At 70.9% G+C, this 57,423-nt stretch carries 49 protein-coding genes, 5 tRNA genes and 3 pseudogenes; 39 read left to right on the plus strand and 18 right to left on the minus strand.

The window, feature by feature from the left end; all coding sequences use genetic code 11:
* Positions 1-1,104 (plus strand): acyl-CoA carboxylase subunit beta (locus ADK55_RS01120; RefSeq protein ID WP_053675048.1); only part of this gene is annotated, 1,104 nt, incomplete at its 5' end.
* A 21-nt stretch (positions 1,105-1,125) separates the two neighbouring features.
* A pseudogene (locus ADK55_RS35690) lies at positions 1,126-1,291 on the plus strand (acyl-CoA carboxylase subunit epsilon).
* 198 nt (positions 1,292-1,489) lie between these two features.
* Here ADK55_RS35690 and ADK55_RS01125 read toward each other — a convergent pair.
* From ADK55_RS01125 to ADK55_RS01160, 8 genes and pseudogenes are all read right to left on the minus strand, one after another.
* Positions 1,490-2,016 (minus strand): annotated as a pseudogene (locus tag ADK55_RS01125) (GTP-binding protein).
* Positions 1,997-2,557 carry a DUF742 domain-containing protein gene (locus tag ADK55_RS01130; protein WP_053675050.1) on the minus strand — a complete coding sequence of 187 codons (561 nt, stop codon included), beginning with the start codon at positions 2,555-2,557 and terminating at the stop codon, positions 1,997-1,999. Before ADK55_RS01130 ends, ADK55_RS01125 begins: the two are co-directional and overlap by 20 nt.
* 93 nt (positions 2,558-2,650) lie before the next feature.
* The gene (locus tag ADK55_RS01135; protein ID WP_030037347.1) at positions 2,651-3,064 is read right to left on the minus strand and encodes a roadblock/LC7 domain-containing protein; all 414 of its coding nucleotides are present in this window, start codon (positions 3,062-3,064) and stop codon (positions 2,651-2,653) included.
* A 10-nt stretch (positions 3,065-3,074) separates the two neighbouring features.
* Positions 3,075-6,281, minus strand: coding sequence for a nitrate- and nitrite sensing domain-containing protein (locus ADK55_RS01140; RefSeq protein ID WP_053675052.1), 3,207 nt, complete (start codon positions 6,279-6,281; stop codon positions 3,075-3,077).
* Between the two features lie 292 nt (positions 6,282-6,573).
* Positions 6,574-7,130, minus strand: a pseudogene (locus ADK55_RS01145) (GTP-binding protein).
* Positions 7,111-7,503 carry a DUF742 domain-containing protein gene (locus tag ADK55_RS01150; RefSeq protein ID WP_007266775.1) on the minus strand — a complete coding sequence of 131 codons (393 nt, stop codon included), beginning with the start codon at positions 7,501-7,503 and terminating at the stop codon, positions 7,111-7,113. The pseudogene ADK55_RS01145 and the gene ADK55_RS01150 overlap by 20 nt, the downstream one beginning before the upstream one ends.
* A 151-nt stretch (positions 7,504-7,654) precedes the next feature.
* Entirely contained in the window at positions 7,655-8,068 is a 414-nt protein-coding gene (locus ADK55_RS01155; protein ID WP_008739864.1) for a roadblock/LC7 domain-containing protein, read from the minus strand.
* A gap of 9 nt (positions 8,069-8,077) precedes the next feature.
* The gene (locus ADK55_RS01160; RefSeq protein WP_053675054.1) at positions 8,078-11,884 is read right to left on the minus strand and encodes a nitrate- and nitrite sensing domain-containing protein; all 3,807 of its coding nucleotides are present in this window, start codon (positions 11,882-11,884) and stop codon (positions 8,078-8,080) included.
* Positions 11,885-12,462: 578 nt separating this feature from the next.
* Here ADK55_RS01160 and ADK55_RS01165 point away from each other — a divergent pair.
* The 9 genes from ADK55_RS01165 (at position 12,463) to ADK55_RS01205 (ending at position 16,414) form a co-directional block, all read left to right on the plus strand.
* A complete protein-coding gene (locus tag ADK55_RS01165) occupies positions 12,463-12,645 on the plus strand; it encodes a hypothetical protein (protein ID WP_053675056.1) in 183 nt (60 codons plus the stop codon).
* A 94-nt stretch (positions 12,646-12,739) separates the two neighbouring features.
* Complete coding sequence (locus tag ADK55_RS01170; RefSeq protein ID WP_053675058.1) at positions 12,740-13,546, plus strand: fumarylacetoacetate hydrolase family protein; 807 nt, start codon at positions 12,740-12,742, stop codon at positions 13,544-13,546.
* Positions 13,539-15,014: a glutamate--tRNA ligase gene (gene gltX, locus ADK55_RS01175; RefSeq protein ID WP_053675060.1), complete on the plus strand. Its 1,476-nt coding sequence runs from the start codon at positions 13,539-13,541 to the stop codon at positions 15,012-15,014. The genes ADK55_RS01170 and gltX overlap by 8 nt, the downstream gene beginning before the upstream one ends.
* Positions 15,015-15,103: 89 nt before the next feature.
* Positions 15,104-15,832 (plus strand): HAD family hydrolase, encoded by a 729-nt coding sequence (locus ADK55_RS01180; protein ID WP_053675062.1) that lies wholly within the window; start codon positions 15,104-15,106, stop codon positions 15,830-15,832.
* An 86-nt stretch (positions 15,833-15,918) separates the two neighbouring features.
* Positions 15,919-15,990 (plus strand) — tRNA-Gln (locus ADK55_RS01185).
* Positions 15,991-16,016: 26 nt separating this feature from the next.
* Positions 16,017-16,089: transfer RNA gene (locus tag ADK55_RS01190), tRNA-Glu, on the plus strand.
* Positions 16,090-16,150: 61 nt separating this feature from the next.
* Positions 16,151-16,223: transfer RNA gene (locus ADK55_RS01195), tRNA-Glu, on the plus strand.
* A gap of 24 nt (positions 16,224-16,247) precedes the next feature.
* A tRNA-Gln gene (locus tag ADK55_RS01200) sits at positions 16,248-16,319 on the plus strand.
* 22 nt (positions 16,320-16,341) lie between these two features.
* Positions 16,342-16,414 (plus strand) — tRNA-Glu (locus ADK55_RS01205).
* A gap of 194 nt (positions 16,415-16,608) precedes the next feature.
* On the opposite strand, the gene ndgR is transcribed toward ADK55_RS01205, so the two are convergent.
* Positions 16,609-17,325 carry an IclR family transcriptional regulator NdgR gene (gene ndgR, locus ADK55_RS01210; RefSeq protein ID WP_053675064.1) on the minus strand — a complete coding sequence of 239 codons (717 nt, stop codon included), beginning with the start codon at positions 17,323-17,325 and terminating at the stop codon, positions 16,609-16,611.
* Between the two features lie 184 nt (positions 17,326-17,509).
* Here ndgR and leuC point away from each other — a divergent pair, with 184 nt between their 5' ends.
* The 4 genes from leuC to ADK55_RS01230 all read left to right on the plus strand — a co-directional run bounded on the left by leuC (position 17,510) and on the right by ADK55_RS01230 (position 20,727).
* Positions 17,510-18,934, plus strand: a complete 1,425-nt coding sequence (leuC, locus tag ADK55_RS01215) for a 3-isopropylmalate dehydratase large subunit (protein ID WP_053675066.1) — start codon at positions 17,510-17,512, stop codon at positions 18,932-18,934.
* A gap of 3 nt (positions 18,935-18,937) precedes the next feature.
* Complete coding sequence (leuD, locus tag ADK55_RS01220) at positions 18,938-19,531, plus strand: 3-isopropylmalate dehydratase small subunit (protein ID WP_053675068.1); 594 nt, start codon at positions 18,938-18,940, stop codon at positions 19,529-19,531.
* Between the two features lie 137 nt (positions 19,532-19,668).
* Positions 19,669-19,896: a hypothetical protein gene (locus tag ADK55_RS01225; protein WP_053675071.1), complete on the plus strand. Its 228-nt coding sequence runs from the start codon at positions 19,669-19,671 to the stop codon at positions 19,894-19,896.
* A 144-nt stretch (positions 19,897-20,040) separates the two neighbouring features.
* The gene (locus tag ADK55_RS01230; RefSeq protein WP_053675072.1) at positions 20,041-20,727 is read left to right on the plus strand and encodes an HU family DNA-binding protein; all 687 of its coding nucleotides are present in this window, start codon (positions 20,041-20,043) and stop codon (positions 20,725-20,727) included.
* Positions 20,728-20,844: 117 nt separating this feature from the next.
* Here the strand turns inward: ADK55_RS01230 and cofC are convergent, their stop codons facing one another.
* Complete coding sequence (gene cofC, locus ADK55_RS01235) at positions 20,845-21,639, minus strand: 2-phospho-L-lactate guanylyltransferase (protein WP_266969633.1); 795 nt, start codon at positions 21,637-21,639, stop codon at positions 20,845-20,847.
* Positions 21,640-21,892: 253 nt separating this feature from the next.
* Here cofC and ADK55_RS01240 point away from each other — a divergent pair, with 253 nt between their 5' ends.
* The 3 genes from ADK55_RS01240 to ADK55_RS01250 are packed head-to-tail and all read left to right on the plus strand — an operon-like array spanning position 21,893 to position 24,849.
* Entirely contained in the window at positions 21,893-22,645 is a 753-nt protein-coding gene (locus ADK55_RS01240; protein ID WP_053675074.1) for a lysophospholipid acyltransferase family protein, read from the plus strand.
* Positions 22,642-23,652 (plus strand): NAD(P)H-dependent glycerol-3-phosphate dehydrogenase, encoded by a 1,011-nt coding sequence (locus ADK55_RS01245; RefSeq protein WP_053675076.1) that lies wholly within the window; start codon positions 22,642-22,644, stop codon positions 23,650-23,652. The genes ADK55_RS01240 and ADK55_RS01245 overlap by 4 nt, the downstream gene beginning before the upstream one ends.
* A gap of 39 nt (positions 23,653-23,691) precedes the next feature.
* The gene (locus tag ADK55_RS01250; protein WP_053675078.1) at positions 23,692-24,849 is read left to right on the plus strand and encodes a D-alanine--D-alanine ligase family protein; all 1,158 of its coding nucleotides are present in this window, start codon (positions 23,692-23,694) and stop codon (positions 24,847-24,849) included.
* Between the two features lie 100 nt (positions 24,850-24,949).
* Here the strand turns inward: ADK55_RS01250 and ADK55_RS01255 are convergent, their stop codons facing one another.
* Together ADK55_RS01255 and ADK55_RS01260 are read right to left on the minus strand one after the other, a co-directional pair.
* Positions 24,950-25,450: a DUF3515 domain-containing protein gene (locus ADK55_RS01255; RefSeq protein ID WP_053675080.1), complete on the minus strand. Its 501-nt coding sequence runs from the start codon at positions 25,448-25,450 to the stop codon at positions 24,950-24,952.
* A 23-nt stretch (positions 25,451-25,473) separates the two neighbouring features.
* Positions 25,474-25,707 carry an Lrp/AsnC family transcriptional regulator gene (locus tag ADK55_RS01260; protein ID WP_030011290.1) on the minus strand — a complete coding sequence of 78 codons (234 nt, stop codon included), beginning with the start codon at positions 25,705-25,707 and terminating at the stop codon, positions 25,474-25,476.
* Positions 25,708-25,952: 245 nt separating this feature from the next.
* On the opposite strand from ADK55_RS01260, the gene ADK55_RS01265 reads away from it, so the two are divergent.
* Entirely contained in the window at positions 25,953-26,936 is a 984-nt protein-coding gene (locus ADK55_RS01265; RefSeq protein WP_053675082.1) for a thiamine-phosphate kinase, read from the plus strand.
* Positions 26,933-27,733 (plus strand): bifunctional hydroxymethylpyrimidine kinase/phosphomethylpyrimidine kinase, encoded by an 801-nt coding sequence (gene thiD / locus ADK55_RS01270; protein WP_053675084.1) that lies wholly within the window; start codon positions 26,933-26,935, stop codon positions 27,731-27,733. Before ADK55_RS01265 ends, thiD begins: the two co-directional genes overlap by 4 nt.
* 161 nt (positions 27,734-27,894) lie before the next feature.
* Here the strand turns inward: thiD and rpmB are convergent, their stop codons facing one another.
* Positions 27,895-28,080 (minus strand): 50S ribosomal protein L28, encoded by a 186-nt coding sequence (rpmB, locus tag ADK55_RS35695; protein ID WP_073911113.1) that lies wholly within the window; start codon positions 28,078-28,080, stop codon positions 27,895-27,897.
* A gap of 241 nt (positions 28,081-28,321) precedes the next feature.
* On the opposite strand from rpmB, the gene ADK55_RS01275 reads away from it, so the two are divergent.
* The 9 genes from ADK55_RS01275 (at position 28,322) to mutM (ending at position 37,408) form a co-directional block, all read left to right on the plus strand.
* Positions 28,322-29,989, plus strand: a complete 1,668-nt coding sequence (locus tag ADK55_RS01275) for a DAK2 domain-containing protein (RefSeq protein WP_053675264.1) — start codon at positions 28,322-28,324, stop codon at positions 29,987-29,989.
* 37 nt (positions 29,990-30,026) lie between these two features.
* Positions 30,027-32,237 carry an ATP-dependent DNA helicase RecG gene (gene recG, locus ADK55_RS01280; protein ID WP_199826414.1) on the plus strand — a complete coding sequence of 737 codons (2,211 nt, stop codon included), beginning with the start codon at positions 30,027-30,029 and terminating at the stop codon, positions 32,235-32,237.
* Between the two features lie 61 nt (positions 32,238-32,298).
* Positions 32,299-32,877 (plus strand): 16S rRNA (guanine(966)-N(2))-methyltransferase RsmD, encoded by a 579-nt coding sequence (gene rsmD, locus ADK55_RS01285; RefSeq protein ID WP_053675086.1) that lies wholly within the window; start codon positions 32,299-32,301, stop codon positions 32,875-32,877.
* Positions 32,878-32,906: 29 nt separating this feature from the next.
* A complete protein-coding gene (coaD, locus tag ADK55_RS01290; RefSeq protein ID WP_199826417.1) occupies positions 32,907-33,386 on the plus strand; it encodes a pantetheine-phosphate adenylyltransferase in 480 nt (159 codons plus the stop codon).
* 102 nt (positions 33,387-33,488) lie between these two features.
* On the plus strand, positions 33,489-34,574 hold the full coding sequence (locus ADK55_RS01295; RefSeq protein ID WP_053675090.1) for a DivIVA domain-containing protein: 1,086 nt from the start codon (positions 33,489-33,491) through the stop codon (positions 34,572-34,574).
* A gap of 99 nt (positions 34,575-34,673) precedes the next feature.
* Positions 34,674-35,375 carry a YceD family protein gene (locus tag ADK55_RS01300; RefSeq protein WP_371591454.1) on the plus strand — a complete coding sequence of 234 codons (702 nt, stop codon included), beginning with the start codon at positions 34,674-34,676 and terminating at the stop codon, positions 35,373-35,375.
* A 2-nt stretch (positions 35,376-35,377) separates the two neighbouring features.
* A complete protein-coding gene (rpmF, locus tag ADK55_RS01305; protein WP_053675094.1) occupies positions 35,378-35,551 on the plus strand; it encodes a 50S ribosomal protein L32 in 174 nt (57 codons plus the stop codon).
* 19 nt (positions 35,552-35,570) lie between these two features.
* Positions 35,571-36,416, plus strand: coding sequence for a ribonuclease III (gene rnc / locus ADK55_RS01310; RefSeq protein WP_053675096.1), 846 nt, complete (start codon positions 35,571-35,573; stop codon positions 36,414-36,416).
* Between the two features lie 131 nt (positions 36,417-36,547).
* The gene (gene mutM / locus ADK55_RS01315; RefSeq protein WP_053675098.1) at positions 36,548-37,408 is read left to right on the plus strand and encodes a bifunctional DNA-formamidopyrimidine glycosylase/DNA-(apurinic or apyrimidinic site) lyase; all 861 of its coding nucleotides are present in this window, start codon (positions 36,548-36,550) and stop codon (positions 37,406-37,408) included.
* Here mutM and ADK55_RS01320 read toward each other — a convergent pair.
* Complete coding sequence (locus ADK55_RS01320; protein WP_053675101.1) at positions 37,381-37,785, minus strand: winged helix-turn-helix transcriptional regulator; 405 nt, start codon at positions 37,783-37,785, stop codon at positions 37,381-37,383. The genes mutM and ADK55_RS01320 overlap by 28 nt on opposite strands.
* Before the next feature lie 128 nt (positions 37,786-37,913).
* Between ADK55_RS01320 and ADK55_RS01325 the strand changes: the two genes are divergently transcribed.
* On the plus strand, positions 37,914-38,519 hold the full coding sequence (locus ADK55_RS01325; RefSeq protein WP_053675103.1) for a flavodoxin family protein: 606 nt from the start codon (positions 37,914-37,916) through the stop codon (positions 38,517-38,519).
* A gap of 34 nt (positions 38,520-38,553) precedes the next feature.
* Here the strand turns inward: ADK55_RS01325 and ADK55_RS01330 are convergent, their stop codons facing one another.
* Entirely contained in the window at positions 38,554-39,558 is a 1,005-nt protein-coding gene (locus tag ADK55_RS01330) for a CAP domain-containing protein (RefSeq protein ID WP_053675105.1), read from the minus strand.
* A gap of 142 nt (positions 39,559-39,700) precedes the next feature.
* On the opposite strand from ADK55_RS01330, the gene ADK55_RS01335 reads away from it, so the two are divergent.
* The 4 genes from ADK55_RS01335 (at position 39,701) to ADK55_RS01350 (ending at position 46,245) form a co-directional block, all read left to right on the plus strand.
* Complete coding sequence (locus ADK55_RS01335; RefSeq protein ID WP_053675108.1) at positions 39,701-39,982, plus strand: acylphosphatase; 282 nt, start codon at positions 39,701-39,703, stop codon at positions 39,980-39,982.
* A gap of 350 nt (positions 39,983-40,332) precedes the next feature.
* A complete protein-coding gene (locus tag ADK55_RS01340; protein ID WP_030227372.1) occupies positions 40,333-40,548 on the plus strand; it encodes a hypothetical protein in 216 nt (71 codons plus the stop codon).
* Positions 40,549-40,779: 231 nt separating this feature from the next.
* Positions 40,780-44,559, plus strand: coding sequence for an AAA family ATPase (locus ADK55_RS01345; protein ID WP_053675110.1), 3,780 nt, complete (start codon positions 40,780-40,782; stop codon positions 44,557-44,559).
* A gap of 255 nt (positions 44,560-44,814) precedes the next feature.
* A complete protein-coding gene (locus tag ADK55_RS01350) occupies positions 44,815-46,245 on the plus strand; it encodes a sugar porter family MFS transporter (RefSeq protein WP_053675113.1) in 1,431 nt (476 codons plus the stop codon).
* Between the two features lie 49 nt (positions 46,246-46,294).
* On the opposite strand, the gene ADK55_RS01355 is transcribed toward ADK55_RS01350, so the two are convergent.
* Entirely contained in the window at positions 46,295-47,281 is a 987-nt protein-coding gene (locus ADK55_RS01355) for an LLM class flavin-dependent oxidoreductase (RefSeq protein WP_053675115.1), read from the minus strand.
* Positions 47,282-47,343: 62 nt separating this feature from the next.
* Complete coding sequence (locus ADK55_RS01360; RefSeq protein ID WP_053675116.1) at positions 47,344-48,816, minus strand: cytosine permease; 1,473 nt, start codon at positions 48,814-48,816, stop codon at positions 47,344-47,346.
* Between the two features lie 197 nt (positions 48,817-49,013).
* On the opposite strand from ADK55_RS01360, the gene ftsY reads away from it, so the two are divergent.
* Positions 49,014-50,228 carry a signal recognition particle-docking protein FtsY gene (ftsY, locus tag ADK55_RS01365; RefSeq protein ID WP_053675118.1) on the plus strand — a complete coding sequence of 405 codons (1,215 nt, stop codon included), beginning with the start codon at positions 49,014-49,016 and terminating at the stop codon, positions 50,226-50,228.
* Positions 50,229-50,315: 87 nt separating this feature from the next.
* On the opposite strand, the gene ADK55_RS01370 is transcribed toward ftsY, so the two are convergent.
* Positions 50,316-50,984, minus strand: a complete 669-nt coding sequence (locus tag ADK55_RS01370; protein ID WP_053675268.1) for a bifunctional DNA primase/polymerase — start codon at positions 50,982-50,984, stop codon at positions 50,316-50,318.
* Between the two features lie 409 nt (positions 50,985-51,393).
* On the opposite strand from ADK55_RS01370, the gene ADK55_RS01375 reads away from it, so the two are divergent.
* The 4 genes from ADK55_RS01375 (at position 51,394) to ADK55_RS01390 (ending at position 57,292) form a co-directional block, all read left to right on the plus strand.
* Positions 51,394-52,884, plus strand: coding sequence for a hypothetical protein (locus ADK55_RS01375; RefSeq protein WP_053675120.1), 1,491 nt, complete (start codon positions 51,394-51,396; stop codon positions 52,882-52,884).
* A gap of 291 nt (positions 52,885-53,175) precedes the next feature.
* A complete protein-coding gene (locus ADK55_RS01380; RefSeq protein ID WP_053675122.1) occupies positions 53,176-54,513 on the plus strand; it encodes an ammonium transporter in 1,338 nt (445 codons plus the stop codon).
* The gene (locus ADK55_RS01385) at positions 54,510-54,848 is read left to right on the plus strand and encodes a P-II family nitrogen regulator (protein ID WP_053675124.1); all 339 of its coding nucleotides are present in this window, start codon (positions 54,510-54,512) and stop codon (positions 54,846-54,848) included. Before ADK55_RS01380 ends, ADK55_RS01385 begins: the two co-directional genes overlap by 4 nt.
* A gap of 17 nt (positions 54,849-54,865) precedes the next feature.
* Positions 54,866-57,292: a [protein-PII] uridylyltransferase gene (locus ADK55_RS01390; protein ID WP_053675126.1), complete on the plus strand. Its 2,427-nt coding sequence runs from the start codon at positions 54,866-54,868 to the stop codon at positions 57,290-57,292.
* Positions 57,293-57,423 lie beyond the last annotated feature (131 nt).

Raw genomic sequence — 57,423 nt, forward strand, 5'->3', positions numbered from 1 at the left:
CAGCGGAACACGAAGGCCTCGGGTGTCATCCCGCAGATCTCGGTCATGCTCGGGCCCTGCGCGGGCGGCGCCGCCTACTCCCCGGCGCTCACCGACTTCGTGTTCATGGTCCGGGACACCTCGCAGATGTTCATCACCGGCCCGGACGTGGTCCGCGCGGTGACCGGCGAGGAGATCACCCAGAACGGCCTCGGCGGCGCCGACGTGCACGCCGAGACCTCCGGGGTGGCGCACTTCGCGTACGACGACGAGGAGACCTGCATCTCCGAGGTCCGCTACCTCATCACGATGCTGCCCTCCAACAACCGCGAGAACCCGCCGGTCCACGAGAGCGACGACCCCCGCGACCGCCGCTCCGACGTGCTCCTGGACCTGGTCCCCGCCGACGGCAACCGCCCCTACGACATGCTCAAGGTCATCGAGGAACTCGTCGACGACGGCGACGTCCTGGAGATCCACGAGCGTTGGGCCCGCAACATCATCTGCGCCCTCGCCCGCCTGGACGGGCAGGTCGTCGGCATCGTCGCCAACCAGCCCGGCCACCTCGCCGGCGTCCTGGACATCCACGCCTCCGAGAAGGCCGCACGCTTCGTCCAGCTCTGCGACGCCTTCAACATCCCCATCGTCACCCTCCTGGACGTCCCCGGCTTCCTGCCGGGCGTCGACCAGGAACACGGCGGCATCATCCGCCACGGCGCCAAACTCCTCTACGCCTACTGCAACGCCACCGTGCCCCGCATCTCGCTGATCCTGCGCAAGGCCTACGGCGGCGCCTACATCGTCATGGACTCCCAGTCCATCGGCGCCGACCTCACCTACGCCTGGCCCACCAACGAGATCGCCGTCATGGGCGCCGAGGGCGCCGCCAACGTCATCTTCCGCAAGCAGATCTCCGACGCCGAGGACCCCGAGGCCATGCGCGCCCGGATGGTCAAGGAGTACAAGGCCGAGCTGATGCACCCGTACTACGCGGCCGAACGCGGCCTCGTCGACGACGTCATCGACCCCGCCGAAACCCGCGAGGTCCTCGTCAGTGCCCTCGCGATGCTCCGCACCAAACACGCCGACCTGCCCTCGCGCAAACACGGCAACCCGCCTCAGTAACACGAAGGAGACCCGCCACCGATGAGCATCACCACCGACACCCTCCTCAAGGTCGAGAAGGGCAACGCCGCACCCGAGGAACTCGCCGCGATCACCGCGATCCTCCTCGCCCGCGCCACCACCACCACCGACACCACGCCTGGAACGCAGCGCCGGCTTCCGCGCCCCGCACAGCTGGCGCGGCTAGGTACGTCGCACACGCGGCACGTCACACGGTTCACCGAGAGCGCCGGGGCCCCGCCCCGGCGCTCTCGCGTACCCCGGGACGCACCGCGGAGAGCTCGCGTACGGCTCCTGTACGGCCCGCGGACGACGGAGACACGGAAAAGGCCCCTCACGCTCCGACGGAGCGTGAGGGGCCTTTTCCGTGCGTTCCGCGGAACCGCTAGCGCAGGCGCGCCATCAGCGCGTGCTCGACGAGCGTGATGAGCGCGCTCTTGGCGTCCGCGCGGTGGCGGGCGTCGGTGGTGATGATCGGGGCGTCCGGGCCGATCTGCAGGGCCTCGCGGACTTCCTCCGGCGTGTAGGGCTGGTGTCCGTCGAAGCCGTTCAGGGCGATGACGAACGGCAGGCCGCTGTTCTCGAAGTAGTCGACGGCGGGGAAACAGTCCGCGAGCCGCCGGGTGTCCACGAGCACCACGGCGCCGATCGCGCCGCGTACCAGGTCGTCCCACATGAACCAGAAGCGGTCCTGACCCGGCGTACCGAAGAGGTACAGGATCAGGTCCTGGTCCAGGGTGATGCGGCCGAAGTCCATGGCGCGCTGGTCATGACGGCCTCGGTGCGCAGCGGGTTGATCTCGGAGACCGCGCCGACGAACGTGGTCTTGCCCACGCCGAAGCCGCCCGCCACCACGATCTTCGCGGAGGTGGTGGAGCGAGCCGCTCCGCCGTTAGAGCTTGCGAAGTCCACTGAGCACCCTTTCGAGCAGTGTCACGTCTGGCTGGCCGCCGGCAGACTCGTCGCCGCCGGGCTGGTGAATGGCGACAAGGCCCGCCTCCGCCAGGTCGGCGACGAGGATGCGGGCGACACCAAGAGGAATGGAGAGGAGTGCCGAGATCTCCGCGACGGATTTGATCTCCTGGCACAGACGGCAGATGCGCTGATGCTCGGGCAACTGCCCTTGCAGCCGCGCGGGATCGGCCGTGGTGCTGACCAGCGCCTCGATGGCGAGCTGGTAGCGCGGCCGGGTACGGCCGCCGGTCATGGCGTACGGACGCACCAGCGGGTTGTGTGCCTTCGGGGCCTGCGGCTGCGAGGAGCGCGAGGGCCGCTGCGAAGGCCGGTAAGGCTGCTGGGGCTGCTGGGGCTGGCCGTACGAAGGCTGCTGCTGGTACGGGTTGTGCTCCGGCGCGGGCCGGCTGGGAGTGGAGGGGAAGTTGAAGCGGTTCTGGTCGTGCCCACCCTGCGGCTGCTGCGCGCCGCCATAAGGATGTCCTCCGGGTGTTGTCACGTTTCCTCCTCCGACTCCAAGAACGCAGTACTCCCTGTGGAACCGCGCCACCGCACCCTATGGTGCGATGACGCGAAACGCACTGCCTGTCTGCTAGTTGAGCAGACTTCCCTGCAGCTCCGCACGCAGGTCCGGGGTGAGGACACTGCCTGCTCGATCCACAAGAAGGGCCATTTCGTAGCCCACCAGGCCGATGTCGCACTCGGGGTGCGCGAGCACCGCGAGCGAGGATCCGTCGGACACGGACATGAGGAAAAGGAATCCCCGGTCCATCTCGACGACCGTCTGGTTGACCGCGCCACCCTCGAAGATGCGGGAGGCTCCGGCGGTCAGCGACGTCAGACCGGAGGCCACGGCCGCCAGCTGATCGGCGCGGTCGCGCGGGAATCCGTCGGACATCGCCAGAAGGAGTCCGTCGGCGGAGACCACCACCGTGTGGGACACCCCGGGGGTGTTGTCCACGAAGTTGGTGATCAACCAGTTCAGGTTCTGTGCCGCCTGGCTCATCGGGCTCACACTAACGCTCCTGGTCATAGCTGTTACTTGACTGCTCGGAACCCGCGCTGCGTCCCTGTTGGACACCGCGTCGCAGGTTGCTCAACCTGCCACGGACGTCCTCCGGTGCGCGGGAGACCTGGGGGCCGCCCTGCGGGGTCGTCTCCGCAGCACCCTCGACCAGGTTGGCCTTGGGCACCCGCCGAGGGAGACCGGACGGGGTGACCCCGCCCGCCTTCGGCTCACGAAGCTTGGCGGCCTGCTGCCAACGCTCGTCGTTGTTCGAGCGCCAGGCCTCAGGGCCTTCCTCGTCCGCCTTCGGGGCGGCGGCGGGCTGCTGACGCTGCGGCCGCTGCTCGAAGAGGGATCCGGTGGACTCCGCTTCCTGCTGTGCCGGCTGCCACTGCTGCTGGCTGCCGCGGCGCGGCAGGCCCGCTCCGGTCATCTTGTGACCGGTGTCGGCGGCGGCGCCCGGACGGTCGAAGCCTACGCGTTCCGGGGCCGGTTCGGGAGCGGGCGTGGATTCCGATTCGGTCCCGTAGTCCTGCTGGTAGCCACCCGAATACGTGTTCTGCTCGGGCCACTCCGCCTGCTGGGACTGGGGTTCGAAGCCCCCGTCGTACGACGGGGCGTCCTGCCGCTGGTCCTGGTACTCGGCTTCCGGATAGCCATATCCCTGTTGCGGATAGGCCTCGTAGGACTGCTGGGGCTGCTGGGACGGCCCGCCCTCGTACCCCGGGGCGTAGCCCGGCTCGGGCTGCTGCTCGTAGCCCTGGTACGGCTGGTACCCGTGTTCAGGCTGGGGTTCCGAATAGTCCTGGGAGGACTGCTCGGCCTGATCGGGGTACTGCTGGTCCTGCGGGTAGCCCACCTGGGCGGCCAACGCCGCCCGGCGCTCCTGCTGGCCCAGCGACCGGCCCACGGGGTCGGCGCCCTGTCCGTCGGCTCCCTGGCCGCCCTGGGCGTCGTAGCGGGAGTCGTCGAAGCCGAGCTCGGCCGCCGTGCGCATCTTCGGAGCCTGCAGGGCCTGCTGCTCCGGGATGATCTGCGAGACCGTGAAGTCGTCGTCCGGTACGCCCTCGCCACCGCCACCGTGGGTGATGGCGTCGGGGAGCATGACCAGCGAGGTGGTGCCGGCCGCCTCGCCCGAGGGGCGCAGCTGGACGCGGATGCTGTGGCGGTCCGCCAGCCGGCCGACCACGAACAGACCCATGCGCTGCGAGATCGCGGCGTCCACGGTCGGCGGGTTGGCCAGCTTGTGGTTGATGTCCGCGAAGTCCTCGGCGGTGAGGCCGATGCCCTTGTCGTGGATCTCGATCATGACGCGGCCGTCGGGCAGACGGGTGGCGTTGACACGGACCTTGGTCTGCGGGGAGGAGAACGTGGTGGCGTTCTCCAGCAGCTCGGCGAGCAGGTGCACGAGGTCGGTCACGGCCTGGCCGTGGATCTCGGCCTCCGAGACGCCCGACAGCTCGACGCGCTCGTACTGCTCCACCTCGGAGGAGGCGGCGCGCAGCACGTCGACCAGCGGGACCGGCTGGTCCCAGCGGCGGCCCGGCTCCTCACCCGCGAGGATGAGGAGGTTCTCGCCGTTGCGGCGCATGCGGGTGGCCAGGTGGTCCAGGCGGAAGAGGTTCTCCAGCTGGTCCGGGTCGGCCTCGTTGTTCTCCAGGTCGGTGATGAGGGTCAACTGGCCCTCGATCAGCGACTGGTTGCGCATGGAGAGGTTCGTGAAGATCGCGTTGACGTTCCCTCGCAGGAGCGCCTGCTCCGCGGCGAGCCGGACCGCTTCCCGGTGGACCTGGTCGAAGGCGCGGGCGACCTCGCCGATCTCGTCCTGGGAGTCGATCGGGATCGGCAGCACCCGGGTGTCGACCTTGCCCGGATCGGTGCGCGACAGCTGGTCGACGAGCATCGGCAGGCGCTGCTCGGCGATGTCGAAGGCGGCGGTGCGCAGGTGGCGCATGGCGCGGCCCATCTGGCGGGCCATCATGCCGGCCAGGATGAAGGCGGCGAGCAGGGCCACGACCACGATGGCGCCGGTCAGGATGGCGTCGTTGCGGGACTCGTCGGAGACCGCGACCGCGTCCTGCACGGCCTTGCCGAGGAGTTCCTTCTCGATCTCGGCGTAGCCGTCGAACTTGGCGGTGGCGGCGGCCTGCCAGGCCTGGGCCGTGGTGCCGTTCTGGGCGAGACGGGTGTTCTTCTCGCCCGAGGCTATCGCCTCGGTCATGCCGGTGAGCACGGAGCCGTTGACCACGGGCGGGGTCTTGAAGGTGGTGCCCGCCTGCTCGGCGGCCTGCTTGGCCGCGGCGAGCTTCTGCGCGCCCTCCTGGGACTTCTGACCCATGACGTCGCGCAGGCGGTTGGTGTCCGCGTCGGTGCCGGCCGCGACGTACTCGCCGATGGCGATCTCTTCGAGGTAGGCGTACGAGGAGAAGGCGACGAGCTGGGACTTGCGGATGTCCTCGCTCTCGCTCGGCCGGACCAGCAGGTGGGTGCCGACGGAGCGCTGGAGCGAGTTCGCGGCCTTGGCCAGCTCGATCGCGTAGACCATGCGGCCGTAGCTGGTCACGTTGCCGGTGCCCAGGCCGAGCTCGTTGGAGAACTGCATCAGGTAGTGCTGGACCAGCACGTACCCCTCTTCGGTGGGGATGGGGCCCAGCGCGTTGGGGAGGTTCTTCTTCGCCGACTCGGGCGCCGCGAGGTAGGCCGTCTTGCGGACCTGCTCCAGCTTCGGCTCCTCCTGACGGAAGAGCTCCAGGCGCCGTTCCAGGCCCTGGTTCCCCGGGAGGTCCTTCGCCGCGTCCGCGAACTTGGCCTTCGCCGCGTCCGTGGCCGCGTACGCCTTCGTGACGATCTCGCTGCCGCGGTCGCCGCGCAGCAGCGGCTGGGCGGTCAGGTCACGCTCGTCGAGGAGCGCCTGGCCGTATTCGGAGGCCGCCTGGACGATGCGGGCGGTCTTCTCCGCGTCCTTGGCCTCGTTCCAGCTGTCGACGGAACCCTTCACCTGGAAGCCGCCCATGACCAGTCCGACGAGGACGGGTACGAGGAGGATGGCGTTCAGACGGGTCGGCACACGCCAGTTGCGGGGCGAGAACCTGCTGGTGCTGCCGCTGCTCGCGGGTGGGTCAACGGGCACGTCGACGGGCGACGCGGCCGCTCGCGGCGGCGGGGTGAAGTTGCCGCGCGCGGGTTCATCCGCGGGGCTCGAGTTGCTTCGCCTCACTCGACCAACAACCTCTCGGCGGTGCTACTAGCTAGTTCGTTGAATTCCAGCACGGTTAACGGCCGTGTTCCAAACAGTTGAAATCGGCCATTCCCAGAGCCTTATGCCCCACATAAATCGGACATAAAGAGCGAGGGGCTGCAAATGCGGGGCCAGTTGTGAGCACAGCGGCACCGGGCGACCGCACCCTGTGCCCGGCCGGCCTCAATTCTCTGTCGAAACGTTATGAACGAGAAGGGCGGGCCGTGTCGTATGACACAACCCGCCCTCACACGCGGCCATGATTTCCGTGCTACTTGAGCCGCGCCATCAGCGCGTGCTCGACGAGCGTGATGAGCGCGCTCTTGGCGTCCGCGCGGTGGCGGGCGTCGGTGGTGATGATCGGCGCGTCCGGGCCGATCTGCAGCGCCTCGCGGACCTCCTCCGGGGTGTACGGCTGGTGCCCCTCGAAGCCGTTGAGCGCCACGACGAACGGCAGGCCGCTGTTCTCGAAGTAGTCGACGGCGGGGAAACAGTCCGCGAGCCGGCGGGTGTCGACCAGGACGATCGCGCCGATGGCGCCCCGTACGAGGTCGTCCCACATGAACCAGAAGCGGTCCTGACCCGGCGTACCGAAGAGGTACAGGATCAGGTCCTGGTCCAGGGTGATGCGGCCGAAGTCCATGGCGGGGTCAGGTCGTCGATGCCCGCGCTCGCGGACGTCATGACGGCCTCGGTGCGCAGCGGGTTGATCTCGGAGACCGCGCCGACGAACGTGGTCTTGCCCACGCCGAAGCCGCCGGCCACCACGATCTTCGCGGAGGTGGTGGAGCGAGGAGCCGCTCCACCGTCAGAGCTTGCGAAGTCCACTGAGAACCCTCTCGAGCAGTGTTACATCCGGCGTTCCGCCGGCCTCTCCATTGCCCGGCTGGTGGATGGCCACCATTCCGGCCTCCGCCAGGTCGGCGACGAGGATCCGGGCGACACCGAGCGGCATCGACAGAAGTGCGGAGACCTCCGCGACCGACTTCACCTCACGGCACAGCGTGCAGATGCGCTGGTGCTCCGGCAGCAGGCCGGAAAGGTGCATCGGATCGGCCGTGGTGCTGACCAGCGCCTCGATGGCGAGCTGGTAGCGCGGCCGGGTCCGGCCACCGGTCATCGCGTACGGACGTACCAGCGGCTGGTCGCCTTCCGAGTACGAATCTCCGTACGCATCGGGGTAGGCGGGGGGCGGGGTCATTGATCCTCCGGGCTGGACAGCAGTGGTCAGCGTGCCGTCTGACAGGGCGGCCGGTGGGGGGACGTGATGACGGCCTGTCGGGGGTACTGGATTCCGGGGCACGAGCCCCGGGCTCCCGGCCGGAAGTACCGTCCGGCCGGGAGTCTGGCAGTCAGATGAGCAGGCTTCCCTGCAGCTCCGCGCGCAGGTCCGGGGTGAGGACACTGCCGGCGCGGTCCACGAGGAGGGCCATCTCGTAGCCCACGAGGCCGATGTCGCACTCGGGGTGCGCGAGAACGGCCAGCGAGGATCCGTCGGACACGGACATGAGGAAAAGGAATCCCCGGTCCATCTCCACGACCGTCTGGTTGACGGCGCCACCCTCGAAGATGCGGGAGGCACCGGCGGTCAGCGACGTCAGACCGGAGGCCACGGCCGCCAGCTGATCGGCGCGGTCACGCGGGAAACCTTCCGACATCGCCAGAAGGAGTCCGTCGGCGGAGACCACCACGGTGTGGGACACCCCAGGGGTGTTGTCCACGAAGTTGGTGATCAACCAGTTCAGGTTCTGTGCCGCCTGGCTCATCGAACTCAACTATCGCTCCTGCTGGTAAGTGGGGTCGACGTGGTAACTGCCGGTCGCGGGGCCGGTGGTGCCGGCCTGACGCCCCTGCTGGATACCGCGGCGGAGGTTGGTGAGACGTCCTCGGACATCGTCCGGGGAACGCGATACCTGCGGGCCTGCCTGTGCTTCGGCCTGCTGCTGCGCCGTGCCGGCCACGAGGTTCGCTCGCGGTACGCGACGGGGCAGCCCCGAGGTGGTGATGCCGCCCGCGGCAGGCTGGCGCACGCGCTCGGCCTGTCGCATCAGCTCGTCGTTCGGCGACGAACGCCAGCTGACGGTCGGCATGGCGCCGGTCGCGGCGGCATCGGCCGCCGGCTCCTGGCCCCGCTGCGGCAGCTGGGGCTGCGTGCGCTGCGGAGCCGGCGCGGACGGGGCGCTCTGCTGCGGCTGCTGGGGCACGGCCGGTCCCTGGTCGGCGGGCTGCTCGCCCTCCTGACGGAACCAGTTCGACTCCAGCGTGTCGAAGATCGGGCTGCGCCCCTCACCCTGGTTCCGGGCCGGCGGCAGGGCCTCCGGCTGCGGAGCCTGCGGCAGGCTCGGGGCCTCCGGGCGCGGAGCCGCCGCCGGCGAGGGAGCGGCCGGGTAGCCGCCGCCCTGCTGCGGGGCCTGCTGCGGAGCCTGGTGCCGGCGGCTGTAGCCGCCCACCCCGGGGCCGCCGCTGCGCGGCGCCTGGAAGTCCTGGCGGTCGAACTGGCCGGTGGTCGAGGCCGGGCCGCTCAGGTCCGCGGGCCCGCGCAGCTCCGGACGCTCGAACTGCCCGGTGGTGGAAGGGTCCAGGGGACCGCGCACGTCGGGACGCTCGAACTGGCCGGTGGTGCTGTTGGCGGGGTTGCCGCCGGTGGCCTGCGGGAAGGGGGCGTTGTAGTCCGGGCGGGCGAACTCGGCCGTCGCGCCCGGGCCCGAGAGCTCGTCGTGACCGCGCGGGACGTCCTGGCCACCCTGACCACCGGCACCCCAACTGGTGCCCTGCGGGATCCCGGTGGGAGACGTACCGGCGCCGGCGCCCGGGAGCTCCGGACGCGGCGCGCCACCGCGCGGCGGCAGCTGCGGCCGCTTGCGCTGGGTCGGCGCCGGGGCGGCGGACTGTTGGCGGTCCTGCTGCTGCGGAGCCTGCTGGGGCTGCGGCTGCTGCGGACGCTCGAACCCGTTGCCCTGCGGGAAGGCGGAGGGGGTCTGACCCGGACGACCCTGAAGGCCACCGGTCGTGGCGCCGGGCGTACGCCCGGGCAGCGGGGCCGGGCTGCCGAAGGGGCCGCTCTGGCCGTTCGGCGCGCCGGGACCGGCCTGCGGACGGGTCGGCGCGCCGCCCTGCTGAGGACGGGTGCCGGGGCCGCCCTGCGGCGCCTGACCCGGACCCTGCGCACGCTGCTGCTGGGGACCCTGACCGGCGGAGCCGTCGCGCCCCGGCAGTGCGGGACGCGGCCCGCCGCCGGAGACCTGACCGCGCTGCTGGCCGGCGCCCACCGGGGGACGGGCGTTCCCACCGGGAACGGAACCCTGGCCGCCCTGCGGGCCACCCTGGCCGCCGGAGCCCCCGGGGCCGCCCTGACCGGGCATCGGGGCCGGCTTCTTGCCGCCCTGGGCGACGTCGACCGGCAGCATGACGAGGGCCGTCGTACCACCCGAGTCGGAGGGACGCAGCTGGATGCGGATGCCGTGTCGCAGGGACAGGCGACCGACCACGAACAGGCCCATGCGGCGGGAGACGGAGACGTCCACGGTCGGCGGCGACGCGAGCCGCTCGTTGATCGCGGCGAGGTCCTCGGGGGAGAGGCCGATGCCGGTGTCGTGGATCTCGACCAGCACCCGGCCGTCGGGCAGCGCGTGACCGGTGACCTTGACCTTCGTCTGCGGGGAGGAGAACGACGTGGCGTTCTCCAGCAGCTCGGCGAGGAGGTGCACGAGGTCGTTGACGACGCGGCCGGCGACGTCGGTGCCGGGCACCGACGAGAGTTCGATGCGCTCGTACTGCTCCACCTCGGACGCCGCGGCGCGGAGCACGTCGACGAGCGGGACGGGGCGGGTCCACCGGCGGCCCGGCTCCTCGCCCGCGAGGACGAGGAGGTTCTCGCCGTTACGGCGCATGCGGGTCGCGAGGTGGTCGAGCTTGAAGAGCGAGGACAGCTGGTCCGGGTCGGCCTCGCGGGACTCCAGCTCGGAGATGAGCGAGAGCTGACGCTGGATGAGGCCCTGCGAGCGGCGCGAGAGGTTGGTGAACATCGCGTTGACGTTGCCCCGCAGGAGGGCCTGCTCGGCGGCGAGGCGGACGGCCTCGCGGTGCACGTCGTCGAAGGCCGCGGCCACCTGGCCGATCTCGTCGCGGGTGTGCAGACCGACCGACTCCACGGACGTGTCCACGTCCTGCGGGTCGGACTCGGAGAGCTGCTTGACGAGCTCGGGCAGTCGGTCCTGGGCGACCCGGGTGGCGGTGTCCTGCAGACGGCGCAGCGACCGGATCATGGACCGGGCCATGACGAAGGCGCCGACGAGCGAGACACCGAGGACGAGGAAGATCAGGGCACCGTTGATGATGGCGTCCTGCTGCGACTCGTTCCTGAGCTCGCGGGCCTTCTGCTCCATGTCCTCCAGGAGCGACAGCTCGATGGTCTTCATGGCCTGGAGCTTGGTGCCGTCGGCGTCGTACCAGTCCATCCAGGACCGGTACTGCTGCTCCTTGGCGAACTGCCCCTCGGTGGACAGCACGCGGCGGGTGTAGTGGTCCGCCTTGCTGATCTCCGGGTTGCCGTCGCCGAGGGACGCGGTGAGCTCCTCGGAGCGGCCCTGGTAGACGAGTTCGAAGGTCTTCTTCGACTGGCTCTCGCCGCGGAGCGCGGAGAGCGCGTACAGGCGGTCGTTCTCCTTGAGCGTGCCGGTCGTGGCACCGCTCTCGGGGAGCGACGCGGCGATGATCGCGCGCTGGATCGAGGCGTACTCCTTGGCCGAGGAGAAGGAGGCCAGGGCGCGCGTGCGCTTGATCATCTCGGGGTTGGACGTGGCCTGGGCCATGTCCTGCGAGAGGGACAGGAGCGAGACGATCAGCGCGTTGTACTCGGTGACGGTCTGCTGGGCGCCGTTGTCGTACGCCTTCTTGCGGATGTCCTCGATGCCGGTGAGCTGGCGGCCGATCTGCAGGATGTTGTTGCGGATCGACTTGAGGGTCTCGTCCTTGTCCTCCGTGAGGCTGACCTTGTCGGTCGCCGCGGCGAAGGCCTCGGCGGCGGCGTCGGTCTGGTCACGGACACCCTGGACGAGCGAGTTGGGCTTGGCGGTGCCGACCTTGGCGGGGTCCTTGGCGGCCACCGACAGCGGACCCGCCGACTTGTCCCGCTCCTCCTGGAGCATGGCGGCCAGGTTGGTGGCCTGCCGGGTCATGGTCGTCAGCAGCTGCATGTGGTCGAGCTGCGCGATGTCGTTCAGCGAGTCGTTGATGCGGAAGCCACCGAGCGTGGTGGCGGCGACGACCGGCAGGGTCAGCAGCGACACGAGTCGCGTGCTGATGCGCCAGTTCTGCATGGCGAGGCGGGAACCGGACCCCGTGGGGGCCTTCGGTATCGCCACGTCCTGCCCGGCGGCCGACTCGCTCTTGCCCTTCGCCTTGGCCAAGCCCTTGGGCTTCGCACGACCCTTCGCCTTCACCGTGGCGGAGGCGTCGGAGCTCGCACCCTCGACAGCCGGCCCGCGGTTCTGGGCGTGCTGGGGCGAGGAGCCACGGTCGGTCCCGCCGCGCGGCTCCTGCTCCGCCGCAGCGCTGCCATCCCTCTTGAATCGTCCCTGCACTAGCGTCGCAACCTCTGGACCAGGCGTCCCGCCGGGTGACCGGTGGGACGGTGTCGAGTCGTGGGGCACTGACGGCCCCATGGTGGTCGTCGGTGACCGGCGCGTCTCCCTCTCCTTGCCGCCGCGCTCGGCGCTGAGTCGCGCCACCTGCGCGCCGGCTGATTCCCGCGGCGGTCCCGCGAATTCCAGCACAGTGGAGGATCTCCAACAAGGTGTGCGCGTCGGGCCGGCCGGCTGGTCACGGCACGTGAGTGGTCCGCTACTCGATGTGGTACCGGTACCGGGAAAAACCGGACTTACGCCGACCAAACACCGTGGCCGGCAAGGTGTCCCAGTCCTCATGATCAGGAGCGGAATGCCGCATTCAGTGGCGCAATGTCCGTTTCGTGAAGCGGAATTGACTGCCCGTTATGCCCGTAATGCCAGGTCATGGGTGAGCAAACTCACATAGCCGTGGCCATTACTTCCCGGTTCAGCCGGGGATTCAGATGTTTAGCCTTGCCCTTTGCAGGGTTGGCGCCAGGGTTGGCGCATCCGACAACCATCACCCGACGAGCGAGCCGAGGCCCCGAACTCCGATGAAGACGACGATGCTGATCCGCAACATAGCCAACCCCCGCCGCACCACCCTCGCGCACCTCAAGGACGCCGAGGAGCTCCAGGTGCCGCCGGTCGCGGAACACGCCGTCGAGCTTCCGGCCCAGACCGCGAACCCGCGGCGCACGATCCTGATGGACGCGCCGGTCGCCGCCGCGCAGTAGACGCGGACAAAGAAGCGGGGCCCCGCTGCCTGCCGCGTTAGCCTGGAGTCCGCAGACTCCACCAGGCCGGCAGACAGAGGGGCAGACGCAGCACGTGCGCATCGCCAGGTTCTCGATCGATGGAAACGTCGCGTTCGGCGCGGTCGAGGGCAGCACCGCCCCCGGCGACGAATCGACGCTCGTCCTCGACATCATCAAGGGCATCCCGTTCGCGGACTTCGAGCTCTCCGGGGTCAAGGTCCCGCTCGCCAAGGTCCGCTTGCTGCCGCCCGTGCTCCCCAACAAGGTCGTGGCCATCGGCCGCAACTACGCGGAGCACGCCGCGGAGCTCGGCCACTCCCTCGTGGACGCCGACGGCCGCCCGGAAGCCCCCATCACCTTCTTCAAGCCCTCCACCTCGGTGGTCGGCTCGGGGGACCCCATCACGTACCCCTCCTTCTCCGAGGAACTCCACCACGAGGCGGAGCTCGCCGTGGTGATCGGCCGCATGTGCCGCGAGGTCCCCAAGGAGCGCGTCAAGGACGTGATCCTCGGCTACACCTGCGCCAACGACGTCACCGCACGCGACGTCCAGCGGCGCGAGAAGCAGTGGGCGCGGGCCAAGGGCTTCGACAGCTCCTGCCCGCTCGGCCCCTGGATCGAGACCGATCTGGACCCGACCGACCTGACCATCCAGTGCACCGTGAACGGCGAACAACGCCAGCTCGGCCGCACCGGCGACATGATCCGCTCCATCGAGGACCTGGTCGTGCACATCACCGAGGCCATGACGCTGCTCCCGGGCGACGTCATCCTCACGGGGACCCCGGCCGGAGTCGGACCCCTCAACGTCGGCGACGAGGTCGCCGTCACCATCGAAGGCATCGGCACTCTCACCAACAAGGTGATCAAGCGTGGCTAACGCGAACGTCCGCGTACGTTTCTGTCCCTCCCCGACCGGCAACCCCCACGTGGGCCTGGTCCGGACCGCTCTCTTCAACTGGGCGTTCGCCCGCCACCACGGCGGCACGTTCGTCTTCCGCATCGAGGACACCGACGCGGCCCGCGACTCCGAGGAGTCCTACGGCCAGCTGCTCGACTCGCTGCGCTGGCTCGGCTTCACCTGGGACGAGGGCCCCGAGGTCGGCGGCCCGCACGCCCCGTACCGCCAGTCCCAGCGCATGGACATCTACGCGGACGTCGCGAAGAAGCTCCAGGACGGCGGCCACGCCTACCACTGCTACTGCACCACCGAGGAGCTCGACGCGCGCCGCGACGCCGCGCGTGCGGCCGGCAAGCCGTCCGGCTACGACGGCCACTGCCGCGAGCTGACCGCCGAGCAGGTGGCCGCGTACGAGGCCGAGGGCCGCACCTCGATCGTCCGCTTCCGGATGCCCGACGAGACGATCACCTTCACCGACCTGGTCCGCGGCGAGATCTCCGTCGCCCCCGAGAACGTGCCCGACTTCGGCATCGTCCGGGCCAACGGCGCCCCGCTGTACACCCTGGTCAACCCGGTCGACGACGCGCTGATGGAGATCACGCACGTGCTCCGCGGCGAGGACCTGCTGTCCTCCACCCCGCGCCAGATCGCGCTCTACCGGGCGCTGATCGAGCTGGGCGTCGCCAAGACGGTCCCGGAGTTCGGCCACCTTCCGTACGTCATGGGCGAGGGCAACAAGAAGCTCTCCAAGCGCGACCCGGAGTCCTCGCTCAACCTGTACCGCGAGCGCGGCTTCCTCCCCGAGGGCCTGCTGAACTACCTCTCGCTCCTCGGCTGGTCCTTCTCCAAGGACCAGGACATCTTCTCGATCGAGGAGATGGTCGCGAAGTTCGACATCCCGGACGTCAACGCCAACCCGGCGCGCTTCGACCTCAAGAAGGCCGAGTCGATCAACGCCGACCACATCCGGCTGCTCGACCCGAAGGCCTTCGCGGCCGCCTGCGCGCCGTGGCTGGAGGCCCCGCACGCCAACTGGGCCCCCGAGGACTTCGACGCCGAGGCCTGGGAGCGCATCGCGCCGTACGCCCAGACCCGGGTGACCGTGCTGTCCGACATCACGGCCAACGTCGACTTCCTGTTCCGCAAGGAGCCGGTCGAGGACCAGGCGTCGTGGGACAAGGCGATGAAGGGCGAGCCCGCGGCCCTGCTGACGACCGCCCGCGCCAACCTGGAGACGGCCGACTGGAGCGACCCCGAGTCCCTCAAGCAGGCCGTGCTCACCGCCGGCGAGGCCCACGGTCTCAAGCTTGGCAAGGCCCAGGCCCCGGTCCGCGTCGCCGTCACCGGCCGCACGGTGGGCCTGCCGCTCTTCGAGTCGCTGGAGATCCTGGGCAAGGAGCGTTCGCTGGCCCGCATCGACGCGACCCTGGCCAGGCTCGCCGCCTAGGCATCGCCTGGGCACCACCCGTACGTCCCCCGGGGGCGGCGGCCGAAAAGGCCGCCGCCCCCGGGGCGTTTCGGCGTAGCCTCGGCCGTATGCCGATCAGTGCTGTGCTGTGGGACATCGACGACACCCTCTTCGACTACACCGGCGCGGACACGGCCGGCCTCGCGGCGCACCTCGCCGACGAGGGACTGGAGGCGCGGTACGGCTCGCCGGCCGAGGCGCTCGCGCTGTGGCGCCGTCTCACCGAACGGCACTGGGACCGCTTCGCCGCGGGCCGGGTGACCTTCCGGGAGCAGCGCCGGGACCGGGTGCGGGACTTCCTGGAGCGGCCCGACATGAGCGCGCCCGAGACCGACGACTGGTTCGACCGGTACGTCGCCCACTACCAGGCCGCCTGGACCCTGTGCCCCGACGCGGTGCCCGCGCTGGACGCCCTCGCCGACGGGTACCGGCACGGCGTGCTCTCCAACTCCTCGCTCGCCAACCAGGATCCCAAGCTGCGCCGGCTCGGCCTGCGCGAACGCTTCGAGGTACTGGTCTGCGCCGCCGAACTCGGCGTCAGCAAGCCCGCCGCGGAGGCCTTCCTGAAGGCCTGCGCGGCGCTCGGACTGCCGCCGGGGGAGGTCGCGTACGTGGGGGACCAGCCCGAGATCGACGCCCGCGGCGCCCGTGACGCGGGCCTCACGGCGGTGTGGCTCGACCGTCGAGGCGACGCGGGCCCGGGGCCCGAGGGCGTACACAGGATCGACGGACTCGGGCGGCTGCCCGCGCTGCTGGCCGCGGATACCCGTTTTGGAGCACGGTCAGGCATCCGGTAATGTTCTTTCTGCGCCGCCCGAGCGGGCCGAAAGGCCGGGATGGGGGCGCTAACCAAACGAAAGTGCCGCAAGGCCTTGAGTTTTGGTGGGCTATAGTGTAATTGGCAACACGAGGGTTTCTGGTTCCCTTATTCTAGGTTCGAGTCCTGGTAGCCCAGCGCAGTACAGAAGTAACGCAGTGCTTGCCCCCGTTGTGTAGCGGCCTAGCACGCCGCCCTCTCAAGGCGGTAGCGCCGGTTCGAATCCGGTCGGGGGTACAGATCCTTCCCGCGAGATCTCCAGGGTCGCACCCGGATGTTTTGATGCAGGATCGCTAGGGCCCCCGTTGTGTAGCGGCCTAGCACGCCGCCCTCTCAAGGCGGTAGCGCCGGTTCGAATCCGGTCGGGGGTACTGTGTCTAGTTGGTCTAGACCTTTGGGCTATAGTGTAATTGGCAACACGAGAGTTTCTGGTTCTCTTATTCTAGGTTCGAGTCCTGGTAGCCCAGCGCAGCACCGCAGTAACAGCTAGCCCCCGTTGTGTAGCGGCCTAGCACGCCGCCCTCTCAAGGCGGTAGCGCCGGTTCGAATCCGGTCGGGGGTACGCATCGAAGAGGCCCTCCGCGTTCATCGCGGAGGGCCTCTTTCGTATGTCCGGCGTCGGATCGCGCAGGCGCGGCGGTCGCGCGACCGCCGCGCCTGCGGCTCGTGAATGCGGGCCCGGAGGCGCGTGTACAGGACGTGTGCGGCGTCGTACGCGCCCCCGGACCCGGGGGAGTGGGGGAGGTCGAAAAGGGATCAGCCGGTTCGGCGCAGGGCCTCCGACAGGCGGGCGGCCGCGTCGATGACGGCCTGGGCGTGCATCCGCCCCGGGTGTCGGGTCAGGCGCTCGATCGGCCCGGAGACCGACACCGACGCGACCACCCGGTTCGAGGGTCCACGCACCGGCGCCGACACGGAGGCCACACCGGGCTCCCGCTCGCCGATCGACTGCGCCCAGCCGCGGCGCCGTACGCCCGAGAGCGCCGTCGCCGTGAAACGCGCGCCCTGGAGCCCGCGGTGGAGCCGCTCGGGCTCCTCCCAGGCCATCAGGATCTGCGCGGCCGAACCGGCCTTCATCGGGAGCGTGGAGCCCACCGGGACGGTGTCCCGCAGGCCCGACAGCCGCTCGGCCGCGGCCACGCAGATGCGCATGTCGCCCTGACGCCGGTAGAGCTGCGCGCTCTCCCCGGTCACGTCACGGAGGTGGGTGAGCACCGGTCCGGCCGTCGCGAGCAGGCGGTCCTCGCCGGCAGCGGCGGCAAGCTCTGCCAACCGCGGACCGAGGATGAAACGTCCCTGCATGTCCCTCGCCACCATCCGGTGGTGTTCCAGTGCCACGGCAAGGCGATGCGCCGTGGGTCGTGCGAGCCCTGTCGCCGCGACCAGCCCGGCGAGGGTGGCCGGACCGGACTCCAGTGCGCTCAGTACCAGAGCTGCCTTGTCGAGAACGCCGACGCCGCTAGAGTTGTCCATGAAACGATATTCGCGTCTCACACTGTGAAACGCAAGTTCAATTTTTCCAAGAAACAGCGAGTCTGTATGTGCGGGTCCACGAACCACTGGGTCCGAGCCTCGGTCCGGCGCGTGGGGTACGGACGATCAGGCGCACCGGATCTCTAATAAGCGCCGGCACAACCGGCCGGCCGGAGGGAAAGCGATGGGTAGGACACTCGCGGAGAAGGTCTGGGACGACCATGTCGTCCGGCGCGCGGAGGGCGAGCCCGATCTGCTCTTCATCGATCTGCACCTCCTGCACGAGGTGACCAGCCCGCAGGCGTTCGAGGGCCTGCGGCAGGCCGGCCGCAAGGTGCGCCGCCTCGACCTCACCATCGCGACCGAGGACCACAACACCCCCACCATCGACATCGACAAGCCGATCGCGGACCCGGTCTCCCGGGCCCAGCTGGAGACGCTGCGCAAGAACTGCGCCGAGTTCGGCGTGCGCCTGCACTCGCTGGGCGACGTCGAGCAGGGTGTCGTCCACGTCGTGGGACCGCAGCTGGGCCTGACCCAGCCGGGCACCACCGTGGTCTGCGGCGACTCGCACACCTCCACCCACGGCGCGTTCGGCGCGCTGGCCTTCGGCATCGGCACCAGCCAGGTCGAGCACGTGCTCGCCACCCAGACGCTGCCGCTGGCCCGCCCGAAGACGATGGCGATCACCGTCACCGGCGCGCTGGCCGAGGGCGTCACCGCGAAGGACCTGATCCTGGCGATCATCGCCCGGATCGGCACCGGCGGCGGCCAGGGCTACATCCTGGAATACCGCGGCGAGGCCATCGAGAAGCTGTCGATGGAAGCCCGGATGACCATCTGCAACATGTCGATCGAGGCCGGCGCCCGCGCGGGAATGATCGCCCCGGACCGGACCACCTTCGACTACCTCCAGGGCCGTGACCACGCGCCCGTGGGCGAGGACTGGGACGCGGCCGTCGCGTACTGGCGGACCCTGCGCACCGACGACGACGCGGTCTTCGACGCGGAGGTCGTCATCGACGGCGCCGCGCTCTCCCCGTTCGTCACCTGGGGCACCAACCCGGGCCAGGGCGCGCCGCTCTCCGCGAACGTCCCCGACCCTGCTTCGTACGAGGACGCTTCGGAGCGGCACGCCGCCGAAAAGGCCCTGGAATACATGGGGTTGACCGCCGGACAGCCGCTGCGCGACATCAACGTCGACACCGTCTTCGTAGGTTCGTGCACCAACGGCCGCATCGAGGACCTGCGTGCCGTCGCCGGCATCATCGAGGGCCGCAAAGTCGCCGAGGGCGTACGGATGCTGGTCGTTCCGGGCTCGGTCCGGGTCGCCCTCCAGGCCGTCGAGGAGGGCCTGGACAAGGTCTTCAAGGAGGCCGGCGCCGAATGGCGGCACGCGGGCTGCTCGATGTGTCTGGGCATGAACCCCGACCAACTGGCGCCCGGCGAGCGCTCCGCGTCCACCTCCAACCGCAACTTCGAGGGCCGGCAGGGCAAGGGCGGGCGCACCCACCTGGTCTCCCCGCAGGTGGCCGCGGCCACCGCCGTGCTGGGCCATCTGGCCTCGCCCGCCGACCTGTCCGCCGCCGACGCGACCGCCGGAGTCTGAACCATGGAAGCCTTCACCACCCACACCGGCCGGGCCGTCCCGCTGCGCCGCAGCAACGTCGACACCGACCAGATCATCCCGGCCCACTGGCTGAAGAAGATCACCCGCGACGGGTTCGAGGACGGGCTCTTCGAGGCCTGGCGCAAGGACCCGGAGTTCGTCACGAACCGCCCGGAGCGCGCCGGCGCGACCGTCCTGGTCGCCGGCCCCGACTTCGGCACCGGTTCCTCGCGCGAGCACGCCGTCTGGGCCCTGCAGAACTTCGGCTTCAAAACGGTCATCTCCTCCCGTTTCGCCGACATCTTCCGCGGCAACTCGCTGAAGAACGGCCTGCTGACCGTGGTCCTGCCGCAGGAGACCGTCGAACGGCTCTGGAAGCTCACCGAGGCCGACCCCGACGCCGAGATCACGGTCGACCTGGTCGATCGCCAGGTCCGAGCGGAAGGCGTCGAGGCCGAGTTCGAACTCGACGACAACGCCCGCTGGAGGCTGCTGGAGGGGCTGGACGACATCTCGCTCACCCTTCAGAACGAAGCCGACATCGCCACGTATGAAAGCACCCGGCCGGGCCACAAGCCCCGCACGATTCGGGCCTGATTCCAGCCTGATCAGCGCTTATTCGCCTTCGGGTCATCACATCGACAACACTGTGCCCCTCGCCCTCCGGCGGGGGGCACAGCCGTGTGTTGAGGCCCCGTGAGGCGACAACTCGCCCCAGATGGCACAATCTGTGCATGGAACGCGACAGTCAACTTGAGCTCTACGAACTCGTCGCGGACCGATTGAAAGAAGCACACACAAGGGTGCGCTCACTGCAAGTCCCGGAGGGCGTAAGGATGGCGCTGTCCCGGAAGCTGTTGGTCGTCACGGCCGCGTCGAAGCATGATCTGGCCGATGCGGCAAGGCGCCTGGACAGGTTGATGAAGGACCTCGACGAGGGTCGATTCCCTGAAGGCGACTGATGCGAAGGAACTCCGTAACGGCCTACAACGTTGCGGCACTAGGGTGATTAGCCCGTTTCGTGTTTGATTTGCGGTATATATCCGCCTAACGTGCGAAATAAGCTTGAACACATTCGTTCTGGCGAAGTCTCCGAAGGGGAAGACGTGAACAAGGCGCAGCTCGTAGAAGCGATTGCCGACAAGCTGGGCGGCCGTCAGCAGGCCGCGGACGCTGTCGACGCGGTACTGGACGCGATGGTCCGCGCCGTGGTCGCGGGCGACCGGGTCTCGGTCACGGGCTTCGGCTCGTTCGAGAAGGTCGACCGCCCCGCCCGTTACGCCCGTAACCCGCAGACGGGTGAGCGCGTCCGGGTCAAGAAGACCTCGGTTCCCCGATTCCGGGCCGGCCAGGGCTTCAAGGACCTGGTCAGCGGCACCAAGAAGCTCCCCAAGGGCGACGAGGTGGCCGTGAAGAAGGCTCCCAAGGGCAGCCTGTCCGGCGGGGCTTCCGCCACGGTCAAGAAGGCCGCGGCCAAGAGGGCGACCACCGCCAAGAAGGCCGCCGCGAAGACCACGGTCGCGAAGAAGGCGACCGCGAAGAGGACCACGGCCAAGAAGGCCACGGCGACCGTCAAGAAGACGACCGCGAGGACCGCCGTCGCGAAGAAGGCCGCCACGGCCAAGAAGGCGACCACGGTCAAGAAGGCCACCCCGGCGGCGAAGAAGACCACCGCCACCGCCAAGAAGACCGCTCCGGCGGCCAAGAAGGCCACCGCGAAGACGACCGCGCCCGCCAAGAAGACGGTGACGCGCAAGGCCACCGCGAAGAAGACGACCGCCCGCAAGAAGTAGGGGCGGCGGTCACGCACACGCCGGGCCGGCTTCCCCCGCGGGGGGGAAGCCGGCCCGCGGTGCTGTCCGGAAGGGAAACCCCGTCGGGGACGGCCCCGGAAGCGGAAGGTGGGGACCTCAGAAGGTCTGGAGCGTGATCAGGGTGATCCGCAGGGCCCCGCCCTCGCCGTCCGTCTCGATGCGCACCCGCTGCCCGGGGCGCAGCAGCCGCAGGCCGCCCGCGTCGAAGGCCGGGGCCTCGAAGGACACCGGGGTGCCGTCGTCCAGCAGCACGCTGCCACTGCGGGTCTGGGAGTCGTACGTGTACGCGGTCGCCTGCATACCGGCACTGTATCGGGCGGTGTGACGCCCCACACCGAGCGTGAGGGCCGTTCGCAGATCCGCCGCGGTGTCCACGTCCCGGCGCACGCTGTCGACGTCCGCCAGGGCGATTTCCACCGCCCCAGAGGCGAAATGGCGGGCCCGAGACGGGCCGCCGAACGAGGGTGTCAATTCCACGTCCGGAGCAGCCGAAAGCAACGTCGTCCCGATTCTTGCCGCATCCGCCAGAAATGCCCTGGGAAATTTCGAGGCATCGTCGAGCACGCGTAGCAATTCGGGCGGTCTCAAGGCGGGCAGATCGGCGTTCATGGCGGCCACCGCCGCCCGGGGCCGCCGTCGCCGCACGGCCCGCTCCCCGTGGGCCAGGGCGGCGTTCAGGCCGGCGCCCGGGGAATCCGGGACGATCCGCGCGCCCAGCCTGGCCAGTTCCCGACCCGCGACGGAGTCGTCCGTGACGACCACCACATCCGCGACCGCCGCGCAGGCCAGCGCCCCCGCCACGGTGTCCTGCGCGAAGGCCAGCGCCAGCCCCGGGCGGGAGCCCCCGACGGCCGCCGCGAGACGGCTCTTGGCCAGCGCCAGCGGCTTCAACGGGACGACCAGACTCCAGACGGCGTTCGTGGCGCCCCCCTCCCCTCCGGTGCGCTCCCGCGCGCGCTCAAGCCATCGTCAGGTCATGGCCAGGTCATCAGTGGGCCCATTGTCGCCTCCACCCGGGCAGAGGGGAGGCCGTGCGGTGTGAGCGGGGCGTACGGTGTTCTCGACAGAGACCGGGCCTGGGGCCACACTTGTCCGGCCGACGAGGTGCCCAAGCCGCGCACCGGTCCTAGAGGAAGGTGTTCGAGTGTCCCGCCGCAGAATCGGCTTCTGGTACCGCCTGGCGGCGGTCATCGCGAAACCGCCGCTGGTAGTGCTCTTCAAGCGGGACTGGCGGGGAATGGAGCACATTCCGGCCGACGGGGGATTTATCACCGCCGTCAATCACAACTCGTATCTGGACCCGCTCTCGTACGCGCACTTCCAGTACAACACCGGCCGGGTGCCCCGATTGCTCGCGAAGGCCGGCCTCTTCAAGGTGCCTTTCGTCGGCATGATCCTCCGTGGTTCCGGTCAGATCCCCGTGTACCGGGAGACCACCAACGCCCTCGACGCATTCAGGGCGGCCGTGGCGGCGATCGAGAGCGGTGAATGCGTTGCCTTTTACCCGGAAGGCACCCTCACCCGCGATCCCGACATGTGGCCGATGGCCGGCAAGACCGGCGCCGCCCGCGTCGCACTGATCACCAAGGCCCCGGTCATTCCGGTGGCCCAATGGGGCGCGAATCTCGCGATGCCGCCCTACGCGAAGACCGACAAGCTCCGGCTGTTCCCGCGCAAGACCCTCCAGGTGCTCGCCGGACCGCCCGTCGACCTCTCCGCCTTCCACGGCCTGGAACCCACCCCGGACGTGCTCAAGGAGGTCACCGAGGTCATCATGGCGGCCATCACCGAGCTGCTGGAGGAGTTGCGGGGCGAAAGCGCGCCCGCGCAGCCGTACGACCATCGCCAAGCCAGGGCGCAGCAGCGGCGCAACGCCGCGGGGGAGGGCAAGAAGTGACAGGTCCCGTGAAGGCAACCGTGTTCGGAACCGGCTCGTGGGGCACGGCCTTCGCCGTCGTGCTCGCCGACGCCGGCTGCGAGGTGACGATGTGGGGGCGCCGCCAGGAACTGGTGGACGCCGTCAACACCGACCGGACCAACCCGGACTACTTCCCCGGCGTCGAACTCCCCGCCAACATCCGGGCCACCACCGACCCGGCCGAGGCGGCCCGCGGCGCCGACTTCACCGTCCTCGCCGTCCCCTCCCAGACCCTGCGCGGCAACCTCGCCGAGTGGGCGCCCCTGCTGGCCCCCGACACCGTGCTCGTGTCCCTGATGAAGGGCATCGAACTCGGCACCGCCAAGCGGATGAGCGAGGTCATCGAGGAGGTGGCCAAGGTCCCCGCCGAGCGCGTCGCCGTGGTCACCGGCCCCAACCTGGCCCGCGAGATCGTCGCCCGCCAGCCCGCCGCCTCCGTGGTGGCCTGCGTGGACGACGCCGTGGCCCGGCGCCTCCAGGCCGCCTGCCACACCCCGTACTTCCGCCCGTACACGAGCACCGACGTCATCGGCTGTGAACTCGGCGGCGCCGTCAAGAACGTCATCGGCCTCGCCGTCGGCATCGCGGACGGCATGGGTCTCGGCGACAACACCAAGGGCTCGCTCATCACCCGAGGCCTCGCCGAAGCCACCCGCCTGGGCCTCGCGATGGGCGCCGACCCGCTCACCTTCTCCGGTCTCGCGGGTCTCGGCGACCTCGTCGCCACCTGTTCCTCGCCGCTCTCCCGCAACCACACCTTCGGCATCAACCTGGGCCGCGGGATGACCCTGGAGGAGACGATCGCGGTCACCCGGCAGACCGCGGAAGGGGTCAAGTCCTGCCAGTCCGTGGCGGATCTGGCACGCCGGTACGGAGTGGACATGCCGATCACCGACACGGTGGTCGACATCGTGCACCACGGGAAGCCCACGCTGGTCGCGCTCAAGGAACTCATGGGACGCAGCGCCAAACCGGAACGGCGCTGACTCCATTCCGGACGTCTGAGCGGGTACTCTCGTGGCGATATGAGCAGCGAGAACCTCCCCCAGACCCCTGAGCAGCAGGGCCGCAAGCCCCGCGTGGCCGTCGTGTTCGGCGGCCGCAGCTCGGAACACGCCATCTCGGTCGTCACGGCGGGCGCCGTGCTGCGGTCCATCGACCGGTCCAAGTACGAGGTGCTGCCCATCGGCATCACCACGGACGGCCGGTGGGCGCTGACCGCCGACGAGCCCTCCCGCATGGCCATCGCCGAGCGGGTGCTCCCGAGCGTCGAGGACCTGGCCGACTCCGAGGACGGCAGCGTCGTCCTCTCCGTCGACCCGGCCAACCGCGAGGTCGTCTACACCGAACCGGGCGCCGTTCCCAAGGCCCTCGGCGAGGTGGACGTCGTCTTCCCCGTGCTGCACGGCCCGTACGGCGAGGACGGCACCCTCCAGGGCCTGCTGGAGCTCTCCGGCATCCCCTACGTCGGCTCGGGCGTCCTCGCCTCGGCCGTCGGCCAGGACAAGGACTACATGAAGCGGGTGTTCACGTCCTTCGGGCTGAACGTCGGCCCGTACGTGACCGTCCGCCCGCGCGAGTGGGAGGCCGACCGGTCGGCCGCCACCGCCAAGGTCCTGGACTTCGCCGCCGAACACGGCTGGCCGCTGTTCGTGAAGCCCGCCCGCGCGGGCTCCTCCATCGGCATCACCAAGGTGGACGACGCGTCCGGCCTGGACGCCGCCATCGAGGAGGCCCGCCGCCACGACCCGAAGATCATCGTGGAGGCGCTGCTGCGCGGCCGCGAGATCGAGTGCGGGGTCCTGGAGTTCGAGGACGGGCCGCGCGCGAGCGTCCCCGCTGAGATCCCGCCGGTCTCCAGCCACGACTTCTACGACTTCGAGGCGAAGTACATCGACTCCGCCTCCGGGATCGTCCCGGCGCCGCTCACCGACGAGCAGACCGCCGAGGTGCGCCGGCTCGCCGTCGAGGCGTTCGACGCCGCGTCCTGCGAGGGCCTGGTGCGTGCCGACTTCTTCCTCACGGAGGACGGCACCTTCGTCATCAACGAGATCAACACCATGCCGGGCTTCACGCCGATCTCCATGTACCCGCGCATGTGGCAGGAGTCGGGCATCGAGTACCCGGAGCTGGTGGACCGCCTGATCCAGGCAGCCCTGCGCCGCTCCACCGGGCTGCGCTAGGCCCGACCGCACACACACGATGACCGCCCGCCGGGGATCCCGGCGGGCGGTCATCATGAGTGGGGGAGACCGCACGGCGGCCCCGGACGGTCCGGACGACTCAGTACGAGGAGATGCCCACGGGCACGGCCTTGGCGATGGCCGCGGAGAGATCGACCAGCATCCCCGCATCCGTGGCATGCTCCTTGTCGACCCGGACCTCCGTGTACGCCAGCCGCGCCCCGGTGGTGAACCGGAAACCGCCGTCCTCGTCGGCGGGAAGCTTCTCCAGCAACCAGCCGACTCCGTTGACCTCGACGCCGTCCTGCTTCGGATCCGACATCTTGGGCGGCTTGGGGATACCGCACCGCAGTACGATCGCCGAGCCGCCCCACGCGGCGGTCAGATCCGACTCGGGTCGGGTGGTGGTCCGCGCCAGGCCGGCCACCTTCTCCGGGAGCTCCTCGTGCAGTGCCGCACAGAGCCCCGCGACGTCGGCGGGCGGCTTGGGCGGCGGATCCACCCGGGCCTCGGCATCGCCCGAGGAACAGCCGGCGAGGGCCAGCAGGACCGCGCAGGCGGGCAGGGCCAGTAGACGCAGGGGCCGGCGGTGGAGGGACATCACCGGCCAAGAGTAGACGGGGGCTACAGATGGACCACCGGGCAGGTCAAGGTGCGGGTGATCCCCTCCACCTGCTGGACCTTGGCGACCACCATGCGGCCGAGATCGTCGACGGTGTCCGCCTGGGCGCGCACGATCACGTCGTACGGGCCCGTCACGTCCTCGGCCTGGATCACCCCCGGGATCTGGCCGATGGACTCGGCGACGAACGACGCCTTGCCCACCTCGGTCTGAATGAGGATGTACGCCTGTACCACGGAACCTCCAGGGCGGCCACGAGGATCATTTCCCCTAACCTTCGGGTGGGCCCGGGGACATCGGGTGGGCCCGGGGAAGAAGGGACGCCACGGTACCGCGTCGCCGAGCGTCACGGGGAGACCCGCGAGCCCGGCTCCGCGCACGGCGAGGCGCACGGAGAGCAGAAGTTGACGTATCTGTTGACGGTACCCAGAGCTGTGACGGCTCGCGACCGCAAGCGGACTGGGCAAGAAGGGGCACAGCGATGAAGGGCACTGTGGGCGAGCTGGGGGAGTTCGGGCTCATTCGAGAGCTCACCTCACGGCTCACCACCACCCCGGCGGTCCGGCTCGGACCCGGCGACGACGCCGCGGTGGTGTCGGCCCCCGACCGGCGGGTCGTGGCGAGCACGGACATCCTGCTGGAAGGCCGGCACTTCCGGCGCGACTGGTCGACGGCCTACGACGTCGGCCGCAAGGCCGCCGCGCAGAACCTCGCCGACATCGCGGCGATGGGCGCGGTGCCGACCGCACTGCTCCTCGGCCTCGTCGTCCCGGCGGAACTGCCGGTCACCTGGCCCACCGAGCTGATGGACGGCATCCGCGACGAATGCCAGGTCGCGGGCGCGGCCGTGGTCGGCGGAGACGTCGTACGGGGCGACACCATCACCGTCGCCATCACCGCCCTCGGGGACCTGCGCAACCACGAGCCCGTGCTGCGCTCCGGCGCCCAGCCCGGCGACGTGGTGGCCGTCACCGGCTGGCTGGGCTGGTCCGCGGCCGGTTTCGCGGTCCTCTCGCGCGGCTTCCGCTCCCCGCGGGCCTTCGTCGAGGCGCACCGGCGCCCGGAACCGCCGTACCACGCGGGCCCCGCCGCCGCCGGACTCGGCGCCACCGCCATGACCGACGTCAGCGACGGCCTGGTCGCGGACCTCGGTCACATCGCCGAGGCCAGCAAGGTACGAATCGACCTGCGCTCGGCGGCCGTCGACATCCCCAGCCAGATGCACGACATCGGCCAGGCCGTCGGCGTGGATCCGCTCCAGTGGGTGCTGACCGGGGGAGAGGACCACGCCATCGTGGCCACCTTCCCGCCCGACGTGAAACTGCCCGCCCGCTGGAAGGTCATCGGAGAGGTCCAGAACCGCTCCGCCGCCCCCCAGGTGACCGTGGACGGCGCACCCTGGACCAGCACCGGCGGCTGGGACCACTTCGGCGCCGACCCGGCCGCCGAGGAGCCCGCGCGATGAACCGTCCGCCGCTGTGCCTGACCGTCGCCGGATCGGACTCCGGCGGCGGCGCGGGCATCCAGGCCGACCTCAAGACGATGCTGGCGCTCGGCGTGCACGGGATGAGCGTGGTGACCGCCGTGACGGCCCAGAACTCGCTCGGCGTGCACGGGGCCTGGGAACTGCCCGCGGAGGCCGTCACGGCCCAGTACCGGGCCGTGGTGGACGACATCGGCGTCCAGGCCGTCAAGACCGGGATGCTGTCCTCCGCGTCGCTGGTGGAGACGGTCGCCGAACTGTTGGCCGGCACCCCGGCCCCGGCGGTCGTGGACCCCGTCGGGGTCTCCAAGCACGGGGACGCGCTGCTCGCCGACTCGGCGCTGGACGCCGTACGCGAGGAACTCCTGCCGCGGGCCACCGTGGCCACCCCCAACCTCGACGAGGTGACCCGACTCACCGGCCTGGTGGTGGAGACGGAGGACGACATGCGGCGGGCGGCCGACGCGATCCTCGGTCACGGTCCCCGGTGGGCGCTGATCAAGGGCGGACACCTGCGGACCCACGGCGACCAGGCCGTGGACCTGCTCACCGACGGCGCCGACGAGCGGTGGCTGCGCGCACCCCGGCACGACAACCGGCACACCCACGGCACGGGCTGCACCCTCGCGAGCGCGATCGCGGCGGGCCTCGCCAAGGGACTCGACGTCCCCGAGGCCGTCACCGCGGCCAAGGAGTACGTCACCGGGGCCATCGCCGCCGGCTTCGCGCTCGGCGGCGGCATCGGCCCCGTGGACCACGCCTGGCGTTGGCGGGCCTGAACGCGCGAAAGAGCTCCCGGGAACCCGTCGAGGGTTCCCGGGAGCTCTTTCGCGCTCGCTCGGGCAGGGCCCGCGCTCGCTTCAGGCAAGGCAAAAGGCCGGCCCACCAGGTGGGCCGGCCTTCTTGGCAACCGGAAAGGGCTGCGCTACGACGTGAGGCGTCAGCGCGAGACCTTGCCAGCCTTGATGCACGAGGTGCAGGCGTTGAGGCGCTTCGGCGTCCCATTGACCACGGCACGGACGCGCTGGATGTTCGGGTTCCAGCGACGCGAGGTGCGGCGGTGCGAGTGGGAGATGCTGTTGCCGAAGCTCGGCCCCTTGGCGCAAACGTCGCAGTTGGCAGCCACAGGTCACTCCAAAGACTTCAGATGCACTTACAGTGAATCCGGCGCACCGGAATCAGAGATCCGAAGTGGTTTGCCGGGGGAATGGCCCGACTCTCATCGGGCAACCGGAGCAGCATACAACGTCTGCGCCGGTCCAAGAAAACTACCATGGCGCCCGCCGACCACGCCCCACGGTCCCGAGGCGCCGGCCACCCTTGGTTACCCTGCGGTGAACCCCGGCCCGCACAAGGAGGAACGCCCGGTGCCTTACGAGCCTCAGCCGCACACCCTCGACGCCGAAGCGGTGCGCACCTGGAGCTCGCTCGCCCTGGCCGCCCTGGGCCGCGCCCGCGAGGACATCGACGCGATCAACGTCTATCCCGTCGCCGACGCGGACACCGGCACCAACCTCTACCTGACCGCCGAATCGGCCGCCCGCGAGCTGGCGGCCGCCTTCGCGTCGGCCTCCGCGGACGTGACCGACACCACGCCGCCCGAGCCCGCCCGCCTCTCCCTGCCCGAGGCCGTACGGGCCTACGCGCACGGCGCCCTGACAGGCGCCCGGGGCAACTCCGGGACGATCCTCGCCCAACTCCTCCGCGGCGTCGCCGACGTGCTCGGCGCCGAACCCGAGGGACGCGACCCCGGCCCGCTCCTCGCGCAGGCCCTCACCCGGGCCGCCGAGGAGGCGTACCAGGCCGTCGCGCACCCCGTCGAGGGGACCATGCTCACCGTCGCCGCGGCCGCGGCCAAAGCCGGCCACGCCGCCGAGGCCGCCGCCGGCACCGCCGTCGACGTGGCCCGCGCCGCCTACGACGGAGCCCGCGCGGCCCTCGCCGAGACCCCGGGGCAGCTCGCCGCGCTGGGCCGGGCCGGGGTGGTCGACGCCGGGGGCTGCGGACTGGTCGCCGTGCTCGGCGCCCTCTGGCAGGCGCTGTCCGGCCGGGAACCCGCCGCCGAACCGATCCGCGGCCGGGCCGTGCCCGTACCCCGATCGCCGGAGCCGTGCGCCGAGGAGCACGGTGGGCCCGCGTACGAGGTGATCTACCTGCTGGAAGCCGGCGAGCCGGCCGTCGGGGAACTGCGCGCCCGCCTCGACGGGCTCGGCGACTCCCTCGTGGTGGTCGGCGGCGACGGGCTCTGGAACGTCCACGTCCACGTCGACGACCCGGGCGCCGCCGTCGAGGCCGGCGTCGTCGCCGGACGCCCCTACCGGATCCGGATCACCCACTTCGGCGACGAACGACGCCGGGCCGTCGCCCCGCGCGCCCAGCGGGCCGCGGTCGCCGTCGTACCGGGCGAGGGACTGGCCGGACTGTGCGGGGAGGCGGGCGCGACCACCGTGCTCGCCCGCCCCGACGCACCCCCGGCACCCGCCGACCTGGTCGACGCCATCCGCCGGGCCCACGCCCGCGAGGTGGTGCTGCTGCCCAACGACTCCGAGTGGCGGGCCGCCGCCTCGGCCGCGGCGGAACAGGCCCGCGCCGACGGTGTGCGGGTCGCCGTGATCCCCACCCGCTCGGCGGTCCAGGGCCTGGCCGCACTCGCCGTGCACGACCCGGACGCCAGCTTCGACGAGGACGTCGTCGCCATGACCGCGGCGGCCGGAGCCACCCGCTACGGGGAACTCGCCGTCGCGGAACGGCAGTCCTTCACCTCCGCCGGCATCTGCCAGGCCGGGGACGTCCTCGGACTCATCGACGGCGACGTCGCCGTCATCGGCCCCGGCCTGCCGGAGACCGCCGAGGCCGTCCTGGACCGCATGCTCGGCTCCGGCGGCGAACTCGTCACCCTGGTGCTCGGGGAGGACGTCCCGGACGCCCTCGCCGCCCGCCTGGAGGCCTACGTACAACACGGCCACCTGGCCGTCGACACGGTCACCTACCGGGGCGGACGGTACTCGGCGCCGCTCCTCATCGGGGTCGAATAGGGGTCGAAGGACGGGCTTGTCGGCGCCATGGTGTGCAATGGAGCACGTGCCCGCGCTCGACGAAGACCTCAAGAAGACCCTCGGCCCCGCCACCGCCAAGGTGCTGGCCGAGCACCTCGGGCTGCACACGGCCCTGGACCTGCTGCACCACTACCCCCGGCGGTACGCCGAGCGCGGCGAGCTGACCTCCCTCGCGGACCTCGGCGACCAGCTCGACGAGCACGTCACGGTCGTCGCGCAGGTCGCCGACGCGCGACTGCTGACCTACCAGGGCGGTCGGGGCGGCGGGAAACGCCTCGAAGTCACCATCACGGACGGCAGCGGCCGGCTCCAGTTGGTCTTCTTCGGTTCCGGCGTCCACAAGCCGCACAAGGACCTGCTGCCCGGCAGCCGCGCGATGTTCGCGGGCAAGGTCTCCCGGTTCAACCACAAACTCCAGCTCGCCCACCCCGCCTACGAGCCGCTCGGCAAGGACACGGACGACACCGGCGGCGCGGACGCCGCGGCCGCCTTCGCCGGCCGACTCATCCCGATCTACCCGGCGTGCAAGCAAATGGAGTCCTGGAAGATCGCCAAATGCGTGGACGCGGTGCTGCCCGGCGTCCGCGAGGCCGTCGACCCGCTCCCCGCCGCCCTGCGCGAGGGTCGCGGCCTGGTCCCGCTCACCGAGGCCCTGCTGAAGGTCCACCGCCCCACCACCAAGGCCGACGTGGAGGACGCCCGCCAACGCCTCAAGTGGGACGAGGCGTTCGTCCTCCAGGTGGCCCTCGCCCGCCGCCGGCACGCCGACTCCCAACTCCCGGCCGTCCCGCGCCGGCCCCGCCCGGGCGGACTCCTCGACGCCTTCGACGCGAAGCTGCCCTTCACCCTCACCGAGGGCCAGCGGACCGTCTCCAAGGAGATCTTCGACGACCTCGCCACCGACCACCCCATGCACCGCCTGCTCCAGGGCGAGGTCGGCAGCGGCAAGACGATGGTCGCGCTGCGGGCCATGCTCGCCGTCGTCGACGCGGGCGGACAGGCCGCGATGCTCGCGCCCACCGAGGTGCTCGCCCAACAGCACCACCGCTCCATCACCGAGATGATGGGCGAACTCGCCGAGGGCGGCCTGCTGGGCGGATCCGACGAGGGCACCAAGGTCACGCTGCTCACCGGCTCGATGGGGGTGCCGGCCAGGCGCCGGGCGCTGCTGGACCTGGTGACCGGCGAGGCCGGCATCGTCATCGGCACCCACGCCCTGATCGAGGACAAGGTGCAGTTCCACGATCTCGGCCTGGTCGTCGTCGACGAACAGCACCGCTTCGGCGTCGAACAGCGCGACGCGCTGCGCTCGAAGGGCAAACAGCCCCCGCACCTGCTGGTGATGACCGCGACCCCGATCCCGCGCACGGTCGCGATGACGGTCTTCGGCGATCTGGAGACCTCCGTACTGGACCAGCTGCCCGCCGGCCGTTCTCCCATCGCCACCCACGTGGTGCCCGCCAAGGACAAGCCGCACTTCCTCGCGCGCGCCTGGGAACGGGTGCGGGAGGAAGTCGAGAACGGCCACCAGGCCTACGTCGTCTGTCCGCGCATCGGCGACGGCGAGGACGAGCCCAAGAAGAAGAAGGCCGCCGAGGAGGACGGCGACAAGCGACCCCCGCTGGCCGTCCTGGAGATCGCCGACCAGCTCGCCCGGGGCCCGCTCGCCGGGCTGAGCGTCGAGGTGCTCCACGGACGCATGGACCCCGCGGACAAGGACGCCGTCATGCGCCGCTTCGCCGCCGGCGAGGTCAAGGTGCTGGTCGCCACCACCGTCATCGAGGTCGGGGTGAACGTCCCCAACTCCACGGTCATGGTGATCATGGACGCGGACCGGTTCGGGGTGTCCCAACTCCACCAGTTGCGCGGCCGCGTCGGCCGCGGCTCGGCACCCGGGCTGTGCCTGCTGGTCAGCGAGATGCACGAGGCGAGCCCCGCCCGCGCCCGGCTCGCGGCCGTCGCCGCCACCCTCGACGGCTTCGAACTCTCCCGGATCGACCTGGAGCAGCGGCGCGAGGGCGACGTGCTGGGGCAGGCCCAGTCCGGGGTCCGCTCCTCGCTGCGCATGCTCGCCGTCATCGAGGACGAGGAGGTCATCGCCCAGGCCCGCGAGGAGGCCACCCGCGTGGTCGCCGAGGACCCCGAGCTGGAGCACCTGCCAGGCCTGCGGACCGCCCTGGACGCGCTGCTGGACACCGAGCGCGAGCAGTACCTGGAGAAGGGCTGAGGACGACGACCTATCGTTGAACCGCTGAACGTTTCTCCGTCTCCCCACCGAAGGACCCCAGATGACCCGCGTGATCGCCGGCAGCGCCGGCGGGCGACGGCTGACCGTGCCGCCCGGCACCGGCACCCGCCCGACCTCGGACCGGATGCGCGAAGGGCTCTTCTCCACCTGGGAGTCCCTGCACGGCGTCGAGGGCGCCCGCGTGCTCGACCTCTACGCGGGTTCCGGCGCGGTGGGGCTGGAGGCCCTCTCCCGCGGCGCCGAACGGGCCCTGCTGGTCGAGCCCGACGCGAAGGCCGCCAAGGCGATCAAGGACAACATCACGTCGGTGGGCCTGCCCGGCGCCGAATTCCGGTCGGGCCGGGCCGAACAGGTCGTGGCGGTCCCGCTCCACGAGGACCCGTACGACATCGTCTTCCTGGACCCGCCGTACGTCGTGGACCACGAGGAACTCCGGGAGATCCTCCTCACACTCCGGTCCAATGGCTGGCTCACGGAGGACGCACTGGTCACCGTGGAACGCAGCACCAGGAGCGGTGCCTTCCCGTGGCCCGACGGCTTCGAGCCGCTCCGGTCACGGAAGTACGGCGAAGGGACCCTCTGGTACGGTCGCGCCGCCTTCACCAGCGAAAACTCATGATGCCCGCACCGGGGAGCGAGGGAATTCAGTTGCGCCGCGCCGTCTGTCCGGGGTCGTTCGACCCCATCACCAACGGACACCTCGACATCATCGGCCGGGCCTCCCGGCTCTACGACGTGGTCCACGTCGCCGTGATGATCAACCAGTCCAAGCAGGGGTTGTTCACCGTCGAGGAGCGGATCGAGCTGATCCGGGAGGCGACGGCCGACTACGGGAACGTGGAGGTCGAGTCCTTCCACGGACTGCTGGTCGACTTCTGCAAGCAGCGGGACATCCCGGCCATCGTCAAGGGCCTGCGCGCCGTCAGCGACTTCGACTACGAGCTGCAGATGGCCCAGATGAACATGGGACTGTCGGGCGTCGAAACGCTGTTCGTGCCGACCAACCCCACCTACAGCTTCCTGTCGTCCTCCCTGGTCAAGGAGGTCGCCACCTGGGGCGGCGACGTGGCCCACCTGCTGCCGGCGCACGTGCACGCCGCCCTCCTGGAGCGACTGCGCGACCGCTGACGGGTCGTTGTCGCCCCGGTCCCGCCCGGGCCCGTACCCCGGGGCCTTACAGTCGTCGGGTCCGACTCGGGAACCGCCCGAGGCCGAGAGAGTGCGAGCCCCATGGACGTGCAGAAGAAGCTCGACGAGATCGTCGCGGCCGTCGGCGGCGCCCGGTCCATGCCCATGTCCTCCTCGTGCGTGATCAATCGCGCGGAGCTGCTCGCGCAGCTCGAAGAGGTGCGCGAGGCCCTGCCCGGGTCGCTCGAACAGGCGCGGGAGCTCATCGGCGGCCGGGAGCAGATGGTCGAGGAGGCCCGCCGGGAGGCGGACCGGATCATCGAGTCGGCGCACGCCCAACGGGGCTCCCTCATCTCCGACACGGAGGTCGCGCGCCGCTCGCAGGCCGAGGCGGACCGGATCCTCGCGGACGCCCGCCGGGAGGCCGAGGAGATCCGGGCCGAGGCGGACGACTACGTCGACAGCAAGCTCGCCAACTTCGAGGTCGTGCTCAGCAAGACCATCGGCTCGGTGGACCGCGGCCGGGAGAAGCTGCTGGGACGCGGCCCGGGCCCGGCCGACGGCTACGAGGACCCCGCGGACCACGACGCCCCCGAGCCCAGCCCGGATCCGCAGGTCCGGCGCGAGCAGGCCGACGCGTACGTGGACACCAAGCTGGCGACCTTCGAGGCGGTGCTGTCCAAGACCCTGGAGGCGGTGGGGCGCGGCCGCCAGAAGCTGCTGGGGCGCGCGCCCGCGGACGACCTCGGTGCGCACATGGCGGCCCAGGACGCGGTGGGCCTCCAGCAGGGCCGCTCGTCGAGCGACGCGGACTTCCTGGCCGGTCTGGCCGAGCCGGCGGCCCCGGTGATCCCGGCCCAGGTCCAGGCGCCGGCGCCGCAGGAGCCCGTGTACGACGGCTACTCCTACCAGCAGCCGGCGGCCCACCAGCAGGACGCGTACGCCGCGTACCAGGATCCGTACGGCTACCAGCAGCAGCCCGATCCCTACGCCGGTTCCTACCAGCAGCAGCCGGACCCGTACGGGGCCTATCAGCAGCAGGTCCCGTCCTATCAGGACCAGCAGCACCAGGGCGGGCAACAGCACGAACAGCAGGTGCCCCGGCAGCCCGCGCTCGACGAGACCAGCTTCTTCGACACGAGCATGATCGACCTGAACCAGCTGCGACAGTACGAGCAGGGTCGCTAGAGGCGCTCGGGTCGCTCTCGGGGCCGGATTGGGCTCAGAGCGAGGCGGCGGGTATCCTGGCTCTTCGGTCGCGCGTATGCACCGCGATCCATGCTGCCCGTGAGCGGCAGAAACTTTGATCTTCAGCGATCTGTGAAAGCAGGAACGGCCCTGAATACCCGCCTCGACCACCACAACCCCCTCGTGTTCGACACGCACGAGCTGGGGCGGCGTCCTGGTGCCATGCAGCGGCTGTCCCGTGAGATCGCGGCACCGGCGGACCTCGGTCTCGCCGGCGTCATCGGGGTACCGGAAGGCGCCCCGCTGAAGCTCAGCCTCCGCCTGGAGTCGGTCATGGAAGGGGTGCTTGTCACAGGCACCGCCCGTGCATCGGCCGTGGGGGAGTGCGTAAGGTGTCTGGAGTCTGTCGGGCGCGAGCTCAAGGCGGACTTCCAGGAGATGTTCTCGTACCCTGACGCCGACGACCGGAGCCGCTCCAAGGCGGAACCGGCCGACGACGCCGAGGACGACGAGGACACGCTCTTCCTCGAGGACGGCTTGTTCGACCTCGAACCCCTGCTGCGCGACGTGGTGGTGCTCGCACTGCCGCTGCAGCCGGTGTGCCGAGAAGACTGTCTCGGACTGTGCCCCGATTGCGGGCTCAGCCTGAACGACGACCCGGACCACCACCATGAGGCCGTCGACATCCGTTGGGCGGCCTTGCAGGAACTCGTCGTGACCGATCAGGACGACGAGAAGGACAACATGAGCGGCACTGCATCTGACGGAGTTCAGAGCGCCGCCGAGAAGCAGGAGAAGTAGCCGTGGCTGTTCCGAAGCGGAAGATGTCGCGCAGCAACACGCGCCACCGCCGGTCGCAGTGGAAGGCTGCGGTCCCCAACCTGGTTTCGTGCGAGCGCTGCCAGGAGCCGAAGCTCCAGCACATTGCGTGCCCGAGCTGCGGCACCTACAACAAGCGCCAGGTTCTCGAGGTCTGAGCGGCTGGTGAGAGGCGCAATGTCTGAGCTGTCCAACGCTGAGAAGCAGGCAGACAGTAACAACGCGGCCTCGTCCCACGTGCTTCTGGAAGGGCGGCTCGGGTACCAACTCGAGACCGCCCTTCTGGTGCGTGCACTGACCCACCGCTCGTACGCGTACGAGAACGGCGGTCTGCCCACCAACGAGCGCCTGGAGTTCCTCGGGGACTCCGTGCTCGGCCTGGTGGTCACGGACACGTTGTACACGACCCACCCGGACCTGCCGGAAGGCCAACTGGCCAAACTGCGGGCCGCTGTGGTCAACTCGCGCGCACTTGCGGAGGTCGGGCGTGGCCTCGAACTCGGCTCCTTCATCCGGCTCGGCCGGGGCGAAGAGGGCACGGGTGGCCGGGACAAGGCCTCCATCCTCGCCGACACCCTTGAAGCGGTGATCGGCGCGGTCTACCTCGATCAGGGCCTCGACGCGGCCTCGGAGCTGGTCCACCGGCTCTTCGACCCGCTCATCGAGAAGTCCTCCAACCTCGGGGCCGGCCTGGACTGGAAGACCAGTCTCCAGGAGCTCACGGCGGCCGAAGGCCTTGGTGTACCGGAATACCTGGTCACCGAGACCGGTCCGGACCACGAGAAGACCTTCACAGCTGCCGCTCGCGTCGGTGGTGTCTCGTACGGCACCGGCACCGGCCGCAGCAAGAAGGAAGCGGAACAGCAGGCGGCCGAGTCCGCGTGGCGCGGGATCCGCGCCGCGGCGGACGAGCGGATCGCGGCGGCAGCCGCTGCCGCAGCCGCTCCGGCAGAGGTCGTGGCTCCGGCCGCGGCCGAGGACGGCGGGGCGCCGACGCCCGTCGAACCGTCGCCGGGCGCCTGACCCTTCCTTCGGGATGTTCCCCGCCCCCGCCCCTCTCCGGAGGGGCGGGGGCGGTCCCGTTCCCGGGCACCCCGAGGGCGGCCGGTAGGCTCGGCGGAGCGTCCAGCCCCGTCGCCTCCCGGAGGAACACCGTGCCCGAGCTGCCCGAAGTCGAAGTGGTGCGGCGCGGTTTGGAGCGTTGGGTGGCCGGGCGGACCATCGGGTCCGTCGAGGTACTGCACCCCCGAGCCGTACGGCGGCACCCGGGCGGCGGCGCCGACTTCGCCGCCCGCCTCACCGGGGAGACCGTCGGGGTGCCGCAGCGGCGCGGGAAGTACCTGTGGCTGCCGCTCGTGGAACGGGACCTGTCGGTGCTGGGCCACCTCGGCATGAGCGGCCAACTACTGGTGCAGCCGGTCGGCTCCCCCGACGAGAAGCACCTGCGGATCCGCGTGCGCTTCGACGACGCGACCGGCACCGAGCTGCGCTTCGTGGACCAGCGGACCTTCGGCGGGCTGTCCCTGCACGAGAACACCCCCGACGGGCTCCCCGACGTCATCGCGCACATCGCCCGCGACCCACTGGACCCGCTCTTCCCCGAAGCCGCCTACCATCTCGCGCTGCGCGCCAAGCGGACCACGGTCAAGCGGGCCCTGCTGGACCAGTCGCTCATCAGCGGGGTCGGCAACATCTACGCCGACGAGGCCCTGTGGCGCGCCCGGCTGCACTACGAGCGCCCGACCGCCACGCTCACGCGCCCCCGGAGCGCGGAACTCCTCTCCCACGTCCGTGACGTCATGAACGCCGCGCTCGCCGTCGGCGGGACCAGCTTCGACAGCCTGTACGTCAACGTGAACGGGGAATCCGGTTACTTCGACCGCTCGCTCGACGCCTACGGCCGGGAGGACGAGCCCTGCCGGCGCTGCGGGACTCCGATGCGCCGCCGGCCGTGGATGAACCGGTCGAGCTACTTCTGCCCGCGCTGTCAGCGGCCGCCGCGCTCCGCGTCGTAGGACGCCCGGGCGGTCAGCACCTGCTGCATGCTGCCCTCCAGGAAGTGGATCAGGGCGAGCAGCCGGGCGGCGACCTCGTGCCCCAGGGGTGTGAGTTCGTAGTCGACGCGGGGCGGGTTCGTGGGCTGCGCCTCGCGGTGGACTATGCCGTCGCGTTCCAGCGCGTGCAGGGTCTGGGAGAGCATCTTCTCGCTGACGCCGTCCACACGGCGACGCAACTCGTTGAAGCGACAGGCGCCGTCGCGCAGGGCGCCCACGGTCAGACTGCCCCAGCGTCCGGTGACGTGCTCCAGGGTTTCCCGAGAGGGGCAGGTGCGGGCGAAGACATCGAAAGGCAGTTCCGATGGGGGCGCGTCCGTACGAACAGGGGTCTCCATAGCGCAAGCGTACCTTCGGGTAGCGCTAACTGTCTGCTTGCGCTTTCGAAAAGTTAGTGGTTCTCTTTCCCTCGTCGTCGTCGTGCCGCGACGCGACGCATCGAGCACATCCTTGAGGGAGAACCACCATGTCCGACATCACGCCCACGCCCGTCGTCTCGGTCGCCTACCACTCGGGATACGGCCACACCGCGGTCGTCGCCGAGGCCGTCCGGGCGGGAGCCGCCGACGCCGGCGCGACCGTCCACCTCGTCAAGGTCGACGAGATCGACGACGCGCGGTGGGCGCTGCTGGACGCGTCGGACGCGATCATCTTCGGCTCCCCGACGTACATGGGCACCGCCTCGGGTGCCTTCCACGTCTTCGCCGAGGCCACCTCGAAGCGCTGGTTCGGGGACGTGTGGCAGGACAAGATCGCCGCGGGCTTCACCAACTCCGGCTCCAAGAGCGGCGACAAGATGCACACCCTGCAGTTCTTCCAGACGCTGGCCGCGCAGCACGCGATGAGCTGGGTCAACCTGGGCCTCAAGCCGGGCTGGAACTCCACCACCGGCTCCGAGTACGACCTGAACCGCCTCGGCTTCTTCTCGGGCGCGGCCGCCCAGACCAACTCCGACCAGGGCCCCGAGGCGGTCCACAAGGCGGACATCGCCACCGCCGAGCACCTCGGCCGGCGCGTCGCCGAGCACACCCGCGTGGTCCTGGCGGGCCGCGCCGCCCTCGCCGCGCGGTAGTCGGCGGGGCGAAGGTCGTCCGGGAGCAGGGCTACTAGAAGCCGAAGTCCTGGGTCCACCACGGGCCGCCGTCGGCGAAGTAGGCGCCGACGCCCAGGGTGCGGAACTCGCAGTTCAGGATGTTCGCCTTGTGGCCCGGGCTGTTCATCCAGGCCTTCATCACCGCGTCGGCGTCACCCTGGCCGCGGGCTATGTTCTCGCCGCCGAGGCCGGATATGCCCGCGTTGTCGGCCCGCTTCCACGGGGTGTTCCCGTCCGGGTCGGTGTGGTCGAAGAAGCCCCGTACGGCCATGTCCTTGCTGAACGCGCCCGCCAGCGTCGCGAGCGGCGGGTTCGCCCGGACCGGGCCACAGCCCGCCTGGGCACGCTCCTGGTTCACCAGGGTCAGGACGGCCGCCTCCTCGGCGGAGTGCCCGCCGGAGGGCGCGGGCGCCGTGGGCTTCGGCGCGGGGGCCGGAGGCTCACCGGTCGGCGCCGGCTTGGGGTCCGGCTTGGGCTCGGGCTTCGGGGCGGGGGCGGCGGGCTTCTCCGGCTCCGGCTCCGGCTTGGGCTTCACGGGCTGGGGCTTGACCGGTTCCGGCTTCACGGGCCGGGGCTTCACGGGCTGGGGCTTCACGGGCTGGGGTTTCACCGGTTCCGGCGCCTTCGTCGAGGCGGAGGGCTTCGGCGACGGGGGCTTCGGCGTGGGCTTCGGCGTGGGCGAGGCCGAGGTCGAGGGGGACGGCGGCGACGGCCGGGTCGGCGTGGCGCTGTCCGGGGCGGCGGGCGTGGAAGCGCGGCCCTGCAGACCGGCGAGGCCACCCTGCCCCTGTACCGCGTTCTCGTCACGGGCGGACGGCGAGGCCTTGGCCTCCGTCTTCGAGCCGGCGTCCGTTCCGACGTAGGGGAAGGAGTCGCCGACCGGGACGATGCCGGTCGTGACGACCGCCGTCGTGCCGAGGAGCAGGGCCACCGGGACACCCACGATGCCGATGCGGACGGCGGTGCCGCGCTTGCCGCCGCCGCGGCGCGGCGAAGCGGGGAGTTTGTGGCGTCCCATCGGCGTCGTGCCTTCCTTCAGCGATCCTTCAACGATCAATCTTTGCTCGCCCAAACGGATGAGCTCATTGGAGCGGGACTGTACGCCATGGGACCCGGGGGGCGATGTGCCGCGAATCGGACGCCCCGGTTAGCGTTCACGCATGAATGAAGAAGTCCGGCTGACCGCATGGGTGCGCGGCCGTGTACAGGGAGTGGGCTTCCGCTGGTTCACCAGGGCCAATGCTCTGGAGATCGGCGAGGTGGTCGGCTTCGCGCTCAACCTGGACGACGGTCGAGTACAGGTGGTGGCCGAAGGTCAACGTGAGAATTGCCACCGGCTGCTGGACTGGCTGCGTTCCGCCGACACGCCCGGCCGGGTGGACGGGGTGACAGAGATCTGGGGCACACCGCGCGGTGGCTACGACGGATTCGCGATCCGATGACGGATCGACTGATCATGCACTGATCAGATCTCTGGATGGTCGACACCCGGTCGGAACTGCGCATTCGTCGCGGAGCCGTTGCCGTCGGTCGCGATCCGTGGAAGGCTCGGAGATGAGGATGATCTCCGCGCCGTAGTCGAGCGCCGGGCCGCCCGCCGATACGGGGCGTGATCGTGTTGACCGTCAAACTTTTTGGTGAGACGCTGGAAGCCCCGCGCACCTGAGCTGTTTGGCAGTGTTGGCAGTAGTAAGCGCAGTGACTGTCAGTTGCTGCCGGACATCCGCGGGTGCGATTCCCTCACGACCCACACCGCTCTCGGTCGGTCACTCAGTGTGGAGGACCATCCATCATGGCAAAGGCGCTTCTCGGTTACGTCGGCGGTTCCGACCCGCGACTCCTCGCCGAGATGCGACGGCTTCAGCAGCGCGTCCAGGACCTCGAGTCCGAGCTCGGACGAATCCAGTCCGAGAACGACGCACTGAACGCGGCCGCCGCTCAGCACGGAGACTCGCTGCTCGACAGCATCGACCTCGACGTACCCCAGGCGGAGCCTGCGCTCACCTGATCCGCGCTTCACTCGTCGCTCGATTCCAGCCCCGTTTGATCTGCAAGGGACGCTCCGGCGTCCCTTCTTTCTTTCACGGCCGGCTCCTCCTCGCACCGCCGGCCCCTCACCCGCCGGCCGTCCCGCCCGGCCGCATCATTGGGCCAGGTGGGGGGGGTTGATTCCTTTGACGTCTGATCTCCCCTGCACCTTCATGGGTGAAACCGAACGTGAAAGGTAGAGTCCGGCGGCGTGCACCTCAAGTCCCTGACCCTGCGTGGCTTCAAATCATTTGCTTCCGCGACCACCCTGCGCTTCGAGCCGGGGATCACCTGTGTCGTCGGCCCGAACGGATCGGGCAAGTCCAATGTGGTGGACGCGCTGTCCTGGGTCATGGGCGAACAAGGGGCGAAGTCCCTGCGCGGCGGGAAGATGGAAGACGTCATCTTCGCCGGCACGACGGGCCGGCCGCCCCTGGGGCGCGCCGAGGTCTCGCTGACCATCGACAACTCCGACGGCGCGCTGCCGATCGAGTACGCCGAGGTCACCATCACGCGGATCATGTTCCGCGGCGGCAGCAGCGAGTACCAGATCAACGGCGACACCTGCCGGTTGCTCGACATCCAGGAGCTGCTCTCCGACTCCGGCATCGGCCGGGAGATGCACGTCATCGTCGGACAGGGCCAACTGGACTCCGTACTGCACGCCGATCCGATGGGCCGCCGCGCCTTCATCGAGGAGGCGGCCGGCGTACTGAAGCACCGCAAGCGGAAAGAGAAGGCGCTGCGGAAGCTTGACGCGATGCGGGCCAACCTCGCGCGCGTGCAGGACCTCAACGACGAACTGCGGCGACAGCTCAAGCCGCTCGGGCGCCAGGCGGCGGTGGCCCGCCGGGCCGCCGTGATCCAGGCCGACCTGCGGGACGCGCGACTGCGGCTGCTCGCCGACGACCTGGTCACCCTGAAGGGCGCGTTGGACGCGGAGATCGCGGACGAGGCGGCGCTGAAGGAACGCAAGGAGGCGGCCGAGCGGGAGCTGGCGGGCGCGCTGCGACGCGAGGCCGAGCTGGAGGAGGCGGTACGGGAACTCGCGCCCCGGCTGCAACGGGCCCAGCAGACCTGGCACGCACTCTCCCAGTCGGCCGAACGGGTGCGCGGAACCGTTTCCCTGGCGCAGGCGCGGGTCAAGAGCGCGTCGGCGCCGCCGGAGGACGAGCGGCGCGGCCGTGATCCCGAGGAGATGGAGCGCGAGGCGGCGCGGATCCGTGAGCAGGAAGCCGAACTGACGGCCGCTCTGGAGGCGGCTTCACGGGCGCTGGAGGACACGGTCGAGCACCGGGCGGAGCTGGAGCGTTCCCTGGCCGACGAGGAACGGCGGCTGCGGGACGCGGCGCGGGCCATCGCCGACCGGCGCGAGGGGTTGGCCCGACTGACCGGACGGCTCGGCGCGGCCCGGTCCAGGGCAGGCGCCGCGCAGGCGGAGATCGAACGGCTGGAGGCGGCGCGCGACGACGCCGAAGCCCGTGCGGCGCGGGCGCAGGCGGAGTACGAGGCGTTGGCCGAGGAGGTCGGAGCCCTCGACGACCCGGCCGTCGACGGGGAGCACGAGGCGGCGCGGGCCCGGCTGGCGGAATCCGAGGCAGCCCTGTCGGCGGCGCGCGAGGCGCTGACCTCGGCGGAGCGTTCCCGGGCGGCCGTGGCGGCCCGGCGGGACGCGTTGGCGCCGGCGCTGCGGCGCAAGGACGGCACGGGCAGCCTGCTCGGCGCGCGCGAACGGCTGGACGGGCTGCTCGGCCCGGCGGCCGAACGGGTGACGGTGGCGCCGGGGTACGAGGTGGCGGTCGCGGCCGCGTTGGGGGCGGCGGCCGACGCGCTCGCCGTGACCTCGGCGGGGGTGGCGGCCGATGCCATTCGGCACCTGAGGGACACGGACGCGGGGCGGGTCACCTTCCTGATCGCCCCGGAGTTCGCGACCGTCCTGCCCGGTCAGGCCGTGGATCCGGAAGGCCGGCCGTCGGGTGAGGGGAGCCTGCCGGGCCAGAGCGCCGGCCCGGGCGCGCACGCCGTCCAGGCGCCGGCGCCCGGGCCGGCTACGGTGCCCGCTTCGGCTTCGGCCCCGGCTGCGCTGTCCGTTCCGGTGGCGGAGCGCCCCGCCCCGGCCGCCGCTCACGTGCCCGCTCCGACCGCTCCGCAGTCCGTGCCGGCCTCGACCGCGGCCGGATCGCGCACGCTCGGGGTACCGGCCGGGAGCCTGGTGGCGGGAGACCCCGGCGTGGTCCGGGCCGTGGCCTGGGCCCTGCGGGAGTACGTCGTCGTCGCGACCCTGGACGAGGCCGAGGCGCTGGTGGCCGAGCGGGCCGACCTGGTGGCGGTGACCGCCGACGGGGACGTTCTGGGGGCACATCTCGCGCACGGCGGTTCCGCCGGGGCGCCGAGCCTCATCGAGGTACGGGCCGCCGTGGACGAGGCCGCGGCCGAGCTGGCGCGGTTGGAGGAGGAGTGCGTCGGGCTGGCCGGCGCCAAGGAGAGCGCCCACGCCGACCGGCAGGAGGCGGTCCGGCTCGTCGAGGAGCTGGCCGAGCGGCGCCGGGAGGGCGAGCGGGCCCGGGCCGGGGTCGCGCAGCAACTGGGCCGGCTCGCGGGACAGGCGAAGGGCGCGGCGGGCGAGGCCGAACGGAGCGTCGCTGCCGCGACCGTGGCGCAGGGCGCGCTGGAGCAGGCGCGCATCGAGGTGGAGGAGTGCGCGGAACGGCTCGCCGTCGCCGAGGAGATGCCGGTGGACGAGGAGCCGGACACCTCGGCGAGGGACCGGCTCGCCGCCGACGGGGCCAACGCCCGACAGACCGAGATGGAGGCGCGGCTCCAGCTCAGGACACACGAGGAACGGGTCAAGGGGCTGGCCGGCCGGGCGGAAGCGCTCGACCGCGGCGCCAGGGCCGAGCGCGAGGCCAGGGCCCGTGCCGAACGGCGCCGGCAGCGGCTGGCCCACGAGGCCGAGGTGGGCCGGGCGGTGGCCGACGGAGCGCGACAGCTCCTGGCCCATCTGGAGGTGTCGATCGGTCGGGCCGAGGCGGAGCGCGCGGGCGCCGAGCAGGCCAAGGGGGTGCGCGAACGGGAGCTCGCCGAGGCCCGCGGCCGGGGCCGCGACCTCAAGGGGGAGCTCGACAAGCTGACCGACTCCGTGCACCGGGGCGAGGTGCTCGGAGCCGAGAAGCGGTTGCGGATCGAGCAGGTCGAGGGCCGCGCCCTGGAGGAGTTCGGGGTGGAGGCCGCCGGGCTGGTGGCCGAGTACGGCCCCGACCAGCCGGTGCCGCCGTCGCCGGCCGCCGAGGGCGAGGAGCTGCCGGAGGACCCGGAGCACCCGCGGAACCGGCCGGGACCGTACGTCCGGGCGCAGCAGGAGAAGCGGCTCAAGGCGGCGGAACGCGCCTACCAGCAGTTGGGGAAGGTCAATCCGCTGGCGCTGGAGGAGTTCGCGGCGCTGGAGGAGCGGCACAGGTTCCTCAGCGAGCAACTGGAGGACCTGCGCAAGACGAGGGCCGATCTGCTCCAGGTCGTGAAGGAGGTCGACCAGCGGGTCGAGGAGGTGTTCACGGAGGCCTACCGGGACACGGCGCGTCAGTTCGAGGGGGTGTTCTCGCGGCTGTTCCCCGGCGGCGAGGGCCGGTTGATCCTCACGGACCCCGACAACATGCTGACCACCGGCGTGGACGTCGAGGCGCGCCCGCCGGGCAAGAAGGTCAAGAGGCTGTCGCTGCTGTCGGGCGGCGAGCGTTCGCTGACCGCGGTCGCGTTGCTGGTGTCCATCTTCAAGGCCCGACCCAGTCCGTTCTACGTCATGGACGAGGTCGAGGCGGCCCTGGACGACACCAACCTACAGCGGCTGATTCGGATCATGGAGGAGCTCCAGGAGAGCTCGCAGCTGATCGTGATCACGCATCAGAAACGCACGATGGAGGTCGCCGATGCCCTGTACGGCGTCTCCATGCAGGGAGATGGAGTGTCCAAAGTGATCAGCCAGAGGCTCCGCTAGACACCTTCATCATTCAATAGGTGAACGCAAAGCCTTCGCGGTTCACTCGTTCGTTGGCATTCATCTGCGTGAAACGGGTTCTTCATCTTCTATTGACTTCAGGAAGTGAAGTCATAAGCTCTCCTCTGTCGCCTTGATGTTCAGGTGGTGGTGCACTGTTTGATGTGCCCCACTGGAGGAACACGATCAGGCGACGACACGAGTACCAACACCCCCCACGCTGCCCGCCGTCGGCGCCGGGCCCAGGAGCGCACCTTGACCAGCACAGCGAACGCACCCGCGGCAGGCGGGGGAGGCGCGGGCCACCCCGACCACCTCGGGCACGTCATCTTCATCACCGCAGCCGCCGCCATGGGTGGCTTCCTCTTCGGTTACGACAGTTCCGTCATCAACGGCGCCGTCGAGGCCATTCGGGACCGCTTCGACGTCGGCTCCGCGGTGCTCGCCCAGGTGATCGCCGCCGCGCTGATCGGCTGCGCCTTCGGCGCCGCCACCGCCGGCCGCCTCGCCGACCGGATCGGCCGCATCCGCTGCATGCAGATCGCGGCCGTCCTCTTCACCGCGAGCGCCCTCGGTTCGGCCCTGCCCTTCGCCCTCTGGGACCTCGCCATGTGGCGCGTCATCGGAGGCTTCGGCATCGGCATGGCCTCCGTGATCGGCCCCGCCTACATCGCCGAGGTCTCCCCGCCCGCCTACCGCGGCCGGCTCGCCTCGTTCCAGCAGGCGGCGATCGTCATCGGCATCGCCGTCTCACAGCTGGTCAACTGGGGCATCCTCAACCTCGCCGGCGGAGACCAGCGCGGAGAGATCGGCGGCCTGGAGGCCTGGCAGTGGATGCTGGGCGTCATGGTCATCCCGGCCGTGCTCTACGGCGCGCTGTCCTTCGTCATCCCGGAGTCCCCGCGCTTCCTCGTCTCGGTCGGCCGCATGGAGAAGGCCAAGACCGTCCTGCGCGAGGTCGAGGGCGACCGCATCGACGCCGACGCCCGCGTCCGCGAGATCGACAGCGCCATCCACTCGGAGCACAAGTCGACCTTCAAGGACCTGCTCGGCGGCCGCTTCGGCTTCCTGCCGATCGTCTGGATCGGTATCGGCCTCTCCGTCTTCCAGCAGCTCGTCGGCATCAACGTGATCTTCTACTACAGCTCCTCGCTGTGGCAGTCGGTCGGCATCGACGCGAGCTCCTCGTTCCTGTACTCCTTCGAGACGTCCGTCGTGAACATCATCGGTACGGTGATCGCGATGCTGCTGGTCGACCGGATCGGCCGCAAGCCGCTCGCCCTCATCGGCTCCGTGGGCATGACGATCTCCCTCTCGCTCGCCGCCTGGGCCTTCTCCTTCCGGTCCGGCAGCGGGGACGACATCACCCTGCCGCACGCCCAGGGCCTGGTGGCCCTGATCGCCGCCAACTTCTTCGTCCTCTTCTTCGCCCTGTCCTGGGGCGTGGTGGTCTGGGTGCTGCTCGGCGAGATGTTCCCGGGCCGCATCCGCGCCGCCGCCCTCGGTGTGGCGGCAGCCGCCCAGTGGATCGCCAACTGGGTCATCACGGTCACGTTCCCGTCGCTGTCGGACTGGAACCTGTCCGGCGCCTACGTCATCTACGCGTGCTTCGCCCTGCTCTCGATCCCGTTCATCCTCAAGTGGGTGCCGGAGACCAAGGGCAAGGCGTTGGAGGAGATGGGGTAACCACCCCCGCCAACACCCCCTCTCCTCTTCCGACAGGTACTGCCCCCGCTCAGCTCTTGAGCCGGGGCAGTACCTGTTCGCACAGCAACTGCAGGCTGCGCCACCCCTCGTCGACGGGCATCCCGCCGCACAGTGGGTGCAGCACCAGGTTGCCCGCCTCGCCGGCGGCTCGGGCGTGGGCGACCGCCTCGTCCGGGGTGAGGATCCGGTACACACCCTCCGCGCGCAGCTCGGACACCGAGTGCGCGCCCGACCGCACGGCGCTGACGATGTCCTTGGACTGCCAGGACGCGTACATCCCGGCCTCGTGCAGGAAGTGCTCCCCGTACTCGGCCCAGGCCCGGTCGGGATCCTCCGAGATGTGCAGCAGCGGCGTCTGCGCGGCGGGCATCATGCAGAAGCCCTCCGTGCCGTGCTCCGCGAGCTGTTCCTGGTAGTACGCCTCCAACTCCGGCAGGTGGGCGCTCGGGAAGAAGGGCAGCCCCAGCCGGGCCGCGCGCCGCGCCGCCGCCCGTGAACTGCCTCCGACCAGCAGCAGCGGGTGCGGCCGGGTGAACGGCCGCGGGGTGACCCGTACGGTCCGGCCGCGGAAGGAGAACGGCTCGCCGGTCCACGCCTTCAACAGGGTCTCCAGCAGCTCGTCCTGGAGCCTGCCGCGCCGGCCCCACTCCACGCCGTGCTGCTCGTACTCCTCGGGTCGGTACCCGATGCCGGCGACGGTGACCAGGCGGCCGCCGCTCAGCAGGTCGAGCACGGCGATGTCCTCGGCCACCTTCAAGGGGTCGTGGAGCGGGCCGATGATCGCGGAGACGGTGACCGCGATACGGCGCGTGGCGCCGAAGACCGCGCCCGCGAAGAGGAAGGGCGAGGGCATCCAGTTGTTCCCGGTGCCGTGGTGTTCCTCGGTCTGGACGGTGTCGATCCCGCGGTCGTCCGCGTACTTCGCCATCTCCAGCGCGGCCCTGTACCGGGCGGAGAGGGATTCCGGGGTGCCGTTCGGGTCGACGAGGTTGAAGCGGGCCACGGTGATGGGCATGGAGAAGTCCCCCTTCGCCGGATGTGGTGGGCGGGCGAAGGGGGACGGTAGCTGACGTTGCGTCAGTTGCCCAGGGTTCCGGCGGGCACCGGCTCCTCGGCCTCGACCGGCGCGGACCGCGGCGCCGCGGTGCGGGGCAGGACGGCGTACAGCACGCCCGACGTGAGGATGCCCGCGACCCAGCCCAGACCGTTCTGCCCGATCCAGGTCGAGGCGAGCGGGCCGCTGAACCAGTCCACCTTCGTGAACAGCAGCCCCACCACCAGGGCCACGCCCCAGGCCGTCATCGCCTGCCAGGCATAGCCGCCCTTGTACCAGTAGGCGCTGCCGGCCGTGGTGTCCAGCAGCGCGCGCCCGTCGTAGGACTTGCGCCGCAACATGTCCACGCCGAAGACGCCGATCCACGCGGAGAAGGCCACGGCCAGCAGCGTCAGGAAGGAGATGAAGGAGCCGAAGAAGCTCGTCGCGACGACCATCAGCAGGAACCCGAAGACCAGACTGATGACCGCGTTGACGCTGACGGCCCAGGCGCGCGGGACCTTGATGCCGAGGGTCTGCGCCGTGAAGCCCGCCGAGTACATCGACATCGAGTTGATCAGCAGCATGCCGACCACCGCGATGAGCAGGTAGGGGACCGCGATCCAGATCGGCAGCAGCTCGCCGATGAAGGAGACCGGGTCCTGCGCGGAGGCCAGGTCGGGGGTGCCGACGGCCATCACCGCACCCATCAGCACCATGGGCAGGACCACGATCCCCGCGCCGCCGATCGTCGCGCCGACCATGGCCTTCGAGGACGCGGTCCGCGGCAGGTAGCGGGTGAAGTCCGGGCCCGACGGAACCCAGCTGATGCCGCCGGCGGCGATCGTGCCGATGCCCGCGATCATCATCGCGGTGGATCCGGCGGGCTTGTCGAGTACCGCCGCCCAGTCGGTGTCGAACACCAGGTAGCCGAGGACGAGCACGCTGAACGCCCCGAACAGGTACGTCGACCACTTCGAGCACACGCGCAGCGCGTTGATGCCGAGACCGGAGACCACGAAGGTGCAGCCCACGAAGAAGAGCAGGGTGACGACGATCAGCGCGGTGTTGCTCTTGATCCCGAAGACCAGGTCGAGGACGGTCAGCACGGCGTAGGCGCCGCTGACCGCGTTGATGGTCTCCCAGCCCCAGCGGGCCACCCAGATCAGCGCGCCGGGGAACAGGTTGCCGCGCTGCCCGAAGACGGCCCGCGAGAGCGCCATGCCGGGAGCCCCGCCGCGCTTGCCGGCGATGGATATCAGGCCGACGATCCCGTACGAGAGGACGGGCGCGGCGATGGCGACGACGAGGACCTGCCAGATGTTGAGCTTGTTGAAGATCACGAGCCCCGCGCCCATGGTCAACAGCAGCACGCTGATGTTGGCGGCGACCCAGGTCGGGACCAGTTCGCGGACCCGGCCGCCGCGTTCGTCGTCCGGTACGGGTTCCAGTCCGCGGGTCTCGACCGCAGTCTCCTGGGCGGTCTCCGTCGCACCGGCAGTGGGCTTGGCAGGCATGCACTACTCCGTGGGGATGTGGGGGGAGTGGTACATCATCGTAGTTTCGCCGCGAAAATCACAAATAGCGGAGTAATGCCCGGTGGGGAGCGCCGAAGGGCTCGCCGGCGAGCGCCGCACCGCATCCGGCCACGCTCCGCGCCGCCGCCCGCGCGGGTCCGCCCGCGCCGCGCGCCGTGGCCGATACTGGTGGGGTTATGGACATCCTCATTCTCGCTGTAGTCATCGCCCTGGTCGCGGTCGGCGTGGTCAGCGGGCTCGTGGTCGGCAGCCGCAAGAAGAAGCAGCTGCCCCCCACGGCACCGCCCGGCCCGCCGACCATCACTGCCCCGCCCGCCGAACCGCAGGTGGGGGAGGACGCCGCCCCCACGGCGGAAGAGCCGCGCCGCACGATCGAGGAGGTGACCCTTCCCGAGGCGGAGGCGGCCACCGATTCCCCGGTCGCCGTCGAGGACCCCGTGGTCGCGGCACCCGAGATCGAGGTGCCCGAGCCCACCGCCGGCCGCCTGGTCCGGCTGCGCGCACGGCTCTCCCGCTCGCAGAACTCGCTCGGCAAGGGACTGCTCACGCTGCTCTCCCGCGAGCACCTCGACGAGGACACCTGGGAGGAGGTCGAAGAGACCCTCCTGATCGCCGACGTCGGCGTCGTGCCGACCCAGGAGCTGGTGGACCGGCTCCGCGAGCGGGTCAAGGTGCTCGGCACCCGCACCCCCGCCGACCTGCGCACCCTCCTGAAGGAGGAGCTGCTGACCCTGGTCGGCACCGACTTCGACCGCGCCGTCAAGACCGAGAGCGGCGTCGACACCCCGGCCGTCGTGATGGTCGTCGGCGTCAACGGCACCGGCAAGACCACCACCACCGGCAAGCTGGCCCGCGTCCTCGTCGCCGACGGCCGCAGCGTCGTGCTCGGCGCGGCGGACACCTTCCGTGCCGCCGCCGCCGACCAGCTCCAGACCTGGGGGGACCGGGTCGGCGCCCGGACCGTCCGCGGCCCCGAGGGCGGCGACCCGGCGTCGATCGCCTACGACGCCGTCAAGGAGGGCATCGCCGAGGGGGCGGACGTCGTACTGATCGACACCGCCGGTCGGCTGCACACCAAGACCGGGCTCATGGACGAGCTCGGCAAGGTCAAGCGCGTCGTGGAGAAGCACGGCCCGCTCGACGAGGTCCTGCTCGTGCTGGACGCCACCACCGGCCAGAACGGCCTGACCCAGGCGCGCGTCTTCGCCGAGGTCGTGGACATCACCGGCATCGTGCTGACCAAGCTCGACGGGACCGCCAAGGGCGGCATCGTCGTCGCCGTCCAGCGCGAGCTGGGTGTCCCGGTCAAGCTCATCGGTCTCGGCGAGGGACCGGACGACCTGGCCCCCTTCGAGCCGGAGGCGTTCGTGGACGCCCTGATCGGCGACTGAGCGACCCGCTCCGCGCCCTCGCCGCCGTACGCGTGACAGTGCCCCCGCATCCGACCGGACGCGGGGGCACTGTCGCGCGTACGGGCTTCAGCGCCTCAGGCGGTGGCAGATGTACGCGAGCGTCCCCAGCAGCAGCCGGGCCTGCGGCGGCCCGCCCGCGCAGTCGAGCGCGGGCGGCCGCAGCCAGCCGGCCGGTCCGAGCCCCGCGCGGTCGGAGGGCGGGGCGGTGAGGAAGGCTCCGTGGCCCAGGGCCCGCAGGTCGAGATCGGCGTCGTCCCAGCCCATCCGGTACAGCAACTGCGGCAGCTCGGCGGCGGCCCCGGGAGCGACGAAGAACTGGGCCCGGTCGTCCGGGGTGACGGTGACCGGGCCCAGCGGGAGCCCCATCCGCTCCAGTCGGACCAGCGCGCGCCGCCCGGCCTCCGCGGAGACCTCGATGACGTCGAAGGACCGACCGACGGGGAGCATGATCGCGGCGCCGGGGTACTCGCCCCAGATCTCGGTGACCTCGTCGAGGGTGGCGCCCGCCGGGACGGTGGGTGCGAAGTCCAGCGGATGCGCCCCGGGCGCACCGCAATTCGTATGACCGCAGGAACACTCGGCGGCGGGCGCCGCCGCCCGGGCGCCGGGGACCGTCTCCCAGCCCCACAGGCCGGTGTACTCCGCCACCGTCGTGCACTCCGAGGTCCGGCCGCGGCGCCGAGCGCCGGAAAGGAACTCCTTGGTGCCGCGGCTGCCGCCGATCGTGAAGCCCATGCCCATGCCCCCTCCAACGGGTCGAACGCGTCGGTGGTTACGACGAAGGCGAGACCTCCTGTGGGCCGGCCCCGGGAGCCGCTCCGGGAGGGGGTCGCCCGGCGCACTCCTCGCCGCGCGCGCCCCCAGTGCACTCCCGTCCAACCATTCCGTTTCGCCTGCCTGTCAAGTGAATCGCGCCTGGCTGGTGGCGACTTCATTCGAAGGGGTGGCGAATGGTGGCGTTTCTGGAATCGACCTCGCGGTGGGGGTGATCGTAGGATTACTTTCGGTACACGAGCCCGGAGGGCAGGCCCGTTCGTGGGTATGCCGGAGGCAAAGCGTGAAGGACCTGTGAAGGTCCCCGGTCGCGCCTGCGCTCCGAGCCAGGGTTTCGTGATGAGGATGCTGAACGGATGGGGGCGTTCCTGTGAGCGGCAACGGCGCAAGCGGAACGAGCGAGTCGTCGGAGGCTGCCGATCGCAATGAGCAGCTGACCTCCTGGTTCGTCCGCAGTGGCTGGTCCAAGGGCGAACTGGCCCGCCAGGTCAACCGCCGGGCCCGCCAGATGGGCGCCCACCACATCAGCACCGACACCTCGCGCGTCCGCCGCTGGCTCGACGGCGAGCAACCCCGCGAACCCGTCCCGCGCATCCTCTCGGAGCTGTTCTCCGAGCGCTTCGGCTCCGTCGTCGCCATCGAGCAGCTCGGCCTGCGCACCGCCCACCAGACGCCCTCCGTGTCCGGCGTGGACCTGCCCTGGGCCGGCCCGCAGACCGTGGAGCTGCTCAGCGAGTTCTCCCGCAGCGACCTGATGCTGGCGCGCCGGGGCTTCCTCGGCACCTCGCTCGCCCTCTCCGCCGGCCCCGCGCTCATCGAGCCCATGCAGCGCTGGCTCGTCCCGGTCCCGGCCGCCGACCCCGGATCGCGTACCGGGGGCGGCTCGACGGGCGGCCACCGGCCGCCCCGGCTGTCCGAACCGGAACTCGACCTGCTCGAGGCCACCACCGTGATGTTCCGCCAGTGGGACGCCCAGTGCGGCGGCGGGCTGCGCCGCAAGGCCGTCGTGGGCCAGCTGCACGAGGTCACCGACCTGCTCCAGGAGAACCACCCCGCCCCGATCATGAAGCGGCTCTTCAAGGTCGCCGCCGAGCTCGCCGAGCTCGCCGGCTGGATGAGCTACGACATCGGCCTGCACCCCACCGCGCAGAAGTACTTCGTCCTCGCCCTGCACGCCGCCAAGGAGGGCGGGGACAAGCCGCTCGGCTCGTACATCCTCTCCGGCATGAGCCGCCAGATGATCCACCTCGGGCGCCCCGACGACGCCCTGGAACTCATCCACCTCGCGCAGTACGGCAGCCGCGACTGCGCCGGTCCCCGGACCCAGGCCATGCTGTATGCGATGGAGGCCCGCGCCTACGCCAACATGGGCCAGCCCAGCCGCTGCAAGCGCGCCGTGCGGATGGCCGAGGACACCTTCTCCGACGTCGCCTTCGACGGCGAGCCCGAGCCCGACTGGATCCGCTTCTTCTCCGAGGCCGAGCTGAACGGCGAGAACTCCCACTCGTACCGGGACCTCGCCTACGTCGCCGGCCGCAGCCCCACCTACGCCTCCCTCGCCGAACCCGTCATGGCGCGGGCCGTGGAGCTGTTCGCCAAGGACGACGAACACCAGCGCTCGTACGCCCTGAACCTCGTCGGGATGGCCACCGTGCACCTGCTCCGGCGTGAGCCCGAGCAGGCGGCCGGCCTCGTCGACCAAGCCCTGGACGTGGCGCGAAAGGTGCGGTCCGAACGGGTGAACACGCGGCTCCGCAAGACCGTCGACCAAGCCGCGCGCGAGTACGGCGACGTAGCCGAGGTGGTCCGACTGACGGACGTCCTCGCCGCCCGGCTCCCCGAGGCCGCGGAGGCCGTCTGACGGCCCTGACGGCCGTCCCCCAGGCACCGGCCGCGGCAGCGGACCCCGTGAAGCCCGATCAGGCTCCCCCAGCCAGGTCTCCCGGGTCACCGCCGCGGCCGGTTTCGCGCTTCCGCTCGTTCATGGAGGCGTAACACGCACGACCTCTTCGTCATCGGCGTGAAACACGCAGCTGCGCCGCCGGAAACCCCCCTGCGCGAATCTCAGGGCCAATAACCGGCCAGCCCCTTAACGCCGCTCAGGTTTTCACGATCGCCCGCACGCGAACGTACCGACGACGAGGAGACGCCGATGGCATCAGCCATCACGACCCTCGCTGCAGACGCCCCGACGCTGTCTGCCGCGAACACCGGGTTCATGCTCATCTGCTCCGCCCTGGTCATGCTGATGACCCCGGGACTCGCCTTCTTCTACGGAGGCATGGTCCGCGTCAAGAGCAGTCTCAACATGCTGATGATGAGCTTCATCAGCCTCGGGATCGTCACGATCCTCTGGGTCCTCTACGGATTCAGCCTCGCCTTCGGCACCGACTCAGGCTCCCTCATCGGCTGGAACTCCGACTACGTGGGCCTCAGCGGCATCGGGATCACCGAGCTGTGGGACGGCTACACCATCCCGGTCTACGTCTTCGCCGTCTTCCAGCTGATGTTCGCCGTCATCACCCCCGCCCTGATCAGCGGCGCCCTCGCCGACCGCGTCAAGTTCAGCGCCTGGGCCCTCTTCACCGCCCTGTGGGTCACCGTCGTCTACTTCCCCGTCGCCCACTGGGTGTGGGGCGCGGGCGGCTGGCTCTTCGAACTCGGCGTCATCGACTTCGCGGGCGGCACCGCCGTCCACATCAACGCCGGCGCCGCGGCCCTCGGCGTCATCCTGGTCATCGGCAAGCGCGTCGGCTTCAAGAAGGACCCGATGCGCCCGCACAGCCTCCCCCTCGTGATGCTCGGCGCCGGCCTCCTGTGGTTCGGCTGGTTCGGCTTCAACGCGGGCTCCTGGCTCGGCAACGACGACGGCGTCGGCGCGGTCATGTTCGTCAACACGCAGGTCGCCACCGCCGCCGCCATGCTCGCCTGGCTCGCCTACGAGAAGCTGCGCCACGGCTCCTTCACCACCCTCGGCGCCGCCTCCGGCGCCGTCGCGGGCCTCGTCGCCATCACCCCGTCCGGCGGCGCCGTCTCCCCGCTCGGCGCCATCGCGGTCGGTGTCATCGCCGGTGTGCTGTGCGCCATGGCCGTGGGCCTGAAGTACAAGTTCGGCTACGACGACTCCCTCGACGTGGTCGGCGTCCACCTCGTCGGCGGCATCGTCGGCTCCCTGCTCGTCGGATTCTTCGCCACCGGCGGGGTCCAGTCCGATGTGGCCGGCCTCTTCTACGGCGGCGGCCTGGAGCAGCTCGGCAAGCAGGCCATCGGAGTCTTCTCCGTCCTGGCCTACTCTCTCGTGGCGTCCGCGATCCTCGCCTTCCTCCTCGACAAGACGATCGGAATGCGGGTCACCGAGGACGTCGAGGTCTCCGGCATCGACCAGGTCGAGCACGCCGAGACCGCGTACGACTTCAGCGGAGCCGGCGGCGGAGCCTCGCGCGGAACCGCCACCCCCGCTGCCGCCGCGACCAAGAAGGTTGACGCATGAAGCTGATCACCGCGATCGTCAAGCCCCACCGGCTCGACGAGATCAAGGAAGCCCTCCAGCGCTTCGGGGTACAGGGACTCACGGTCTCCGAGGCCAGCGGCTACGGCCGCCAGCGTGGCCACACGGAGGTCTACCGCGGCGCCGAGTACACCGTGGACCTCGTACCGAAGATCCGCATCGAGGTGGTCGTCGAGGACGACGCCGCCGACGACGTGATGAATGTGCTCGTCACCGCAGCCCACACCGGCAAGATCGGTGACGGCAAGGTGTGGAGCGTCCCCGTGGACTCGATCATCCGGGTCCGCACCGGCGAGCGCGGCGCTGACGCGCTCTAGGCGACGGGAGACCCTGGGTGACGAGTGTGGACGCGACCACGACCGAACCGGCCGGCTCGGGACCCAGCGGTTACGCCGCGGCCCGGCTGCGACTCCTCCAGGAGGAGTCGCGGTCCGGGCCTTCCCGGCGTTCCGCCCTGGCCGCACTGACCGACGACTGGCTGCGGGCGCTCTTCGCCCGAGCCGTGCGGGAGACCGGCGTACGGGGCGCCTCGCTGGTCGCCGTCGGTGGCTACGGACGCGGCGAACTCTCCCCGCGCAGCGACCTCGACCTGCTGCTCCTGCACGACGGCAAGGCCGACCCCCGCGCGCTGAGCGCGTTGGCCGACCGCCTCTGGTACCCCGTGTGGGACCTCGGCGTGGCCCTCGACCACTCCGTACGGACCCCCGCGGAGGCCCGCAAAACGGCCGCCGAGGACCTCAAGGTCCACCTCGGACTGCTCGACTCCCGCCCCGTCGCCGGGGACGCCGGACTCCTCGCCGGCCTGCGCACCTCCGTGCTGGCCGACTGGCGCAACCAGGCCGTCAAACGGCTCCCGCAACTGGACACCCTGTGCCGCGAGCGCGCCGACCGGGCCGGCGAGCTGCGCTTCCTGCTCGAACCCGACCTCAAGGAGGCACGCGGCGGCCTGCGCGACATCACCGCGCTGCGGGCCGTCGCCGCGTCCTGGCTCGCCGACGCCCCCCGCGAGGGACTCGCCGAGGCCCGACGCAAGCTCCTGGACACGCGCGACGCCCTGCACCTGGTGACCGGCCGGGCCACCGACCGGCTCTCCCTCCAGGAACAGGACCAGGTCGCCGAGCGGCTCGGCCTGCTCGACGCCGACGCCCTGCTGCGCGAGGTGTACGAGGCCGCGCGGGTCGTCGCGTACGCCGGGGACGTCACCTGGCGGGAGGTCGGCCGCGTGCTGCGCGCCCGCTCCGCCCGCCCCCGCCTGCGCGGGCTGCTGGGGAGCCGGGGCCCGGCCGAGTCGGCGCGCGCCCCGCTGGCCGAAGGGGTCGTGGAATCCGACGGCGAGGCCGTGCTGGCACTGGCCGCGCGCCCCGAACGGGACCCGGTGCTCGCGCTGCGGCTCGGCGCGGCCGCCGCGCAGGCCGGCCTGCCCGTGTCCCCGCACTCCGTGCGCCGGCTCGCTGCGCAGGCGAAGCCCCTGCCCGTGCCCTGGCCCGCCGAGGCCCGCGAACAGCTCCTGACACTGCTCGGGGCAGGGGAGCCCACGATCGGAGTGTGGGAGGCCCTCGAAGCGGAAGGCCTGATCACACGACTGCTGCCCGACTGGGAACGGGTCCGGTGCCGGCCGCAGCGCAACCCCGTGCACACCTGGACCGTGGACCGGCACCTGGTCGAGACCGCCGTCCGCGCCTCCGAGATGACCCGCCGGGTGAGCCGCCCCGACCTGCTGCTGATGGCCGCGCTGCTGCACGACATCGGCAAGGGGTGGCCCGGCGACCACTCCGTCGCCGGCGAGACCATCGCCCGCGACGTGGCCACCCGCGTGGGCTTCGACGCCCGGGACACCGCCGTCCTCGGCGTCCTCGTCCGCAACCACCTCCTGCTGATCGACACCGCGACCCGGCGAGACCTCGACGACCCCGCCACCGTGCGCTCCGTCGCGCAGGCCCTCGGCTCCACCGGCACCCTGGAACTGCTGCACGCGCTCACCGAGGCCGACGCCCTCGCCACCGGACCGGCCGCCTGGAGCGCCTGGCGCGGTTCCCTGGTGGCCGACCTCGTCGCCCGCGTCGCGGCCGTCCTGCGCGGCGCGCCGCCCGCCGCCACCGAACCGGAGATCCCCTCCACCGAAGCGGAACGCCTCGCGGTCGAGGCGCTGCGCACCGGCGAACCGGTCCTGGCGCTGCACGCCCGCCAGGAGGAGGACGCCGTCGGCGTCGAACTCGTCGTCGCCGTCCCCGACCAGCCCGGGGTCCTCCCCGCCGCGGCCGGCGTACTGGCCCTGCACCGGCTGACCGTACGGGCCGCCGACCTGCGCTCCCTGGAGCTGTCGGACCTGCCGGGCGAGGTACTGGTGCTGCGCTGGCGGGTCGCCGCCGAGTACGGGGCCCTGCCGGAGACGGCACGACTGCGGACCGACCTGATCCGGGCGCTGGACGGCTCCCTGGACGTTCCGGCGAAACTGGCCGAGCGCGAATCGGCCTACCCCAGGCGGCGCGGAGTGGTCCCGCCCCCGCCCCGGGTCACCGTGATCCCGGACGTCTCCTCGCTGGCCACGGTCCTGGAGGTGCGCGCACCCGACGCGGTCGGCCTGCTGCACCGCATCGGGCGGGCGCTGGAGTCCGCGGGGGTCCGTGTCCGCAGCGCCCACGTCTCCACGCTCGGCGCCAACGCGGTGGACTCCCTCTACGTGGTCGACGCCGACGGCAAACCCCTGCCGCCGGCCCCGGCGGCCGCGCTGGCCGCCGAGGTGGAGGCGGCGCTGCGCTGACACCCGCTCGCCGCCGCCCTCGCCCGAGCCCTCGCCCGAGCCCTCGCCCGAGCCCTCGCCCGAGCCCTCGCCCGAGCCCTCGCCCGAGCCCTCGCCCGAGCCCTCCGCGGGCCCCGGCAGGGGCCGCGCGA

It is taken from the genome of Streptomyces sp. WM4235, from assembly GCF_001279725.1.
GTDB lineage: Bacteria > Actinomycetota > Actinomycetes > Streptomycetales > Streptomycetaceae > Streptomyces.

Bases quoted from the DNA above. Each gene is read 5' to 3' on its own strand.
- ADK55_RS01320 (WP_053675101.1), bottom strand. From the start codon at position 37,785: ATGGAGACCCCTGTTCGTACGGACGCGCCCCCATCGGAACTGCCTTTC.
- ADK55_RS01325 (WP_053675103.1), top strand. From the start codon at position 37,914: ATGTCCGACATCACGCCCACGCCCGTCGTCTCGGTCGCCTACCACTCG.
- leuC (WP_053675066.1), top strand. From the start codon at position 17,510: ATGGGTAGGACACTCGCGGAGAAGGTCTGGGACGACCATGTCGTCCGG.
- ADK55_RS01355 (WP_053675115.1), bottom strand. From the start codon at position 47,281: ATGCCCATCACCGTGGCCCGCTTCAACCTCGTCGACCCGAACGGCACC.
- ADK55_RS01150 (WP_007266775.1), bottom strand. From the start codon at position 7,503: ATGACCCCGCCCCCCGCCTACCCCGATGCGTACGGAGATTCGTACTCG.
- ADK55_RS01155 (WP_008739864.1), bottom strand. From the start codon at position 8,068: ATGAGCCAGGCGGCACAGAACCTGAACTGGTTGATCACCAACTTCGTG.
- ADK55_RS01165 (WP_053675056.1), top strand. From the start codon at position 12,463: ATGAAGACGACGATGCTGATCCGCAACATAGCCAACCCCCGCCGCACC.
- ADK55_RS01255 (WP_053675080.1), bottom strand. From the start codon at position 25,450: ATGTCCCTCCACCGCCGGCCCCTGCGTCTACTGGCCCTGCCCGCCTGC.
- ADK55_RS01180 (WP_053675062.1), top strand. From the start codon at position 15,104: ATGCCGATCAGTGCTGTGCTGTGGGACATCGACGACACCCTCTTCGAC.
- ndgR (WP_053675064.1), bottom strand. From the start codon at position 17,325: ATGGACAACTCTAGCGGCGTCGGCGTTCTCGACAAGGCAGCTCTGGTA.
- rnc (WP_053675096.1), top strand. From the start codon at position 35,571: ATGTCTGAGCTGTCCAACGCTGAGAAGCAGGCAGACAGTAACAACGCG.
- ADK55_RS01225 (WP_053675071.1), top strand. From the start codon at position 19,669: ATGGAACGCGACAGTCAACTTGAGCTCTACGAACTCGTCGCGGACCGA.
- ADK55_RS01250 (WP_053675078.1), top strand. From the start codon at position 23,692: ATGAGCAGCGAGAACCTCCCCCAGACCCCTGAGCAGCAGGGCCGCAAG.
- ADK55_RS01335 (WP_053675108.1), top strand. From the start codon at position 39,701: ATGAATGAAGAAGTCCGGCTGACCGCATGGGTGCGCGGCCGTGTACAG.
- ADK55_RS01385 (WP_053675124.1), top strand. From the start codon at position 54,510: ATGAAGCTGATCACCGCGATCGTCAAGCCCCACCGGCTCGACGAGATC.
- recG (WP_199826414.1), top strand. From the start codon at position 30,027: ATGGAGCACGTGCCCGCGCTCGACGAAGACCTCAAGAAGACCCTCGGC.
- ADK55_RS01330 (WP_053675105.1), bottom strand. From the start codon at position 39,558: ATGGGACGCCACAAACTCCCCGCTTCGCCGCGCCGCGGCGGCGGCAAG.
- leuD (WP_053675068.1), top strand. From the start codon at position 18,938: ATGGAAGCCTTCACCACCCACACCGGCCGGGCCGTCCCGCTGCGCCGC.
- ADK55_RS01380 (WP_053675122.1), top strand. From the start codon at position 53,176: ATGGCATCAGCCATCACGACCCTCGCTGCAGACGCCCCGACGCTGTCT.
- ADK55_RS01135 (WP_030037347.1), bottom strand. From the start codon at position 3,064: ATGAGCCAGGCGGCACAGAACCTGAACTGGTTGATCACCAACTTCGTG.
- rsmD (WP_053675086.1), top strand. From the start codon at position 32,299: ATGACCCGCGTGATCGCCGGCAGCGCCGGCGGGCGACGGCTGACCGTG.
- ADK55_RS01340 (WP_030227372.1), top strand. From the start codon at position 40,333: ATGGCAAAGGCGCTTCTCGGTTACGTCGGCGGTTCCGACCCGCGACTC.
- ADK55_RS01265 (WP_053675082.1), top strand. From the start codon at position 25,953: ATGAAGGGCACTGTGGGCGAGCTGGGGGAGTTCGGGCTCATTCGAGAG.
- ADK55_RS01370 (WP_053675268.1), bottom strand. From the start codon at position 50,984: ATGGGCTTCACGATCGGCGGCAGCCGCGGCACCAAGGAGTTCCTTTCC.
- ADK55_RS01295 (WP_053675090.1), top strand. From the start codon at position 33,489: ATGGACGTGCAGAAGAAGCTCGACGAGATCGTCGCGGCCGTCGGCGGC.
- thiD (WP_053675084.1), top strand. From the start codon at position 26,933: ATGAACCGTCCGCCGCTGTGCCTGACCGTCGCCGGATCGGACTCCGGC.
- ftsY (WP_053675118.1), top strand. From the start codon at position 49,014: ATGGACATCCTCATTCTCGCTGTAGTCATCGCCCTGGTCGCGGTCGGC.
- ADK55_RS01360 (WP_053675116.1), bottom strand. From the start codon at position 48,816: ATGCCTGCCAAGCCCACTGCCGGTGCGACGGAGACCGCCCAGGAGACT.